General features: G+C 69.0%; 57 protein-coding genes (2 of these 57 running past the window's edge). 19 read left to right on the top strand and 38 right to left on the bottom strand.

Annotated elements, in window-relative coordinates:
* A protein-coding gene (gene recQ / locus ACWC24_RS20305) for a DNA helicase RecQ (RefSeq protein ID WP_450664211.1) crosses the window boundary here: on the bottom strand, positions 1-611 show its 5' end (the start). The gene continues 1,381 nt to the left of window position 1, outside the view; only the first 611 of its 1,992 coding nucleotides appear in the window; its start codon is at positions 609-611; its stop codon lies off the left edge, out of view.
* Positions 612-810: 199 nt separating this feature from the next.
* Here recQ and ACWC24_RS20300 point away from each other — a divergent pair, with 199 nt between their 5' ends.
* The gene (locus ACWC24_RS20300) at positions 811-1,413 is read left to right on the top strand and encodes a Uma2 family endonuclease (RefSeq protein ID WP_450664210.1); all 603 of its coding nucleotides are present in this window, start codon (positions 811-813) and stop codon (positions 1,411-1,413) included.
* Between the two features lie 76 nt (positions 1,414-1,489).
* On the opposite strand, the gene nuoN is transcribed toward ACWC24_RS20300, so the two are convergent.
* The 14 genes from nuoN to ACWC24_RS20230 are packed head-to-tail and all read right to left on the bottom strand — an operon-like array spanning position 1,490 to position 17,492.
* A complete protein-coding gene (gene nuoN / locus ACWC24_RS20295; RefSeq protein WP_450664209.1) occupies positions 1,490-3,148 on the bottom strand; it encodes an NADH-quinone oxidoreductase subunit NuoN in 1,659 nt (552 codons plus the stop codon).
* Complete coding sequence (locus ACWC24_RS20290) at positions 3,145-4,716, bottom strand: NADH-quinone oxidoreductase subunit M (RefSeq protein WP_450664208.1); 1,572 nt, start codon at positions 4,714-4,716, stop codon at positions 3,145-3,147. Before ACWC24_RS20290 ends, nuoN begins: the two co-directional genes overlap by 4 nt.
* A 5-nt stretch (positions 4,717-4,721) precedes the next feature.
* Positions 4,722-6,635, bottom strand: a complete 1,914-nt coding sequence (gene nuoL / locus ACWC24_RS20285) for an NADH-quinone oxidoreductase subunit L (protein ID WP_450664207.1) — start codon at positions 6,633-6,635, stop codon at positions 4,722-4,724.
* 15 nt (positions 6,636-6,650) lie between these two features.
* On the bottom strand, positions 6,651-6,950 hold the full coding sequence (gene nuoK / locus ACWC24_RS20280; protein WP_009190046.1) for an NADH-quinone oxidoreductase subunit NuoK: 300 nt from the start codon (positions 6,948-6,950) through the stop codon (positions 6,651-6,653).
* Positions 6,947-7,789 (bottom strand): NADH-quinone oxidoreductase subunit J, encoded by an 843-nt coding sequence (locus ACWC24_RS20275; RefSeq protein ID WP_450664206.1) that lies wholly within the window; start codon positions 7,787-7,789, stop codon positions 6,947-6,949. Before ACWC24_RS20275 ends, nuoK begins: the two co-directional genes overlap by 4 nt.
* Positions 7,786-8,388 (bottom strand): NADH-quinone oxidoreductase subunit NuoI, encoded by a 603-nt coding sequence (gene nuoI / locus ACWC24_RS20270; RefSeq protein ID WP_450664205.1) that lies wholly within the window; start codon positions 8,386-8,388, stop codon positions 7,786-7,788. Before nuoI ends, ACWC24_RS20275 begins: the two co-directional genes overlap by 4 nt.
* The gene (nuoH, locus tag ACWC24_RS20265; protein ID WP_450664204.1) at positions 8,381-9,766 is read right to left on the bottom strand and encodes an NADH-quinone oxidoreductase subunit NuoH; all 1,386 of its coding nucleotides are present in this window, start codon (positions 9,764-9,766) and stop codon (positions 8,381-8,383) included. The genes nuoI and nuoH overlap by 8 nt, the downstream gene beginning before the upstream one ends.
* Positions 9,763-12,267 carry an NADH-quinone oxidoreductase subunit G gene (locus tag ACWC24_RS20260; RefSeq protein WP_450664203.1) on the bottom strand — a complete coding sequence of 835 codons (2,505 nt, stop codon included), beginning with the start codon at positions 12,265-12,267 and terminating at the stop codon, positions 9,763-9,765. The genes nuoH and ACWC24_RS20260 overlap by 4 nt, the downstream gene beginning before the upstream one ends.
* On the bottom strand, positions 12,264-13,610 hold the full coding sequence (nuoF, locus tag ACWC24_RS20255; RefSeq protein WP_450664202.1) for an NADH-quinone oxidoreductase subunit NuoF: 1,347 nt from the start codon (positions 13,608-13,610) through the stop codon (positions 12,264-12,266). The genes ACWC24_RS20260 and nuoF overlap by 4 nt, the downstream gene beginning before the upstream one ends.
* Complete coding sequence (gene nuoE / locus ACWC24_RS20250) at positions 13,610-14,482, bottom strand: NADH-quinone oxidoreductase subunit NuoE (protein WP_450664201.1); 873 nt, start codon at positions 14,480-14,482, stop codon at positions 13,610-13,612. Before nuoE ends, nuoF begins: the two co-directional genes overlap by 1 nt.
* Entirely contained in the window at positions 14,479-15,819 is a 1,341-nt protein-coding gene (locus tag ACWC24_RS20245; protein WP_162468130.1) for an NADH-quinone oxidoreductase subunit D, read from the bottom strand. The genes nuoE and ACWC24_RS20245 overlap by 4 nt, the downstream gene beginning before the upstream one ends.
* On the bottom strand, positions 15,816-16,568 hold the full coding sequence (locus ACWC24_RS20240; RefSeq protein ID WP_450664200.1) for an NADH-quinone oxidoreductase subunit C: 753 nt from the start codon (positions 16,566-16,568) through the stop codon (positions 15,816-15,818). The genes ACWC24_RS20245 and ACWC24_RS20240 overlap by 4 nt, the downstream gene beginning before the upstream one ends.
* Positions 16,565-17,119 (bottom strand): NuoB/complex I 20 kDa subunit family protein, encoded by a 555-nt coding sequence (locus tag ACWC24_RS20235; RefSeq protein ID WP_450664199.1) that lies wholly within the window; start codon positions 17,117-17,119, stop codon positions 16,565-16,567. Before ACWC24_RS20235 ends, ACWC24_RS20240 begins: the two co-directional genes overlap by 4 nt.
* Before the next feature lie 13 nt (positions 17,120-17,132).
* Entirely contained in the window at positions 17,133-17,492 is a 360-nt protein-coding gene (locus tag ACWC24_RS20230; RefSeq protein WP_007383963.1) for an NADH-quinone oxidoreductase subunit A, read from the bottom strand.
* Positions 17,493-18,281: 789 nt separating this feature from the next.
* On the opposite strand from ACWC24_RS20230, the gene ACWC24_RS20225 reads away from it, so the two are divergent.
* Positions 18,282-19,082: a C40 family peptidase gene (locus ACWC24_RS20225; RefSeq protein WP_450664198.1), complete on the top strand. Its 801-nt coding sequence runs from the start codon at positions 18,282-18,284 to the stop codon at positions 19,080-19,082.
* A 102-nt stretch (positions 19,083-19,184) separates the two neighbouring features.
* Here ACWC24_RS20225 and ACWC24_RS20220 read toward each other — a convergent pair whose 3' ends face one another.
* On the bottom strand, positions 19,185-20,522 hold the full coding sequence (locus ACWC24_RS20220; RefSeq protein WP_450664197.1) for a geranylgeranyl reductase family protein: 1,338 nt from the start codon (positions 20,520-20,522) through the stop codon (positions 19,185-19,187).
* Positions 20,523-20,569: 47 nt separating this feature from the next.
* Here ACWC24_RS20220 and ACWC24_RS20215 point away from each other — a divergent pair, with 47 nt between their 5' ends.
* Positions 20,570-21,076, top strand: a complete 507-nt coding sequence (locus tag ACWC24_RS20215; protein WP_450664196.1) for a GNAT family N-acetyltransferase — start codon at positions 20,570-20,572, stop codon at positions 21,074-21,076.
* 137 nt (positions 21,077-21,213) lie between these two features.
* The gene (locus ACWC24_RS20210) at positions 21,214-21,552 is read left to right on the top strand and encodes a PASTA domain-containing protein (protein ID WP_450664195.1); all 339 of its coding nucleotides are present in this window, start codon (positions 21,214-21,216) and stop codon (positions 21,550-21,552) included.
* Positions 21,553-21,602: 50 nt separating this feature from the next.
* On the opposite strand, the gene ACWC24_RS20205 is transcribed toward ACWC24_RS20210, so the two are convergent.
* The 4 genes from ACWC24_RS20205 to ACWC24_RS20190 are packed head-to-tail and all read right to left on the bottom strand — an operon-like array spanning position 21,603 to position 26,361.
* Positions 21,603-22,298 (bottom strand): demethylmenaquinone methyltransferase, encoded by a 696-nt coding sequence (locus ACWC24_RS20205; protein WP_450664194.1) that lies wholly within the window; start codon positions 22,296-22,298, stop codon positions 21,603-21,605.
* A 58-nt stretch (positions 22,299-22,356) separates the two neighbouring features.
* On the bottom strand, positions 22,357-23,736 hold the full coding sequence (locus tag ACWC24_RS20200; RefSeq protein WP_450664193.1) for an acyltransferase family protein: 1,380 nt from the start codon (positions 23,734-23,736) through the stop codon (positions 22,357-22,359).
* Positions 23,733-26,036, bottom strand: coding sequence for a bifunctional polysaccharide deacetylase/glycosyltransferase family 2 protein (locus ACWC24_RS20195; protein ID WP_450664192.1), 2,304 nt, complete (start codon positions 26,034-26,036; stop codon positions 23,733-23,735). Before ACWC24_RS20195 ends, ACWC24_RS20200 begins: the two co-directional genes overlap by 4 nt.
* Before the next feature lie 19 nt (positions 26,037-26,055).
* Positions 26,056-26,361, bottom strand: coding sequence for a hypothetical protein (locus ACWC24_RS20190; RefSeq protein ID WP_450664191.1), 306 nt, complete (start codon positions 26,359-26,361; stop codon positions 26,056-26,058).
* 392 nt (positions 26,362-26,753) lie between these two features.
* Here ACWC24_RS20190 and ACWC24_RS20185 point away from each other — a divergent pair, with 392 nt between their 5' ends.
* Entirely contained in the window at positions 26,754-27,806 is a 1,053-nt protein-coding gene (locus ACWC24_RS20185; RefSeq protein ID WP_450664190.1) for a chitinase, read from the top strand.
* A 42-nt stretch (positions 27,807-27,848) separates the two neighbouring features.
* On the opposite strand, the gene ACWC24_RS20180 is transcribed toward ACWC24_RS20185, so the two are convergent.
* The 14 genes from ACWC24_RS20180 to ACWC24_RS20115 form a co-directional block, all read right to left on the bottom strand.
* Positions 27,849-28,490, bottom strand: coding sequence for an amidohydrolase family protein (locus ACWC24_RS20180; RefSeq protein WP_450664189.1), 642 nt, complete (start codon positions 28,488-28,490; stop codon positions 27,849-27,851).
* Positions 28,491-28,497: 7 nt separating this feature from the next.
* A complete protein-coding gene (gene mqnC / locus ACWC24_RS20175) occupies positions 28,498-29,712 on the bottom strand; it encodes a cyclic dehypoxanthinyl futalosine synthase (RefSeq protein WP_450664188.1) in 1,215 nt (404 codons plus the stop codon).
* A gap of 155 nt (positions 29,713-29,867) precedes the next feature.
* Positions 29,868-30,602 carry a prepilin peptidase gene (locus tag ACWC24_RS20170; RefSeq protein WP_450664187.1) on the bottom strand — a complete coding sequence of 245 codons (735 nt, stop codon included), beginning with the start codon at positions 30,600-30,602 and terminating at the stop codon, positions 29,868-29,870.
* Positions 30,599-33,571: a BTAD domain-containing putative transcriptional regulator gene (locus tag ACWC24_RS20165; RefSeq protein ID WP_450664186.1), complete on the bottom strand. Its 2,973-nt coding sequence runs from the start codon at positions 33,569-33,571 to the stop codon at positions 30,599-30,601. The genes ACWC24_RS20170 and ACWC24_RS20165 overlap by 4 nt, the downstream gene beginning before the upstream one ends.
* 91 nt (positions 33,572-33,662) lie before the next feature.
* The gene (locus ACWC24_RS20160) at positions 33,663-34,187 is read right to left on the bottom strand and encodes a hypothetical protein (RefSeq protein WP_450664185.1); all 525 of its coding nucleotides are present in this window, start codon (positions 34,185-34,187) and stop codon (positions 33,663-33,665) included.
* 47 nt (positions 34,188-34,234) lie between these two features.
* Entirely contained in the window at positions 34,235-34,696 is a 462-nt protein-coding gene (locus ACWC24_RS20155; RefSeq protein WP_450664254.1) for a TadE/TadG family type IV pilus assembly protein, read from the bottom strand.
* A 44-nt stretch (positions 34,697-34,740) separates the two neighbouring features.
* Positions 34,741-35,220: a TadE/TadG family type IV pilus assembly protein gene (locus ACWC24_RS20150; RefSeq protein WP_450664184.1), complete on the bottom strand. Its 480-nt coding sequence runs from the start codon at positions 35,218-35,220 to the stop codon at positions 34,741-34,743.
* The gene (locus ACWC24_RS20145) at positions 35,221-35,640 is read right to left on the bottom strand and encodes a TadE family protein (protein WP_450664253.1); all 420 of its coding nucleotides are present in this window, start codon (positions 35,638-35,640) and stop codon (positions 35,221-35,223) included.
* Between the two features lie 93 nt (positions 35,641-35,733).
* Positions 35,734-35,985, bottom strand: coding sequence for a hypothetical protein (locus tag ACWC24_RS20140; protein WP_450664183.1), 252 nt, complete (start codon positions 35,983-35,985; stop codon positions 35,734-35,736).
* A gap of 89 nt (positions 35,986-36,074) precedes the next feature.
* Positions 36,075-36,995 carry a type II secretion system F family protein gene (locus ACWC24_RS20135; protein WP_450664182.1) on the bottom strand — a complete coding sequence of 307 codons (921 nt, stop codon included), beginning with the start codon at positions 36,993-36,995 and terminating at the stop codon, positions 36,075-36,077.
* Positions 36,992-38,029, bottom strand: a complete 1,038-nt coding sequence (locus ACWC24_RS20130; RefSeq protein ID WP_450664181.1) for a type II secretion system F family protein — start codon at positions 38,027-38,029, stop codon at positions 36,992-36,994. The genes ACWC24_RS20135 and ACWC24_RS20130 overlap by 4 nt, the downstream gene beginning before the upstream one ends.
* Before the next feature lie 5 nt (positions 38,030-38,034).
* A complete protein-coding gene (locus tag ACWC24_RS20125; protein ID WP_351606781.1) occupies positions 38,035-39,342 on the bottom strand; it encodes a CpaF family protein in 1,308 nt (435 codons plus the stop codon).
* Positions 39,339-40,187, bottom strand: a complete 849-nt coding sequence (locus ACWC24_RS20120; protein WP_450664180.1) for a hypothetical protein — start codon at positions 40,185-40,187, stop codon at positions 39,339-39,341. The genes ACWC24_RS20125 and ACWC24_RS20120 overlap by 4 nt, the downstream gene beginning before the upstream one ends.
* 16 nt (positions 40,188-40,203) lie before the next feature.
* Positions 40,204-40,917 (bottom strand): hypothetical protein, encoded by a 714-nt coding sequence (locus ACWC24_RS20115; protein ID WP_450664179.1) that lies wholly within the window; start codon positions 40,915-40,917, stop codon positions 40,204-40,206.
* A gap of 523 nt (positions 40,918-41,440) precedes the next feature.
* Here ACWC24_RS20115 and ACWC24_RS20110 point away from each other — a divergent pair.
* A complete protein-coding gene (locus ACWC24_RS20110) occupies positions 41,441-42,331 on the top strand; it encodes a hypothetical protein (protein ID WP_450664178.1) in 891 nt (296 codons plus the stop codon).
* Between the two features lie 96 nt (positions 42,332-42,427).
* Here the strand turns inward: ACWC24_RS20110 and ACWC24_RS20105 are convergent, their stop codons facing one another.
* Both ACWC24_RS20105 and ACWC24_RS20100 read right to left on the bottom strand, forming a co-directional pair.
* Positions 42,428-43,387, bottom strand: a complete 960-nt coding sequence (locus ACWC24_RS20105) for a hypothetical protein (protein WP_450664177.1) — start codon at positions 43,385-43,387, stop codon at positions 42,428-42,430.
* Positions 43,388-43,446: 59 nt separating this feature from the next.
* The gene (locus tag ACWC24_RS20100) at positions 43,447-44,115 is read right to left on the bottom strand and encodes a hypothetical protein (RefSeq protein WP_450664176.1); all 669 of its coding nucleotides are present in this window, start codon (positions 44,113-44,115) and stop codon (positions 43,447-43,449) included.
* 783 nt (positions 44,116-44,898) lie between these two features.
* On the opposite strand from ACWC24_RS20100, the gene ACWC24_RS20095 reads away from it, so the two are divergent.
* The 5 genes from ACWC24_RS20095 (at position 44,899) to ACWC24_RS20075 (ending at position 49,049) form a co-directional block, all read left to right on the top strand.
* A complete protein-coding gene (locus ACWC24_RS20095) occupies positions 44,899-45,159 on the top strand; it encodes a hypothetical protein (RefSeq protein ID WP_450664175.1) in 261 nt (86 codons plus the stop codon).
* Positions 45,160-45,289: 130 nt separating this feature from the next.
* Complete coding sequence (locus ACWC24_RS20090; protein ID WP_450664174.1) at positions 45,290-45,937, top strand: hypothetical protein; 648 nt, start codon at positions 45,290-45,292, stop codon at positions 45,935-45,937.
* Positions 45,925-46,974, top strand: coding sequence for a hypothetical protein (locus tag ACWC24_RS20085; protein ID WP_450664173.1), 1,050 nt, complete (start codon positions 45,925-45,927; stop codon positions 46,972-46,974). Before ACWC24_RS20090 ends, ACWC24_RS20085 begins: the two co-directional genes overlap by 13 nt.
* 139 nt (positions 46,975-47,113) lie before the next feature.
* Positions 47,114-48,436 (top strand): PE-PGRS family protein, encoded by a 1,323-nt coding sequence (locus ACWC24_RS20080; protein WP_450664172.1) that lies wholly within the window; start codon positions 47,114-47,116, stop codon positions 48,434-48,436.
* Positions 48,437-48,470: 34 nt separating this feature from the next.
* Positions 48,471-49,049 carry a hypothetical protein gene (locus ACWC24_RS20075; RefSeq protein ID WP_450664171.1) on the top strand — a complete coding sequence of 193 codons (579 nt, stop codon included), beginning with the start codon at positions 48,471-48,473 and terminating at the stop codon, positions 49,047-49,049.
* 227 nt (positions 49,050-49,276) lie between these two features.
* On the opposite strand, the gene ACWC24_RS20070 is transcribed toward ACWC24_RS20075, so the two are convergent.
* On the bottom strand, positions 49,277-49,609 hold the full coding sequence (locus ACWC24_RS20070) for a hypothetical protein (RefSeq protein ID WP_450664170.1): 333 nt from the start codon (positions 49,607-49,609) through the stop codon (positions 49,277-49,279).
* 143 nt (positions 49,610-49,752) lie between these two features.
* Here ACWC24_RS20070 and ACWC24_RS20065 point away from each other — a divergent pair, with 143 nt between their 5' ends.
* The 5 genes from ACWC24_RS20065 (at position 49,753) to ACWC24_RS20045 (ending at position 53,342) form a co-directional block, all read left to right on the top strand.
* Positions 49,753-50,220 (top strand): hypothetical protein, encoded by a 468-nt coding sequence (locus ACWC24_RS20065; RefSeq protein WP_450664169.1) that lies wholly within the window; start codon positions 49,753-49,755, stop codon positions 50,218-50,220.
* A 128-nt stretch (positions 50,221-50,348) separates the two neighbouring features.
* A complete protein-coding gene (locus tag ACWC24_RS20060; protein ID WP_450664168.1) occupies positions 50,349-50,717 on the top strand; it encodes a hypothetical protein in 369 nt (122 codons plus the stop codon).
* Positions 50,717-52,216: a C2 family cysteine protease gene (locus tag ACWC24_RS20055; RefSeq protein ID WP_450664167.1), complete on the top strand. Its 1,500-nt coding sequence runs from the start codon at positions 50,717-50,719 to the stop codon at positions 52,214-52,216. Before ACWC24_RS20060 ends, ACWC24_RS20055 begins: the two co-directional genes overlap by 1 nt.
* A 19-nt stretch (positions 52,217-52,235) precedes the next feature.
* Complete coding sequence (locus tag ACWC24_RS20050; protein WP_450664166.1) at positions 52,236-52,538, top strand: hypothetical protein; 303 nt, start codon at positions 52,236-52,238, stop codon at positions 52,536-52,538.
* Between the two features lie 96 nt (positions 52,539-52,634).
* On the top strand, positions 52,635-53,342 hold the full coding sequence (locus ACWC24_RS20045) for a hypothetical protein (protein WP_450664165.1): 708 nt from the start codon (positions 52,635-52,637) through the stop codon (positions 53,340-53,342).
* An 85-nt stretch (positions 53,343-53,427) separates the two neighbouring features.
* On the opposite strand, the gene ACWC24_RS20040 is transcribed toward ACWC24_RS20045, so the two are convergent.
* Positions 53,428-53,571, bottom strand: coding sequence for a hypothetical protein (locus ACWC24_RS20040; RefSeq protein ID WP_450664164.1), 144 nt, complete (start codon positions 53,569-53,571; stop codon positions 53,428-53,430).
* 30 nt (positions 53,572-53,601) lie between these two features.
* On the opposite strand from ACWC24_RS20040, the gene ACWC24_RS20035 reads away from it, so the two are divergent.
* From ACWC24_RS20035 to ACWC24_RS20025, 3 genes are all read left to right on the top strand, one after another.
* Entirely contained in the window at positions 53,602-54,861 is a 1,260-nt protein-coding gene (locus tag ACWC24_RS20035; RefSeq protein ID WP_450664163.1) for a PE-PGRS family protein, read from the top strand.
* A gap of 108 nt (positions 54,862-54,969) precedes the next feature.
* Positions 54,970-55,671, top strand: coding sequence for a hypothetical protein (locus tag ACWC24_RS20030; protein ID WP_450664162.1), 702 nt, complete (start codon positions 54,970-54,972; stop codon positions 55,669-55,671).
* A 199-nt stretch (positions 55,672-55,870) separates the two neighbouring features.
* Positions 55,871-56,747, top strand: the 5' portion of a protein-coding gene (locus ACWC24_RS20025) for a PE-PGRS family protein (RefSeq protein WP_450664252.1). It continues 515 nt past the right edge of the window; 877 of the gene's 1,392 nt are visible here — the first part of the coding sequence; its start codon is at positions 55,871-55,873; its stop codon lies beyond the right edge, outside the window.

The following is a 56,747-nucleotide window of genomic DNA, read 5'->3' as shown; positions in this document are numbered from 1 at the left end:
GGCATGTTCAGCCGCTGGGTGAGTTCCTGGTGGGTCGCGCGGGTGGCCGTGGCCGTGAGGGCGATCCGCGGGACGTCCGGCCAGCGCTCGCCGAGCAGGGACAGGGCGAGATAGTCGGGGCGGAAGTCGTGGCCCCACTGGGACACACAGTGCGCCTCGTCGATCGCGAAGAGCGCGATCTTGCCGCGGGAGAGCAGGTCCAGGGTGGAGTCCAGGCGCAGCCGCTCCGGCGCCAGGTAGAGCATGTCGAGCTCACCGGCGAGGAACTCGGCCTCGACCGTCCGCCGCTCGTCGAAGCCCTGCGTGGAGTTCATGAAGCCCGCACGCACACCCAGTGCCCGCAGGGCGTCCACCTGGTCCTGCATCAGCGCGATGAGCGGGGAGACGACGATGCCCGTGCCGGGTCTGACCAGGGACGGGATCTGGTAGCACAGCGACTTGCCACCGCCGGTCGGCATCAGCACGACGGCGTCCCCGCCGGCCACCACGTGCTCGACGATCGCTTCCTGCTCGCCGCGGAACGCCCCGTATCCGAAGACCCGGTGCAGCGTGGCCAGCGCCTCGCTGTCCGTCACGTCTGGCATCTCACTGATCCCGCCCGTCGCGCCCATCGCCCTGCTCTCGTACGTCGTCCCTCGGCCACTGCTTCCACGATAGGGGTCCGCACCGACAGCCTCGGAGTTATCCACAGACCGGCACCGTCGGTGGCCGTCAAGGACACGATCACCGTTCACACGTTCGCGGCAGACCCGCCCGTTCTCCGTCGATAGTCTGAAAGCACCGGCGAGACTCCGTCCCATGGGAGCACTGATGAGCGTCGCACCGAAGGCGTCCGCGTCCAGCTGGCCGATCCCGCCCGAGGGCGGCTGGACCGCCGACGACCTGGACCGCCTCCCGAATCTTCCTCCGCACACGGAATTGATCGACGGGAGCCTGGTCTTCCTGAGTCCGCAGACCATCTTTCACGAGCGCGCCATCGATTTCCTCAAATGGCAGCTCCAGTCACTGGCACCTGCGGACCTCGAGGTGTTTCGCGAGTTCACCATCGACCTCGACAGCCAGAACAGGCCGGAACCGGATGTGGTCGTCGTACGCGGGGACGTGGTCCAGGACACCGACCAGACGCGCTTCCCCGTCGAGTCCGTGGTCCTGGCCGTCGAGGTCGTCTCCGAGGACTCCGTCTCCCGGGACCGCGAGACCAAGCCCCTGAAGTACGCCCGTGCCAAGATCCCCCACTACTGGCGGGTCGAGAACGAGAAGGGCCGCGCCGCGGTGCACGTCTTCGAGCTGGAACCCACCACCGGCACCTACACCTCCACCGGCATCTTCCGCGAACGGCTGAAGATCGACGTCCCGTTCCCGATGGAGCTGGACCTGACGAAGATCAAGGCCCGCCGTGACGGCGGCCAGTGACCACGGACCCTGATCGCGCGGCTGCCCGGCACTCCTTCGCGAGGTGCCGGGCAGTCGTGTGTCGCGGTGTCGTGAATCAGCGCACGAACACCCCCGCCTGGCTGGCCAGGTCCAGGAAGTACTGCGGTGCCACACCGAGCACCAGGGTCACCGCGACACCGACCGCGATCGCGGTCATCGTCAGCGGCGACGGCACCGCGACCGTCGGACCCTCCGGCTTCGGTTCGCTGAAGAACATCAGCACGATCACCCGGATGTAGAAGAACGCCGCGATCGCCGACGAGATCACACCGACCACGACCAGCGGGGCCGCCCCGCCCTCCGCCGCCGCCCGGAACACGGCGAACTTCCCGGCGAAGCCGGAGGTCAGCGGGATGCCCGCGAAGGCCAGCAGGAACACCGCGAACACGGCCGCCACCAGCGGCGACCTACGGCCGAGCCCCGCCCACTTGGACAGGTGCGTCGCCTCGCCGCCCGCGTCGCGGACGAGGGTGACGACCGCGAACGCGCCGATCGTCACGAACGAGTACGCGCCCAGGTAGAAGAGCACCGAGGACACGCCGTCCGGCGTGGTCGCGATGACACCGGCGAGGATGAATCCCGCGTGCGCGATCGACGAGTACGCCAGCAGCCGCTTGATGTCGGTCTGGGTGATCGCGACGATCGCGCCGCCCAGCATCGTGATGATCGCGACGCCCCACATGACCGGCCGCCAGTCCCACCGCAGACCGGGCAGGATGACGTAGAGCAGCCGCAGCAGCGCGCCGAAGGCCGCGACCTTGGTCGCCGCCGCCATGAATCCGGTCACCGGTGTCGGGGCGCCCTGGTACACGTCCGGCGTCCACATGTGGAACGGGACCGCGCCCACCTTGAACAGCAGGCCCATGGCGAGCAGCGCGGTGCCGACGAGCAGCAGCGCGTCGTTGCCCATGGTGCCGGCGAGCGCCGGGTCGACGCTGGTGACCCTGCCCTCGACGACCTGCGCGATGGTGGCGTACGACACCGACCCGGCGTACCCGTACAGCAGAGCGATGCCGAAGAGGGTGAACGCGGAGGCGAAGGCGCCGAGCAGGAAGTACTTGACGGCGGCCTCCTGCGACATGAGCCGCTTGCGGCGGGCCAGCGCGCAGAGCAGGTACAGCGGCAGCGAGAAGACCTCCAGGGCCACGAACAGCGTCAGCAGGTCGTTGGCCGCGGGGAAGACCAGCATGCCGGAGATGGCGAAGAGCAGCAGCGGGAAGACCTCGGTGGTGGTGAACCCGGCCTTCACGGCCGCCTTCTCGCTGTCGCTGCCGGGCACGGACGCGGCCTGTGCCGCGAACGAGTCGACCCGGTTGCCGTGCGCCTGCGGGTCGAGGCGGCGCTCGGCGAAGGTGAACAGGCCGACCAGGCCGGTCAGCAGGATCGTGCCCTGGAGGAACAAGGCCGGTCCGTCGACCGCGATCGCGCCCATCGCCGCGATGTGCGCCTTGGTGGTGCCGTAGCCGCCGGCCGCGAGGGCGATCACCGCGGCGAACGCGGCGACGAGCGCCACCGCCGACACGAACAGCTGTGCGTGGTAACGGGACTTGCGGGGCACGAATGCCTCGACCAGCACCCCGATGATCGCGGCGCCCACGACGATCAGGGTGGGCGAGAGCTGCCCGTATTCGATTTTCGGCGTTTCGATCTTCGAGATCGGGCCGGCCGCGGTTGCCGCGGTTGTCCACAGGCTGTGGACGGCTGTTGCGCTCACTTGGCCGCCTCCACCTCGGGCTGGGGGTCCTTCTTCTGGACGTCGGACAGGGTCTGCTTGACCGCCGGGTTGACGATGTCCGTGACGGGCTTCGGGTAGACACCCAGGAAGATCAGCAGGACGATCAGCGGCGCCACGACCAGGAGTTCGCGGGCCCTGAGGTCCGGCATCGCCGCGACCTCCGTCTTCACCGGGCCCGTCATCGTCCGCTGGTAGAGGACGAGGGTGTAGAGCGCGGCGAGGACGATGCCGAAGGTGGCGATGATGCCGACCACCGGATAGCGCGCGAACGTGCCGACCAGCACCAGGAACTCGCTGACGAACGGCGCCAGACCCGGCAGGGAGAGGGTCGCCAGGCCGCCGATCAGGAAGGTGCCCGCGAGGACCGGGGCCACCTTCTGCACACCGCCGTAGTCGGCGATGAGCCGGGAGCCGCGCCGGGAGATCAGGAAGCCCGCGACCAGCATCAGCGCGGCCGTCGAGATCCCGTGGTTGACCATGTAGAGCGTGGCGCCGGACTGGCCCTGACTGGTCATCGCGAAGATGCCCAGGATGATGAACCCGAAGTGCGAGATCGACGCGTACGCCACCAGCCGCTTGATGTCACGCTGTCCGACGGCGAGCAGCGCCCCGTAGATGATGCTGATCAGCGCCAGTACGAGGATGGCGGGCGTCGCCCACTTCGAGGCCTCCGGGAAGAGCTGGAGGCAGTAGCGGAGCATCGCGAAGGTGCCCACCTTGTCGACCACCGCCGTGATGAGGACGGCGACCGGTGTGGTGGCCTCCCCCATCGCGTTGGGCAGCCAGGTGTGCAGCGGCCACAGCGGGGCCTTCACCGCGAAGGCGAAGAAGAAGCCCAGGAACAACCAGCGTTCGGTGCTGGTCGCCATGTGCAGCGAGCCGTTCGCCCGCGCCTGCACGATCTCCTGGAGGCTGAAGTTGCCTGCCACCACGTAGAGGCCGATCACCGCGGCCAGCATGATCAGACCGCCGACCAGGTTGTAGAGGAGGAACTTCACCGCCGCGTACGAGCGTTGCGTGGACGCGGCCGCCTCCCCGTGCTCGTGGGCACGGTCCCCGAAGCCGCCGATGAGGAAGTACATCGGGATCAGCATGGCTTCGAAGAAGACGTAGAAGAGGAAGACGTCGGTGGCCTCGAAGGAGAGGATCACCATCGCCTCGACGGCCAGGATCAGGGCGAAGAAGCCCTGCGTCGGCCGCCAGCGGCGGCTTCCGGTCTCCAGCGGGTCGGCGTCGTGCCAGCCCGCGAGGACGATGAACGGGATCAGCAGGGCGGTCAGCGCGATCAGCGCCACCCCGATGCCGTCCACGCCCAGCTCGTACCTGACCCCGAACTCCTTGATCCAGGCGTGGGACTCGGTGAGCTGGTACCGGTCGCCGCCCGGGTCGAAACGGACCAGGACGACGATCGCCAGAGCGAGGGTGGCGAGCGAGACGAGCAGCGCCAGCGCCTTGGCGGCGTTGCGCCGGGCGGCCGGCACGGCGGCCGTGGCGATCGCCCCGACGGCCGGGAGCGCCGCCGTCGCTGTCAGCAGAGGAAAGGACATCGGTATCAGACCGCCCTCATCAGCAGGGTCGCGGCGACGAGGAGTGCCGCACCGCCGAACATCGAGACCGCGTACGACCGCGCGAAGCCGTTCTGCAGCCGGCGCAGCCGTCCGGAGAGCCCGCCGACCGAGGCCGCCGTGCCGTTGACGACACCGTCGACCAGGGTGTGATCGACGTACACCAGGGAGCGTGTCAGGTGCTCCCCGCCGCGCACGAGGACGACGTGGTTGAAGTCGTCCTGGTAGAGGTCCCGGCGGGCGGCCCGGGTGAGCAGCGACCCGCGCGGGGCGACGACCGGGACCGGACGCCGTCCGTACCGGGCGTACGCCAGGGCGACGCCGACGACGAGCAGGGCCGTGGTGACCAGGGTGACCGTCATCGGGCTGAGGGGCGAGTCGCCCTCGGCGTGCCCGGTGACCGGCTCCAGCCAGTTCAGGAAGCGGTCGCCGATGCTGAACAGGCCGCCCGCGAAGACCGATCCGAAGGCCAGCACGATCATCGGGATCGTCATCGACCTGGGCGACTCGTGCGGGTGCGGCTCGTGGCCGTGCTCGTCGGGCTGCCAGCGCTTCTCGCCGAAGAACGTCATCAGCATCACGCGCGTCATGTAGAACGCCGTGATGGCCGCGCCGAGCAGGGCCGCGCCGCCGAGGATCCAGCCCTCGGTGCCGCCCTTGGCGAAGGCCGCCTCGATGATCTTGTCCTTGGAGAAGAAGCCGGACAGGCCCGGAAAGCCGATGATGGCGAGGTAACCGAGGCTGAAGGTCGCGAAGGTGACCGGCATGTACTTCCTGAGGCCGCCGTACTTCCTCATGTCGACCTCGTCGTTCATGCCGTGCATGACCGAACCGGCGCCGAGGAACAGTCCGGCCTTGAAGAAGCCGTGGGTGACCAGGTGCATGATCGCGAAGACGTAGCCGATGGGGCCGAGACCCGCGGCGAGCACCATGTAGCCGATCTGCGACATCGTCGAGCCGGCCAGCGCCTTCTTGATGTCGTCCTTCGCGCAACCGACGATCGCACCGAACAGGAGCGTGACCGCGCCGACCACGGTCACCACGAGCTGCGCGTCGGGGCTGCCGTTGAAGATCGCCGCGGACCGGACGATCAGGTACACGCCCGCGGTCACCATCGTCGCGGCGTGGATGAGGGCCGAGACCGGGGTCGGGCCCTCCATCGCGTCCCCGAGCCAGGACTGCAGCGGCACCTGGGCGGACTTGCCGCAGGCCGCGAGCAGCAGCATCAGGGCGATGGCGGTGAGCTTCCCGCCGGTCGCGTCACCGGCGAGACCGGGGTGCCCCTGGCTGCCGAGCACCGGACCGAAGGCGAAGGTCCCGAAGGTGGTGAACATCAGCATGATGGCGATCGACAGGCCCATGTCGCCGACCCGGTTGACCAGGAAGGCCTTCTTGGCCGCGGTGGCCGCGCTGGGCTTGTGCTGCCAGAAGCCGATGAGGAGGTACGAGGCGAGACCGACACCCTCCCAGCCGACGTACAGCAGAAGGTAGTTGTCGGCGAGGACGAGCAGCAGCATCGCCGCCAGGAACAGGTTCAGGTAGCCGAAGAAGCGGCGCCGCCGCTCGTCGTGCTCCATGTACCCGATCGAGTACAGGTGGATCAGCGAGCCGACGCCCGTGATCAGCAGCACGAAGGTCATCGAGAGCTGGTCGAGGCGGAAGGCCACGTCCGCCTGGAAGCCCTCGACCGGGATCCAGCTGTACAGGTGCTGGGTCAGTGTCCGGTCCTCGGCGCTCCGGCCGAGCAGGTCGGTGAAGAGGACGACTCCGACGGCGAAGGAGGAGGCCGCGAGGACGGTGCCGATCCAGTGGCCGACGGCGTCCAGCCGTCGACCGCCGACCAGCAGGACGGCCGCTCCGAGCAGGGGCGCCGCGATCAGCAGCGCGATCAGGTTCTCCACGATTCTTCCGACCCCTTACAGCTTCATCAGGCTGGCGTCGTCGACCGAGGCCGAGTGGCGGGACCGGAACAGCGACACGATGATCGCCAGACCCACCACGACCTCCGCTGCGGCGACGACCATCGTGAAGAAGGCGATGATCTGGCCGTCGAGGTTTCCGTGCATCCGGGAGAAGACGACGAACGCGAGGTTGCAGGCGTTCAGCATGAGCTCGATGCACATGAAGACCACGATGGCGTTGCGCCGGATCAGTACGCCGGTGGCGCCGATCGTGAACAGCAGGGCCGCGAGATAGAGGTAGTTCACGGGGTTCACTTCGACGCCTCCTCGGTCCGCCGGAAGGTCGCAGGTTCGACCTCCGTCCGCTCCAGGCGCTCCTCGGCGCGCTGCTCCAGCGCACGGAGGTCGTTGAGCGCCTCGGTGGACACGTCACGGATCTGGCCGCGCTCGCGCAGCGTCTTGCTGACCGTGAGCTCGGACGGGGTGCCGTCGGGCAGCAGGCCCGCGATGTCCACGGCGTTGTGCCTGGCGTAGACACCCGGCGCCGGCAGCGGCGGCAGGTGCTTGCCCTCCCGCACCCGCTGTTCGGCCAGTTCGCGCTGCGTCTTCGCGCGCTCGGTGCGCTCGCGGTGGGTGAGCACCATGGCGCCGACGGCGGCCGTGATCAGCAGCGCGCCGGTGATCTCGAAGGCGAAGACGTACTTGGTGAACAGCAGCGCGGCGAGCCCCTGCACATTGCCGTTCGCGTTGGCCTGTCCCAGGCCGTCGAACTCGGTGAGGGAGGCGTTGCCGATGCCTGCCAGCAGCAGGATGCCGAAGCCCAGACCACTGACGAGGGCCAGCCAGCGCTGGCCCTTGATGGTCTCCTTCAGGGAGTCGGCCGCCGTCACGCCGACGAGCATCACCACGAACAGGAACAGCATCATGATCGCGCCGGTGTAGACGACGATCTGCACGATGCCCAGGAAATAGGCGCCGTTGGCGAGGTAGAACACCGCCAGGACGATCATGGTTCCGGCCAGGCAGAGCGCGCTGTGCACGGCCTTGCGCATGAAGACGGTGCACAGGGCGCCGATCAGCGCGACCGAGCCGAGGACCCAGAACTGGAAGGCCTCTCCGGTGGAGGTGGAGTAGGCGGCGAGCTGCGCGCTCATGCCTTCACCTCCTGCTCCCCGGGCTGCTCGCCCTTGGAGACGGCGACCTGGCGCTCCGTGCCCGGAGCGGCCTCGGTGACCAGCCCCCGGTAGTAGTCCTGCTCGTCCATCCCCGGGTAGATGGCGTGCGGGGTGTCGACCATGTCCTCGTCGAGCCCGGCGAGGAGCTGCTCCTTGGTGTAGATGAGGTTCGCGCGGCTGGAGTCGGCCAGCTCGAACTCGTTCGTCATCGTCAGCGCGCGCGTGGGGCACGCCTCGATGCACAGGCCGCACAGGATGCAGCGCGCGTAGTTGATCTGGTAGACGCGGCCGTACCGCTCGCCCGGCGAGTAGCGCTCCTCGTCCGTGTTGTCGGCGCCCTCCACGTAGATGGCGTCGGCGGGGCAGGCCCAGGCGCACAGCTCGCAGCCGACGCACTTCTCCAGGCCGTCCGGATGACGGTTGAGCTGGTGCCGCCCGTGGAAGCGCGGAGCGGTGGTCTTCTGCTGCTCCGGGTACTGCTCGGTCAGCCGCTTCTTGAACATGGCCTTGAAGGTCACGCCGAAGCCGGCCACGGGGTTCTGGAAACCGGGTTCGGTCCCCTTGGGCTCCTCAGCCATCGGACGCCTCCTTTCCGTCACGAGATCCGCCGGTCGATCCGTCACTCGCAGTATCGGACCCACCACTGACAATCAACTCCCGCTCGCGGTGCGGGCGGCGCCGGGGCACCGGCGGCAGCTCCTGTCCGGGCAGCGGGGGGACGGGGAATCCGCCGGCCATCGGGTCGAAGCCGACCGCCTCCTCGGCGGCCCGCCCGGTCGCCTCGGCCTTCTCCGCCTTGTCGCGGAACATGTCGGCGACGAAGGACAGCAGCAGCAGGGTGAGCACGGCGCCGCCGACGTACAGGGCGATGTCGGTGAAGTCGTAGTGCTCGTTGCGCAGGGTCCGCACGGTCGCGACGAGCATCAGCCAGACGACGGAGACCGGGATGAGGACCTTCCAGCCGAGCTTCATCAGCTGGTCGTAGCGGACCCGGGGCAGGGTGCCGCGCAGCCAGATGAAGCCGAACAGCAGCAGCTGGACCTTCACCACGAACCAGAGCATCGGCCACCAGCCGTGGTTCGCGCCCGCCCAGAAGGTGCTGATGGGCCACGGGGCCCGCCAGCCGCCAAGGAACAGCGTGGTCGCGACGGCCGAGACCGTCACCATGTTCACGTACTCGGCGAGCATGAACATCGCGAACTTGATCGACGAGTACTCGGTGTTGAAGCCGCCGACCAGGTCGCCCTCGGACTCCGGCATGTCGAACGGGGCCCGGTTGGTCTCGCCGATCATCGTCACGATGTAGATGAGGAAGGACACCGGCAGCAGCACGATGTACCAGCGGTCGTGCTGCTGTTCCACGATCGTCGAGGTCGACATCGACCCCGAGTAGAGGAACACCGAGGCGAACGCGGCGCCCATCGCGATCTCGTACGAGATCATCTGCGCGCAGGAGCGCAGACCGCCGAGCAGCGGGTAGGTGGATCCGGAGCTCCAGCCCGCCAGCACGATCCCGTAGATGCCGACGGAGGCGACCGCGAGGACGTAGAGCATCGCGATCGGCAGGTCGGTGAGCTGCATCGTGGTGCGCGTGCCGAAGATCGAGACCTCGTTGTCGGCCGGCCCGAAGGGGATCACCGCGATGGCCATGAAGGCCGGGATGGCCGCGACGATCGGCGCGAGGACGTAGACCACCTTGTCCGCGCGCTTGACGATGAGGTCTTCCTTGAGCATCAGCTTGATGCCGTCGGCGAGCGACTGGAGCATGCCCCAGGGGCCGTGCCGGTTGGGACCGATGCGCAGCTGCATCCAGGCGACGACCTTGCGCTCCCAGACGATGGAGAACAGCACGGTCACCATCAGGAAGGCGAAGCAGAACACCGCCTTGACGACGACCAGCCACCAGGGGTCGTGGCCGAACATCGAGAGGTCTTCAGCGGCGAGGTACGGACTCATGCCTCCACCTCCTTGGGGGCTTCGGCGGCGAGCGTCGCCGGGCCGATGCGGACGAGGGAGCCGGGCTGCGCCCCGGTGTCGGAGGCGACGCCGCCGCCGGTGGAGTTCAGCGGGAGCCAGACCACCCGGTCGGGCATCTCGGTGACCTCCAGCAGGAGTTCGACCGTTCCGGCGGTCCCGGTCACGGCCAGCAGGTCGCCGTCCTTGACGCCCGCCTCGGCGGCCGTGGCGGCCGACACACGCGCGCGTGCCGGATGCCGGGTGCCGGCGAGCGCGTCGTCGCCCTCCTGGAGGACGCCCTGGTCGAGCAGCAGCCGGTGCCCGGCGAGCACGGCCTCACCGGCCGCCGGCCGCGCCAGCACACCCGCGGTCTGCAAGGGGTTCGAGGCCCGCGGGCCGTCCCACGCGCCGATCCGGTCCAGCTCCGCGCGGGCGGTGCGCAGGTCCGGCAGGCCCAGGTGGACGTCCATGGCGTCGGCGAGCATGTGCAGCACGCGCGCGTCGCCGGGAGCCAGCCGGCGCGTGAGCTGGTCGGGCTTGAGCGCGGCCTCGAAGGAGCGGACCCGGCCCTCCCAGTTGAGGAAGCTGCCCGCCTTCTCGGCGACCGCCGCCACCGGGAACACCACGTCCGCGTGCCCGGTGACCTCGCTGGGCCGCAGTTCCAGCGACACCAGGAAGCCGACCGAGGCGAGCGCCTCACGCGCGCGTGCCGGGTCGGGCAGGTCGGCGACCTCGACGCCCGCCACCACCAGCGCCTGGAGTTCTCCCCGGGCGGCGGCCTCGACGATCTGCCCGGTGTCCCGGCCGAAGCGGTGCGGAAGTTCGGCGACGCCCCAGGCTGCCGCGATCTCCTCACGCGCGCGCGGGTCGGTGGCCGGGCGTCCGCCGGGCAGCAGGGTCGGCAGCGCACCCGCCTCGACGGCGCCGCGCTCGCCGGCCCGGCGCGGGATCCAGACCAGCTTCGCGCCGGTCACCCCGGCGGCCCGGACGGCCGCGGTCAGCCCGCCCGCCACCGAGGCCAGCCGCTCGCCGACGACGATCACCGCGCCCTCGGTGCGCAGTGCCTCGGCGGCGACGGTGCCGCCCTCCTCCAGGCCCACGCCGCTCGCCAGCGCGTCCAGCCACTCGGTCTCGGTCCCGGGAGCCGCCGGCAGCAGCGTGCCGCCCGCCTTCTCCAGACCGCGGGTGGCGTACGTCGCCAGCGAGTAGACCTTCTGCCCGTGCGTCCGCCAGGCCTTGCGCAGCCGCAGGAAGACGCCGGGGGCCTCCTCCTCGGACTCGAACCCGACCAGCAGGACGGCGGGCGCCTTCTCCAGGGAGGTGTACGTGACACCCGTACCGTCGACGTCACGGCCGCGGCCGGCGACCCGCGCGGCCAGGAAGTCGGCCTCCTCGCCGCTGTGCACGCGCGCGCGGAAGTCGATGTCGTTGGTGTCGAGCGCCACGCGCGCGAACTTGCTGTAGGCGTAGGCGTCCTCGACGGTGAGACGGCCGCCGGCCAGGACACCGGCCCGGGAGCGCGCCGCGGTCAGTCCCCGGGCCGCCGCCTCCAGCGCCTCCGGCCAGGACGCGGGCTCCAGCACACCCGCGGCGTTGCGCACCAGCGGCGTCTCGATCCGGTCCCGGGTCTGCGCGTACCGGAACGCGAAGCGCCCCTTGTCGCACATCCACTCCTCGTTGACCTCCGGGTCGGGGGCCGCGAGACGCCGCATGACCTTGCCGCGCCGGTGGTCGGTGCGCGTCGCGCAGCCGCCGGAGCAGTGCTCGCACACGGAGTGCGAGGAGACCAGGTCGAAGGGGCGGGAACGGAACCGGTACGCCGCCGAGGTCAGCGCCCCGACCGGGCAGATCTGGATGGTGTTCCCGGAGAAGTACGACTCGAACGGGTCGCCCTCGCCGGTGCCGACCTGCTGGAGCGCACCCCGCTCGACCAGCTCGATCATCGGGTCGCCGGCGATCTGGTTGGAGAAGCGGGTGCAGCGCGCGCACAGCACGCACCGCTCGCGGTCGAGCAGCACCTGCGTGGAGATCGGGACGGGCTTCTCGTACGTACGCTTGCGACCCTCGAAGCGGGACTCGGCGTTGCCGTGCGACATCGCCTGGTTCTGCAGCGGGCACTCGCCGCCCTTGTCGCAGACCGGGCAGTCCAGCGGGTGGTTGATGAGGAGCAGCTCCATCACACCGTGCTGGGCCTTCTCGGCGGCGGGCGAGGTGAGGTGGGTCTTCACCACCATCCCGTCCGTGCACGTGATCGTGCAGGACGCCATCGGCTTGCGCTGGCCCTCGACCTCGACGATGCACTGCCGGCAGGCGCCGGCCGGATCGAGGAGGGGATGGTCGCAGAAGCGCGGGATCTCGACGCCGAGCTGTTCGGCGGCCCGGATGACCAGGGTGCCCTTGGGCACGCTGATCTCCACGCCGTCGATGGTCAGCGAGACGAGGTCCTCCGGCGGGAGTGCCGCCTCTCCCCCTCCGGAGGGAGCGCTGGTGGTCACGGTCATGCGTTCACCTCCGTGCGGTCGGCCCAGGCCGTCGACCTGGCCGGGTCGAAGGGGCAGCCGCGGCCCGTGATGTGCTGCTCGTACTCCTCGCGGAAGTACTTGAGCGAGGAGAAGATCGGCGAGGCGGCGCCGTCGCCGAGGGCGCAGAACGACTTGCCGTTGATGTTGTCGGCGATGTCGTTCAGCTTGTCGAGGTCGGACATGACGCCCTTGCCCGCCTCGATGTCGCGCAGCAACTGCACCAGCCAGTAGGTGCCTTCGCGGCACGGCGTGCACTTGCCGCAGGACTCGTGGGCGTAGAACTCGGTCCAGCGCGTCACGGCACGCACGACGCAGGTCGTCTCGTCGAAGCACTGGAGAGCTTTCGTGCCGAGCATGGAACCCGCGGCGCCCACTCCTTCGTAATCAAGAGGGACGTCCAGGTGCTCGTCGGTGAACATCGGCGTCGAGGAGCCGCCGGGCGTCCAGAACTTCAGCCGGTGCCCCGGGCGCATCCCGCCGCTCATCTCCAGGAGCTGACGCAGTGTGATGCCGAGCGGGGCCTCGTACTGGCCGGGGCCGGCGACATGGCCGCTGAGCGAGTAGAGCGTGAAGCCCGGGGACTTCTCGCTGCCCATCGACCTGAACCAGTCCTTGCCGCGGTGCAGGATCGCGGGAACCGACGCGATCGACTCGACGTTGTTCACCACAGTCGGGCACGCGTAGAGGCCCGCGACCGCGGGGAAGGGGGGACGCAGCCGCGGCTGACCACGGCGGCCTTCGAGCGAGTCGAGCAGCGCGGTCTCCTCACCGCAGATGTACGCGCCGGCGCCCGCGTGCACGGTGAGTTCGAGGTCGAGTCCGCTGCCCAGGATGTTCTCGCCGAGGTAGCCGGCCGCGTAGGCCTCGCGCACGGCCTCGTGCAACCGCCGCAGCACCGGGACGACCTCACCACGCAGATAGATGAAGGCATGCGACGACCTGATGGCGTAGCACGCGATCACGATGCCCTCGATGAGGCTGTGCGGGTTCGCGAAGAGGAGCGGGATGTCCTTGCAGGTCCCCGGCTCCGATTCGTCGGCGTTGACAACCAGATAGTGCGGTTTCCCATCACCCTGGGGAATGAACTGCCACTTCATTCCCGTCGGGAATCCCGCGCCGCCGCGGCCGCGCAGACCGGAGTCCTTGACGTACGCGATCAGGTCGTCCGGCGACATCGCGAGCGCCTTGCGGAGCCCCTCGTATCCCTCGTGCCTTCGGTAGACGTCCAGCGTCCAGGACCCGTCCTCGTCCCAGAAGGCCGACAGCACGGGTGCGAGCAGCTTCTCGGGGCTGGTGTCTTTCAGCTCGGGTGCCAAGGTCATCACTCCCCCTCCTCGGCGGCTGGCCCTGCCGGGTGGGCGGGGTCGGAGGCCGACGTGGTCTGCGGCGCGTCGTGCGAGCTCAGGTGTTCGGTGGGCGAGGGCTCGTGCACGGCCCGCTCCCGCGGCTCGTCGTGCGGACCGCCGTCGCGCGGATGGACCACGCGCGCGGGTGCGGCCTCTCCCTTGGCCAGGCGGAGGCCCACCAGCGACGCGGGTCCCGCGCTGCCGCCGGCCTCGACGGCCCCCTCCCGCTCGTCGGGGAAGCCCGCCAGGATCCGCGCGGTCTCCTTGAAGGTGCACAGCGGCGCCCCGCGCGTGGGCTCGACCGGCCGTCCCGCGCGCAGGTCGTCGACGAGACGCTTGGCGCTGCCCGGGGTCTGGTTGTCGAAGAACTCCCAGTTGACCATCACGACCGGCGCGAAGTCGCAGGCCGCGTTGCACTCGATGTGCTCCAGCGTGACCTTGCCGTCCTCGGTGGTCCCGCCGTTGCCGACGCCCAGGTGCTCCTGGAGGGTCTCGAAGATCGCGTCGCCGCCCATCACCGCGCACAGGGTGTTGGTGCAGACGCCCACCTGGTAGTCACCGCTCGGCCTGCGCCGGTACATCGTGTAGAAGGTCGCGACCGCGGTGACCTCGGCGGTGGTCAGGTCCAGCACCTCCGCGCAGAACCGCATCCCGGTGCGGGTGACGTGTCCTTCCTCCGACTGCACGAGATGCAGCAACGGCAGAAGGGCCGACCGGGAGTCCGGGTAGCGCGCGATGATCTCGCGGGCGTCGGCCTCCAGCCGGGCTCGGACGTCGTCCGGGTAGCCGGGCGCGGGCAGTTCGGGCATGCCCAGGCTGACGCCGCGCTCCGAAGAACTGGTGGTCACCGGTCGACGCCTCCCATCACGGGGTCGATGGACGCGACGGCGACGATGACGTCGGCGACCTGGCCGCCCTCGCACATCGCCGCCATGGCCTGAAGGTTGGTGAAGGACGGGTCCCGGAAGTGGACCCGGTAGGGGCGGGTGCCGCCGTCGGACACGACATGCACCCCGAGCTCTCCCTTGGGCGACTCGACCGCCGCGTACGCCTGTCCCGGCGGTACCCGGAAGCCCTCGGTGACCAGCTTGAAGTGGTGGATCAGGGCCTCCATGGAGGTGCCCATGATCTTCTTGATGTGGTCGAGGGAGTTGCCCAGTCCGTCCGGTCCCAGGGCGAGCTGGGCGGGCCAGGCGATCTTCTTGTCGGCGACCATGACCGGGCCGGGCTGCAGCCGGTCCAGGCACTGCTCGACGATCCCGAGCGACTGGCGCATCTCCTCCAGCCGGACCAGGAAGCGGCCGTAGGCGTCGCAGGAGTCGGCGGTCGGGATCTCGAAGTCGTACGTCTCGTAGTCGCAGTACGGCTGCGCCTTGCGCAGGTCGTGCGGCAGACCGGTGGAGCGCAGGATCGGGCCGGTGGCGCCGAGGGCCATGCAGCCGGCCAGGTCGAGATAGCCGATGTCCTGCATGCGGGCCTTGAAGATGGGGTTCCCGGTGGCGAGCTTGTCGTACTCCGGGAGGTTCTTCCTCATCTTCTTCACGAACTCGCGGATCTGGTCCACCGCGCCGGGCGGCAGGTCCTGGGCGAGTCCGCCGGGGCGGATGTACGCGTGGTTCATCCGCAGGCCCGTGATGAGCTCGTAGATGTCGAGAATCATTTCACGATCACGGAATCCGTAGATCATGATCGTGGTGGCGCCGAGCTCCATGCCTCCGGTGGCGATGCACACCAGGTGGGAGGACAATCGGTTCAGCTCCATCAGGAGCACCCTGATGATCTTGGCGCGCTCGGTGATCTGGTCCTCGATGCCGAGGAGCTTCTCGACGGCGAGACAGTAGGCGGTCTCGTTGAAGAAGGACGTCAGGTAGTCCATGCGCGTCACGAAGGTGGTGCCCTGCGTCCACGTCCGGAACTCGAGGTTCTTCTCGATGCCGGTGTGCAGGTAGCCGATGCCGCAGCGGGCCTCGGTGACCGTCTCGCCGTCGATCTCCAGGATCAGACGAAGCACTCCATGGGTGGACGGGTGCTGAGGACCCATGTTGACGACGATGCGTTCGTCGTCGGCGCGGGCCGCGGACTGGACGACCTCGTCCCAGTCGCCACCGGTGACCGTGTATACGGTGCCCTCGGTGGTCTCGCGCGCCGAGGCGGCCGACGCCGCGGATGCTGACTGCGTGCTCACGAGTACGACCTCCGCTGGTCCGGAGCCGGGATCTGGGCGCCCTTGTACTCGACGGGGATGCCGCCGAGGGGATAGTCCTTGCGCTGCGGGTGGCCCTGCCAGTCGTCCGGCATCATGATCCGCGTCAGGGCCGGGTGACCGTCGAAGACGATCCCGAAGAAGTCGTAGGCCTCGCGCTCGTGCCAGTCGTTCGTCGGATAGACGGGGACCAGGGTCGGGATGCGCGGGTCGCTGTCCGGGGCGCTGACCTCCAGGCGGATCAGCCTGTTGTGGGTGATCGAGCGCAGGTGGTAGACGGCGTGCAGCTCGCGGCCCTTGTCACTCGGGTAGTGGACCCCGCTCACACCGGTGCAGAGCTCGAAGCGCAGGGCCGGGTCGTCGCGCAGGGTGCGGGCGACCCGCACCAGGTGCTCGCGCTCGATGTGGAAGGTCAACTCGCCGCGGTCGACGATCGTCTTCTCGATGGCGTTGTCGGGCAGGAGTCCCTGTTCCTCCAGGGCGCCCTCGAGTTCGTCGGCGACCTCGTCGAACCAGCCGCCGTAGGGGCGGCTCGCCGGGCCCGGGAGCCGGACCGAGCGGACCAGACCGCCGTACCCGCTGGTGTCGCCACCGTTGTCGGCGCCGAACATGCCGCGCTGCACGCGGATCTGCTCACCGCCCTGGCCTCGCTGGCCGGGGAGGTTGTCGGCGGCCAGGTCCTTCTCGGGGTTCACCCCGTCGGCGCCGCCGTGGCCGTTGGCGTCGCTCATCGCAGCAGCCCCTTCATCTCGATCGTGGGCAGGGCCTTGAGCGCCGCTTCCTCCGCCTCCCGGGCCGCGTCCCGCGCGTTCACGCCGAGCTTGGAGGTCTGGATCTTCTGGTGGAGCTTGAGGATCGCGTCCATCAGCATCTCGGGCCGCGGCGGGCAGCCGGGCAGATAGATGTCGACGGGGACGATGTGATCGACGCCCTGGACGATCGCGTAGTTGTTGAACATGCCGCCGGAGGAGGCGCAGACCCCCATGGAGATGACCCACTTGGGGTTCGGCATCTGGTCGTAGACCTGCCGCAGCACCGGCGCCATCTTCTGGCTCACCCGGCCGGCGACGATCATCAGGTCCGCCTGGCGCGGAGAGCCCCGGAAGACCTCCATGCCGAAGCGCGCCAGGTCGTACCGTCCTGCCCCGGTGGTCATCATCTCGATGGCGCAGCAGGCCAGGCCGAACGTGGCGGGGAAGACGGACGCCTTGCGCACCCAGCCCGCGGCCTGCTCGACGGTGGTCAGCAGGAAGCCGCTCGGCAGCTTTTCTTCGAGTCCCATGTCCCTTGGCCCCTCAGTCCCATTCCAGGCCGCCGCGCCGCCACACATAGGCGTAGGCGACGAAGACGGTGAGCACGAAGAGCAGCATCTCCACGAGCCCGAACACACCCAGGGCGTCGAAGGTGACGGCCCACGGGTAGAGGAAGACGATCTCGATGTCGAAGACGATGAAGAGCATCGCCGTCAGGTAGTACTTGATGGGGAAGCGCCCGCCGCCGGCCGGCGTGGGGGTCGGCTCGATGCCGCACTCGTAGGCCTCGAGCTTGGCCCGGTTGTACCGCTTCGGACCGATCAGCGTGGCCATGACCACGGAGAAGATCGCAAAGCCTGCCCCGAGGGCTCCCAGTACGAGGATGGGCGCATACGCGTTCACCGCTCCTCGCTCCTCTCAGTCGGCACTGACTGGTGGCGGTTGCGTCGGACCCGGGACCCGCCTCACCGGTCCCGCGAACCTCGCCCGTCCGGGCGAAGATCGCGAACATGTGAAGCAGGTCACAAGCCCAACCGCCTCGCATCTTATGCCTGCCGGTCTGTGATCTGCGACACGGGGTATTGCACAAGCTTTGTGATCTCCACCACCTGACGAAGGATCATGAAGTCGGATGAGCGGTGATCTTCACACTTGAAGCGTCCGAGTGGTCACCAGAGGTGACATTTTCCCGCGTCTGCGCAGGTGATCGAGGTCGTCTCCATATCAAGAGGCTTCCCTTGCATGCAAATTGGCGCCACGCCCGACCCCTTGATAAAGGGCGGCATTCACACATCAGAGGGAGCCGGGCAACGCGATGTGGACGCGTGCACGCGTTCACGAGCCCGCCCGGGCGCGAACCGTCGGCACGCACGGAGCGCCACCCCTCGCGCGGGGACACCGCTCTCGCGCGAGACGCGGCCGCCCCGGTGACCGTTCCGTGACCTCCGCCACATCCATGAGAGGCCCATGAGAACCGGGCTTGGCCAACGGTCCTCAGCGATGGTAGGTCGCGGGCAATTCGGACGTAACCGCGAAAGACCGTGATCACAGGCTTGATCACCTGTGTCCGCAATGTCCGTTACGGCGTCAATAAGGAGTGGCGCGAACGGTATTGAGGGGTCCTGTTGAACAATTGTGGCGCAGCACACGTTGCTTGTAGGTATGGAGGAGCCCCTGATACCGGTAGTACCCATGTCCCACACCGCTCACATACGCAGCCACCGGAAGCCCCGCCGCAGCGCGTCGACGATCGCGATGCGGGCCGGAGTCGCCGGCGGCGTCCTCGGCACCCTGGCCGTCGCGGCATCGGGCGCGGCCAACGCCGCCGAGCCGGTGACGCAGACCTTCGAAATGCCCACCCTCACCGGCGACCTGGTCGCCCAGATCGCGCAGTCCGCGGACGCCACGCAGCAGGCCGCCGCCGACTACCAGCTCCGGGCCGAGCGCGACGCGGCTGCGGCGAACGCCGCGAAGCAGGCCAAGGCGGACCTGGCCGAGGCGAAGCAGAAGGCCGAGGCGGCCAGGAAGAAGGCTGCCGAGACGGCCCGCAAGGCCGCCGCGGAGCGCGCCTCGCGCGACTCGGCGCGGGACACGCTCAGCACCTCCACGGCCACGCAGGCGAGCACCTCGACGGCGACCGGTTCGGCCGCGGCCGTCATCGCCTTCGTCAAGGCCCAGGTCGGCGACGCCTACGTCTCCGGCGGCACCGGCCCCAACTCGTGGGACTGCTCGGGTCTGGTGCAGGCCGCCTTCAAGCAGGTCGGCATCGACCTGCCGCGCGTCTCCCAGGACCAGTCGGTCGCCGGCACCCAGGTCTCGCTGAGCAACCTCCAGCCGGGCGACATCCTGTACTGGGGCAGCGCGGGCAGCGCGTACCACGTGGCGGTGTACGTCGGCGACGGCATGTTCGTCGGCGCGCAGAACCCGTCCACGGGCGTCGTGATGAAGCCCCTGTCGTACGACCCGCCGAGCGGCGCGGTGCGCATGCTCTGACGCGCACAGCCGTACGGGGTGAAGGGCCGCAGCCGCTCGGGGGCAGCGGCCCTTCCGGCATGAAGGGGTCCCGGTCCTGGGCCGGGACCCCTCCTCACCGGGTCAGGCCTTCGGGGCCACCTTGCTCAGGCCGTTGATGATGCGGTCCATCGCGTCGCCGCCGGTCGGGTCGGTGAGGTTGGCGAGGAGCTTGAGGGTGAACTTCATCAGCATCGGGTGGGTCAGACCGCGCTGGGCCGCGATCTTCATGACCTTCGGGTTGCCGATGAGCTTCACGAAGGCGCGACCCAGCGTGTAGTAGCCGCCGTAGGTGTCCTTGAGGACCCGCGGGTAGTGCTGGAGGGCCGTCTCGCGCTGCCCCGGGGTCGAGCGGGCGTGGGCCTGGACGATGACGTCGGCCGCGATCTGGCCGGACTCCATCGCGTAGGCGATGCCCTCGCCGTTGAAGGGGTTGACCAGACCGCCGGCGTCGCCGACGAGGAGCAGGCCCTTGGTGTAGTGGGGCTGGCGGTTGAAGGCCATGGGCAGGGCCGCGCCGCGGATCGGACCGGTCATGTTGTCCGGGGTGTAGCCCCAGTCCTCGGGCATCGACGCGCACCAGGCCTTCAGGACCTCGCGCCAGTCGAGTTCCTTGAAGGAGTCCGAGGTGTTGAGCACGCCCAGACCGACGTTCGACGTGCCGTCGCCCATCCCGAAGATCCAGCCGTAGCCGGGCAGCAGCCGGTCCTCGCCCGGACCGCGGCGGTCCCACAGTTCCAGCCAGGACTCCAGGTAGTCGTCCTCGTGCCGCGGCGAGGTGAAGTACGTGCGCACCGCGACCCCCATCGGGCGGTCCTCACGGCGGTGCAGTCCCATCGCCAGGGACAGCCGGGTGGAGTTGCCGTCGGCGGCCACCACCAGCGGGGCGTGGAAGGTGACCTCCCGCTTCTCCTCGCCGAGCTTGGCCGTCACGCCGGTGATCCGGCCGGTGCGGTCGTCGACGACCGGGCCGGAGACGTTGCAGCGCTCGAACAGACGGGCCCCCGCCTTCTGGGCCTGGCGGGCGAGCTGTTCGTCGAAGTCGTCGCGCTTGCGGACGAGTCCGTAGTCGGGGAAGGAGGCGAGTTCCGGCCAGTCGAGCTGGAGGCGGACGCCCCCGCCGATGATCCTGAGCCCCTTGTTGCGGAGCCAGCCGGCCTCCTCCGAGATGTCGATGCCCATCGCGACGAGTTGCTTCACGGCGCGCGGGGTGAGCCCGTCGCCGCAGACCTTCTCGCGCGGGAACTCGGTCTTCTCCAGCAGGAGTACGTCGAGGCCGGCCTGGGCCAGGTGGTAGGCGGTGGCGGAGCCGGCCGGCCCCGCGCCCACGACGATCACATCGGCGGTGTTGTCGGAGAGTGGCTCGGTCACGGCGGGATCTCCCCAAGGTTCGAAATCTGCGTGCCGACCGGCACTGGACATGGGCAGTCTATTCAGCAGAATTGATCACCCGGCTGAAGGGCTGCCCCGTGAACCGACCTCTGCCCGTCGTGCACCTGCGCGTCCCCACCGACGAGGACGCCGTCGCCTGGCATCGGATCTTCGACGACCCCGATGTCATGGAGTTCCACGGCGGCAGATCCTCGGAGTTGTACGTCTACGAGGAACTCACGGCCCGCCAGCGCCGGCACGACGCCGAACGCGGCTTCTGCCTGTGGACGATGCTCGACGAGTCCGGCCGGGTCATCGGCTTCACCGGGGCGCAGCCGTGGCCGCAGGAGTGGGGGCCGAAGGGCGAGATCGAGATCGGCTGGCGGCTCGGGCGGGAGCACTGGGGCAAGGGGTACGCGACCGCGGCCGCGCGGCTGACGCTGGAGCGGGTGCGTGCGGCGGGGGTGGAGAGCGTGGTGGCGATGGTCCTCTCCCAGAACGCCCGGTCGATCGCGGTCACCCGGCGGCTGGGCATGAGCCTCGCCGAGACGTTCACGACCCCGACCTCGAAGAAGGAGGGGCACTGCTACCGGCTCGCGCTGTGAATCCCGGCAGCAGCAGGCGACGCGGCAGGCAACACAACAGGTAACTCTAAGTAAGTATTCGTTACAGAAAGCCACTTGGAGCTTCCGGACGGCACCCTCGGGCGGTTACTCTGCCAGTACCGCTGGGGGTGACACCTGTGCGCTTGACACCCAAAACGCCTGAAGTGCGCGTACCCAAGCTCGTCGGTCTCATGGCCGTGGACGCCCGCGAGACCGCCGCGGCGCACGGCTTGCTGCTGGCCGCACCCGACCGGCCCGAATTCCATCGCACCGTCGTCGACTACGTCGTACGGCAGTACCCGCCGCCCGGTGTCGAGGTGCCGCGCGGTGTCGTCGTGACCGTGTGGTTCGACCTCGGCGAGGGTGAGGGCGGCGGAGGCGCCGGCGTGCGCGAGCCGCGGATCCCGAACCCCACCGGGGGCGGGATGCAGCGCGAGTTGGGCGAACCGGGCGGCGCCTTCGAGGTGACCAGGTAGCAGCCGGGGCAGGCGCGCCCCGTGCCTCAGGCCTGCTTGAGGCCCGTGCCTCAGGCCTGCTTGAAGCCCCGGTGCAGAGCGACGATGCCGCCGCTCAGGTTCCGCCAGGCCACCTTCGACCAGCCGGCCCCGCGCAGGCGCGCGGCGAGTCCGGCCTGGTCGGGCCAGGCGCGGATGGACTCGGCGAGGTAGACGTACGCGTCGGGGTTGGAGGAGACCGCGCGGGCGACCGGCGGCAGCGCGCGCATCAGGTACTCGGTGTAGACCGTGCGGAACGGCGCCCAGGTCGGGTGGGAGAACTCGCAGATCACCACGCGGCCGCCGGGCTTGGTCACCCGGTACATCTCGCGCAGCGCGGCATCGGTGTCCTGCACGTTGCGCAGTCCGAAGGAGATGGTGACGGCGTCGAAGGTGTCGTCCTTGAAGGGCAGCCGGGTCGCGTCGCCGGCCGTGAACGGCAGCCAGCCGTTGCGCTTCTTGCCGACCTGGAGCATCCCGATGGAGAAGTCGCAGGGGACGACGTAGGCGCCGGTGCGGGCGAAGGGGAGCGACGACGTCGCCGTACCGGCGGCCAGGTCGAGGACCTTCTGGGCGGGGCGGGCGTCCACCGCCTTCGCGACCTCCTTGCGCCAGCGCCGGTCCTGACCGAGGGACAGCACGTCGTTGGTGAGGTCGTACCGTTCCGCCACGTTGTCGAACATCGAGGCGACTTCGTGCGGCTGCTTGTCCAAGGATGCGCGGGTCACCGGCCCATTGTGGCAGTACGGGCCGGACGCACCCACGCCCGGCCCACCCACCGACGTGTCACGGCAGCAGCCTCGGCCTCTTCTTCGCCGCCACGTCCTCGACCCAGCCGCACAGCAGCACGAAGACCGCTATCAGGATCCAGCCGATGCCGAACATGAACCACTGGCTGTCCAGCGGCAGCCACTTCTCGAACGCGGGCACGTCCCAGAACCGGTCTATCAGCGGCACGGCGAGGATCAGCGCTATCTCGTGCCACAGATAGATCGTCACCGCGCGGGCGTTGAAGACCGTCACGAGCCGGTCCAGCCGGCGGAACCGGGCGAGGCCGGCGAAGTCGACCGCGAAGCGCGCCTTGAAGTACATCAGCAGCGCCACGAACCCGGCCGACCAGAAGGCCTGCGCGAGCGGTATCTCGTCCAGGTCGTAGGTGCCGAACTCGCCCTGGTGCGAGAGCGCGTACCAGCCCCCGAAGACGATCGCGGCGAGCGAGAGCACGACGACAACGGCCGGTCGCAGCCGCTGGAGCACGCCGTCGCGGTGCGCGAAGCCGAGGATCCAGCAGAACAGGTACGTCGCCAGGTCCCACAACGCGCTGCCGAAGCGTCCGTCGGGCGGCGACCAGACGAGCTGGAGGACCAGGATCGGGGCCAGGGAGGCCAGCAGGACCGGCACCGGGGCCGCCCGGAACACCCTGAGCAGCACCGGGGACAGCAGCACGAACCAGAGGTACGTCCGCAGGTACCAGAGGATCTCCCACGCCTGCGTGCCCCAGGCGTTGCCCGGCGGGTCGCCCAGCGGCACGATCCAGTAGACGATCTGCCAGCCCGGCATCCAGTCGTGGAGCAGCATCGCGAGGACCACGAAGAAGCCCCAGAACCAGAACGGCGGCATCAGCCTGCGCAGCCGGCTCCTCACGACCTTGGCCGCCGGGCGCTCCAGAGACTTCGCCATCAGGGTGCCGGCCAGGCCGAACATGATCCCCATCGAGGGGAAGACCATCCCCGCCCAGGCCCACCCGAAGGTGTGATACGCGACCACGCGCACCAGCGCCACGGCGCGCAGGGTGTCGAAGTAGCGGTCACGGCCGGCCTGTTTCGGCACGGGCGGGGACGTCTCCTCCGCGACGACGGGAGCCTCGGCCTCGGGCTCCGCCTCCGGCTCCACCTCGAGCTCGGACTCCACCGTGGGCAGCGTCGCCGTCGGGTCGGCCGTCGGCTGCTGCTGCCCGTACCCCGCGCGCTGCTGGGGGTACGGCTGCCGTACGTACCGCTGCGGCTCCTGACCGCCGTACCCGTACCCGTACCCGTGCGCCTGCTCGTACCCGTACCCGGGCTGCTGCCCGTACCCGTACCCGGGCTGCTGCGGCTCCTGTCCGAACCCCTGCCCCGGCTGCGGATGCCCCTGCCGGTACGGCTGCTGCTCCGCTCCCCAGCTCATCGGCTCGCCCCTGCCGGAGTGCCGACCTCGCCTGTGCGCTTGAGCTTCTGCCAGCGCAGCCGGCCGCCGGTGAGCGCGGTGATGCAGGAGTGGATGAGGACGAGGTACATCATCTGCCGGTAGGCCAGCTGCTGGAGCGGCATCATCAGCAGGTAGCGGTACTTCTCGCGGTCGAGCCGGAACGCGTACGCCGCGCACGTGAGCTGGACCGCCAGCACCGCCAGCCAGGCCAGCAGGGCCGCCCGGAAGTCGATGAAGATCATCGAGTAGACGGTGAACACGTCGATGAGGGGCGCGAAGACCGGGGTGACGATCTGGAAGATCACCACCAGTGGCATGCCGACCCGGCCGAAGCGGCCCGACGGCCCGTTGTCCGTCAGGGACTTGCGGTGCTTCCACAGCGCCTGCATGGTGCCGTACGACCAGCGGTAGCGCTGGGACCAGAGCTGCTTGAGCGAACCGGGCGCCTCCGTCCAGGCCTTGGCGTGCTCCTGGTAGACGACCCGCCAGCCGGCGCGGTGCATGGCGATGGTGATGTCGGTGTCCTCGGCGAGGGTGTCCTCGCTCATCCCGCCGACCTCCAGCACGGCGTCCCGGCGGAACGCGCCGATCGCACCGGGGATGGTGGGCATGCAGCGCAGCAGGTCGTACATGCGGCGGTCGAGGTTGAAGCCCATCACGTACTCGATGTGCTGCCAGGCGCCGATGACCGTGTCGCGGTTGCCGACCTTGGCGTTGCCCGCGACCGCGCCGACCTCCGGGTCGGCGAAGGGCTGGACGAGCTGGTGCACGGCGTCCGGCTCGAAGACGGTGTCGCCGTCCATCATCACGACGATGTCGTGACTGGCGCTGCGCACACCGTTGTTGAGGGCGGCCGGCTTGCCCGCGTTCTCCTGCCGGACGACCCGGACGTTCGTCATGCCGAGCGACTCGGCCGCGGCACGGGCGATCTCGGAGGTGCCGTCCGTGGAACCGTCGTCGACGACGATGATCTCGATCGGATGGGTGCTCTGCGCCAGCGACTTCAGCGTGTTGGCGATGCACTCCTTCTCGTTGTACGCCGGGACGATCACGCTCACCGGACGGGTCACCGTCGGCCCCCAGCCGAACCGGCGTCTGTTGCGCTGCCGGTAGTGCCGGCGGGCGAGGATCAGCATCATCCCGAAGCGGCCCATGACGGCGACGCCCACGACCATGAGCCCGACCGAGAGCACGGGCACCGTCCACTCGGCGACGGCCACCGCCACGATCAGGGCCTTGCCCTCGTAGAGGGTGGCGCCGGTGGCCCGCCGGTGCGCGGCCTGGAGACCGGAGGTGGTGCTGCCGGTGTCGCCGCCGCCGTTCGGCGGGGTCCCGGTGGGCTGACCGCCGGTCGCACCCGCATCGGCGGCACCCGCCGCCTGCTGCCGGCCCGCCGCCTCGTCCTTCTGCATCACGCCGCTGATGGTGGTGAAGGTGTAGCCCTTCGCCTTCATCTTCTTGATGTACTTCGGCAGCGCCGCGATCGTCTGGGAACGCTCGCCACCCGCGTCGTGGAACAGGACCGACGCACCGTCGGTGCCGCTCGGCGTCGCCCACTGGATGATCTTCGAAACGCCCGGCCGCTTCCAGTCGTCGCTGTCGGTGTCGACGAAGACGCTGGTGTAGCCGTCCTCGCCGAGCCTCTTGTAGACGGGCCAGCTGTAGTTGTCGATCGCGTCCGTCTCGGAGGAGTACGGCGCGCGGAACAACGTCGTCGTGATGCCGGCCGCGCCCGCCAGGGCGAGCTGAGTCTGTTCCATTTCCCGGTCGACCCGGGCGCCGCTCTGGTACGAAAGGTCGACATGGGTGAAAGTATGGATTCCGACCTCGTTGCCCTGTTCGACCATCGTCTTCACGATGCCCGGATAGCGCGAGACCATCGAGCCGACCAGGAAGAACGTGCCGGGCACGTCGTTCTCCTGAAGGATCTTCAGGACCTGGGGCGTCCAGGTGGGGTTCGGGCCGTCGTCGAAGGTGAGGGCGATCGTCTTGTCCGGCACCGAGACGCTCGTGGCCTGCCCGCCCCGGAAGGTGAGGATCGGGCCGCCATCGAGGATCTTCTCGGGGACCTTGCTCGAACTCGCCCCGTCGCGCACCCGTTCGTCACCGCCGACCTCGGCGCGCAGATAGCCGTCGAGCAGCATCACGCACGTCAGGGCGAGCAGGAGCAGCAGAGCGAGGATGACACGGGGTTTCTGGAGGGCGGCGGCCCGGCCGGCCGCCCGCTCGATACGGGTGGGGGCGCGGCGCCGGCCACGGGGGGAGGTCATGGTCGTCATGGGGGTGGCTGCGTTCCCGTCAGTTGGCGGCCGCGGCGGCGGACGCGGACGAGGTCGGGTCGGCGGCGCCCGAGGGCAGTGCCGACGGGGTGCCGCCGGGGCGGCCGATCCGGTTGCCGACGCCACCGTCCGGCCGCAGGCCGCCGGGACCCTGCACGCTCTGCGCCGTGCCCCCGAACGGCAGGAGCGAGGACGGGTTCAGCGAGGTGCCCCACCCCATGAAGGCGGCGCCGAGCACACCCGCGTACGCGAGGCAGACCACGCCCAGGAGGACGCCGATCCGACGCAGCAGCTTCGATCTGCGTCCCGAGTTGTCAACGAACACGGGCCCCTCGGCGGAGGCGTTGCCGCGTTTGCGACGGCGACCACGATCGGCGCCACGACTTTCGATGGCAGTCTCTGAATGCATTCCACGGATATTAGGGACGCTTTATGTGCCAACCCCTTCGGCTTCCCTGTGAGCAACCCATGAGAGGCGCCCCAACCTGTCTTTTAACCAAGAGAAACCATAAATCCCGGCGCCCCCTGTCGCCCGCATGGGCGCATCGAATACCCCTTTCGTACGGGCGTTTCGCCCGCCTTGCCCACACCTTTCCATGAAATTCCTGTGAGATATCTGTGCGCGAAAGACCACAGCGTGATGTGAGACATTTCCATACGGCAATCACGCTTTGTTTCCATCCTGAGACAGAAATCACGAGAGCGGGTGCATACGCAATGAGGAGTTTTCTGCGGCCGATGGCCGGGCTGGCCTGCCTGTTTGCCATGGCCACGGCGGGCTGCTCCGCGGGGACCGGCGGCACGTCGGACGCGGCGGGCGCGGCGCCGGAACGGTCCGACTCCTCCCCCTCGGCTCACGCCTCGGACAAGGGTTCGGGGGGTGCCTCACAGACCCCGTCGTACGAGCCGTACGTCAGCGCCGAACAGGCCTCCGCCAACGACTCGGCCGGCTCCCCGACGACGTACAACCTGGCTTTCGTGATCTCGGACGGCAGCAGCTGTACGCCGAAGTGGAACGGCACCTCGGCCATCGGGGACCCGGCGGTGAAGTCCCGGATCGCGAAGCTGACGGACTCCGGCGCGAGTGTGCGCGTCTCCTTCGGCGGGGCCTCCGGCAAGGAGCTGGCGTCGGTCTGCGGCAGCGTCTCGAAGCTGGCGGACGCCTACGGCCAGGCGCTGGACGCGGCGGGGGCGACCCAGGCCGACTTCGACGTCGAGGGCACCCAGCTGACCGACTCCGGCTCGGTCGCCCTGCGCTCCCTGGCGATCGCCGAGTTGCAGAAGGACCGGCCCGACCTGCGGGTGTCCTTCACCCTCCCGGTCATGCCCAGCGGCCTCGACGCCGACGGCCTGGCGCTGCTGAAGTCCGCCAACAAGTACGACGTCCAGGTCTCCGTCGTGAACATCATGACGATGAACTACGGGGAGTCGTACACCGCCGACATGGGCGACTACGCCCTCACCTCGGCCAAGGCCACCCACACCCAGCTGAAGGAGGTGTTCGGGCTGTCCGACGCGGCCGCCTGGCAGGGGATGGCCCTCACTTCGATGCTCGGCGTGAACGACGTCGCCAACGAGACGTTCTCGCTGTCGGACGCGGCCCAGGTGCGGACGTTCGCCGAGGAGAAGGAGATCGCCTGGGTGTCCATGTGGTCCACCTTCCGCGACCAGCAGTGCGAGGACGGCCGGGCCACGCAGGACGACGCGGCGACCGACTGCTCGGGGGTGAAGCAGAGTTCGGGGGCGTTCGCGGAGGCGTTCTCGGGCTGAGGCCCGGATCACCGGCGTCGATGCCACCCGGATCACCGGAGGTCACCGGCGCCGGTGCACCAGCCGTCCCGCGACGACGGTCGCCACACAGGTCGCCGCCCCGCGCTCCAGCAGCGTGGCCTCGTCCGGGACGTCGAAGACGGCGAACGTCGCGACTCCGGCGGGCAGCAGGGGTGCCACACCGACTTCCGCGAGGCTTCCGGCACCGGCCAGCGGGTCCAGGGACGGCGCCCCGGCGGGCGGCACCGGGCGCTCCATGGTGAGCAGCCCCGCCCGGCGCACCGCGTCCAGCACGGCCGGCCGCGCCAACTCCCCCGCCACCGCGACGGTTCCGTGCGCCAGCATCCGCTGCACGCCGCGCCGGGCGCTCGCGCCCCAGCGGGTGTCGGTGGGCGCGAGCACGGCCAGCGCCTCGCCGGTGAGCGGCTCGGTGCCCAGCTCGTCGGCCTCGCGCGGGTCGGGATGGTAGGCCCGCTCCAGCAGTTCGGGCCCGTACGGATTCAGCAGCCCCGGCGTGAGCAGTCCCGGCCAGCGGCGGACGCGGGCCGTCGGGTGCCCGGCCGCCAGCTCCGCGTACGGGCCGACGGCCGCCAGCTCCCGGCCGTCGACGAGCACCGCGCCGTCCGGCAGGGCGGGCCGCCGGTCCCCCGGGATCAGCAGGTCGGCGGCGTGGATCGTCAGCACGTGCGGGTCAGTTGGAGGCCAGCAGCTTCAGTTCGGGATGTGCCGTGCCGCCCTCGATCGCCGTGGAGGAGATGTGCGACATGACGCGCTCGTCCACGGGGTCGTTCGCCGGGTCGTCGTGCACGACGATGTGCTCGTACGTCGTGGTCCGCTGGGCCGGGACCCGGCCCGCCTTGCGGATCAGGTCGATGATCTCCAGGCGGTTGGAGCGGTGCCTGGCACCGGCGGAGGAGACGACGTTCTCCTCCAGCATGATCGAGCCGAGGTCGTCGGCGCCGTAGTGCAGGGAGAGTTGGCCGACCTCCTTGCCGGTGGTCAGCCACGAGCCCTGGATGTGGGCGATGTTGTCCATGAACAGCCGCGCGATGGCGATCATCCGCAGGTACTCGAAGAGCGTGGCCTGGGTGCGGCCCTTCAGGTGGTTGTTCTCGGGCTGGTAGGTGTACGGGATGAAGGCCCGGAAGCCGCCCGTACGGTCCTGGACGTCACGGATCATCCGCAGGTGCTCGATGCGCTCGGCGTTGGTCTCGCCGGTGCCCATGAGCATCGTGGACGTGGACTCGACGCCCAGCCGGTGCGCGGTCTCCATGATCTCCAGCCAGCGCTCGCCGCTCTCCTTCAGCGGGGCGATGGCCTTGCGCGGCCGCTCCGGGAGCAGCTCGGCGCCGGCGCCGGCGAAGGAGTCGAGTCCGGCCTGGTGGATCCGGGTGATGGCCTCCTCGACCGACACCTTCGAGATCCGGGCCATGTGCTCGACCTCGCTCGCCCCCAGGCTGTGGATGACGAGCTGCGGGAACTCCTTCTTGATGGCGGAGAAGTGCTTCTCGTAGTACTCGACGCCGTAGTCCGGGTGGTGGCCGCCCTGGAACATGATCTGGGTGCCGCCCAGTTCGACGGTCTCCGCGCAGCGGCGCAGGATGTCGTCGAGGTCGCGGGTCCAGCCCTTGGCGGTGTCCTTGGGAGCCGCGTAGAAGGCGCAGAACCGGCACGCCGTGACGCACACGTTCGTGTAGTTGATGTTGCGCTCGATGATGTACGTGGCGATGTGCTCGGTGCCCGCGTACCGGCGGCGGCGTACGGCGTCGGCGGCGGCGCCCAGCGCGTGCAGCGGGGCGTCGCGGTAGAGGACGAGCGCCTCCTCGGGCGTGATGCGTCCGCCCGCCGCCGCACGGTCGAGCACGGCTGTGACATCAAAAGACGTGGGCTCGGCCTTCTCGGTCACCGGAGCATCCCCTTCGTCACGGGTTGTGGACGGACCGAACCAGCCTACGCCAGGCGTTTTCCCGCCCCGGCCGCACCCGCCCGGTACGCCGTCGAACCCGGCCGCGGAGGTCGGCGGAAGCGACGGCGGCACTCGGTCCGAGCACGCGCACGCCCTCAGGCCGAGTACGCGCCGATCAGCAGCCCGGCGAACGCTCCCGCGATCAGGAACGGCCCGAACGCGATGGACGTCTTGCGCCCGGCACCCCGCGCGACGACGAGTACACCCCCGTACACGGCCCCGGACAGGAACCCGGCGAAGGTGCCGAGCAGCACCGTCGGCCAGCCGTACCAGCCGAGGACCGCCCCGGCGCCGAGCGCCAGCTTCACATCGCCGAAGCCCATGCCGCCCGGGTTGACGAGGAACAGCACGAAGTAGCCGCCGCCGAGGGCGAGGGCGCCGTACAGCGCGGTGAGCCAGGTGCCCGCGTGCTCGGGCGCGAGGGCGGCCGCGCCGAGCAGGGCGAGGGCGGCGGCGGCGAGCGGGAGGGTCAGCGCGTCGGGCAGCCGCTGCACCCGGAAGTCGACCACCGCCAGCAGCACGCCGACCGGCGCCAGCAGCAGCCAGACGGCGAGTTCGGGCCGGGTGCCGGTGGCGGCGGCGAGGGCCGCGCAGACCGCGGCGGTGGAAAGGGCGAGGAGGGACACGCCGGGGCCGTACCGGGCCTCGGCGCGGGGACAGCGCGCGCACCGCGCCGGTCCGGTCCAGCCGCGCAGCGGATGCCCGCCCGGACACTCCCCGCGCCACGGCTCGCCCGACGGCACGGAGAAGCGATGGGCGGCCCGGGGCAGCAGCGCGCCCGTCGCCGCACCCCACAGGGCGGCGACGAGGACCAGCGCGGTGGTGCTCATCCCGCCTCGGCGACGCCGTCGCGCCAGGTCGGCAGCAGCTCGTCGAGGAGCGCCTCGGTGCGCGGCGGCAGACCGCGCGCGCCGCTGCGCCCGACGAGGTCGGCGGCGAGCACGGTGAGCCGGTCCGTGTCCTCGGTGGCGTGCGTGGCGCGCAGCAGCTCGTGCCAGAGCCGCTCGTCGTCCGAGGCGGTCCGCACGGCCGCGTCCAGCGCCTCGATGGCCTTCTCGGCGCGGCCCTTCTCCAGGTGGAACTCGGACAGCGCGAGCCCGATGTCGGCTACGAGCAGCGGCAGTTGGGCGTCGACGATCTCGTGGGTGAGCCAGCGGTAGCGGCCCTCGGCCCGGTCGGCGAGCAGCGGTCCGCGCACCAGCACCAGCGCGTCGGTGAGCAGCCGGCCGCGCACGACCCGGCTGTCGACGCCCTTGCCCTGAGTCGCCTCGTGGTAGAGCGAGCGCAGCACGTCCAGGTCGGAGACGACGGACCGGGCCAGCGTGAGCCGTCCGGCCGTGTCGGCGGTGAGCCGGGGCGAGCCGTCCGGGTCGGTGCCGAGCCAGGCCCGCAGCCGCTCGATCAGCGCGTCGCGGACGTCGTCGGTGACCCCGCGCGGCCACAGCGCGGAGGACAGCACCCGCGGGTGCACTCCCTCGCGGTGCAGCAGCAACAGGGCAAGCGCCTCGTGCAGCAGCGCGCTGCGCTCGTCCTCGGGTGCGTCGAGACCGATGATCTCGTACGAGCCCACGAGGCGCGCGTACACGGCGGGACGGCCCTGCTCGCTGATGTCGACCAGGAACGGCGGGGTCGTCGTCGGTCCGTCCGGGCCGTGCTCGGGGTCCGCCTGCACGAACAGCTCGACGACGGCCCGCTGTTGGGCCACCGGGAGCATCTGGGCGGCCAGTTCCAGGCCGAGCAGCGGGGCGCGCAGGGTGCCGTCGCCGCTGATCTCCATCTCCCAGGCGGCTCCGGGCAGTTGGCCGGTCTCGGTGCCGACGAGATAGCCGATGCCCAATCGGCTCGCGTCGGCGGCGAGTTCGGCCAGCTTGACGGCGTCCTCGGCGGACGGCTGGGCGGCGAGCAGCACCAGGTGCGGGGCCCAACGGGTGTGCTGGGCGGGGCCGGTGCGTCCGGTGAGGACGGAGTCGTGCCCGGCTGCGCCGAGCGCGCCCCGGCGCTGCCGGGTCTCCGCCTCCATGGCCTCGACGAGCGCCTCGATGCCGTCGAGGTGTCGCAGCCGGTTGGGCGCGAGCGGGGTGAGGTCCTCGCCGAATCCGACGAGCGTGATCGTCATCCGGTCCGACCAGCCGTTGGTGGCGAGTTCGGCGGCGACGGAGGCGAACACGGCGGCCCGGTCGGCCTCGCGGCCACTGAGGGAGACGATGCCGGGCACGGCCTCCAGGTTGAGCAGCAGCCGCGAGTCGTCCATGGTGCCGAGGCTGACCAGGCCGGGGTAGGGGGCGGCGGTGTCGAGGTCGTCGTAGCGCGCGGCCTCGGCGCGGGTCAGCACCCAGAAGGTCTGGTCCTGCCCGAGCTGCCACGGCGCGGGCGGCTTGCCCGCGGGCTGGGCGAGCTGGAGGTGCAGGTCGCCGTTGCTGAGCCAGGCCGCGTACACGGTGGGCAGGGCGCGCGACTCGTCGGCGAGCGCGGCGGACAGGCCGCGCAGCGAGCGGTCGAGGAGCCGTACGCCCTCGGGGTCGGCGCCGACGAGCAGCGCGTCCTGGACGTCGAGGGCGTCTCCGGTCGGGGTCGACGGCTCCATGCCACGACGGCCGCCGACGGCCCCGATGGCCGACTGCCACAGGGCCTGCCGGCGCCGGCGGCCGAGCGCGCCGAGCAGACCGGCGGCGAGCAGCGGCGCGCCGAGCAGCGCCTCGGGCAGTCCGAACGCCTGGTCGCCGGAGTCGGCGGAGGCCGTCGGCCCGTGCTGCCGCGCACCGTCGCCCGCGGGCCGCTGTGCGGGCAGCGACGCCCGTGAGGCACCGGCCCCGCCGCCCTGCGCGTGGTCCCCGCCCTGCGCCTGGTCCCCGCCCTGCGCCTGGTCGCCGCCCTGCGCCTGGTCGCCGGACTTCGCGTAGTCGTGGATCTGCTGCTGGACCTCGGGCGAGACCGCGGCGCCGGCGTCCGGCATTTCCACGAGGTCACCGCCCCGCGCATCCCCTGGCATCTCCATGATCCAGCCGGGCCTGATGAGACTGGCCTCGGACAGCCGAGAACCGTCCGGCTGCACCCGGTCCTTGTTGAGCTGGTAGATCTCCTTGTACCGGCGGCCGTCGCCGAGGTGACGCTGGGCGACCTCCCACAGGGAGTCGTGGTGGCGCCCCTCGGGCGGCTGGATCCGGTAGAACTTCGTGGCGCCCGCCTTGGCGGTACCGCTGTCGGCGTCGGCCTGCGCGTGGGACGCCTGCTCGGCCAGGGCGGCAGCGGTGGACGCGGCCTGCTCCTGCTGCTGCGCGAACAGTCCGGGCGTCGCCTGCGCGGCGGCCACGGTCCCCTTCTGGTTGCCCTCCATGCCGTGCCCGAGCTGCGAGAGCCCCGGGGTGAAGCTGGCCGCCGTGGCCCCGACGAGCAGCAGCGCGGCGACGAGCTGGCGGGCGAGCAGCTGGCTGGGCCCGGACCCGGGCACCCGCCCCGGCACGCCCACACCCGACGCCGCCGCCTTCACCTCGACGAGCACGCACGCCGTGAACTGCGCCCAGGCCAGCCAGACCACGACGGTCAGGATGTGCAGGAACGTCGTGACGGTTATCTCCTGCTGCAGCCAGTCGAGGCTCGGCGCCGAGCTGGGCAGGGGCCACCCGACCTCCACGGCCAGCGCCCCGGGCACGCCGACGACCAGCGCGAGCAGGGCGACGAAGGCGAAGAACGCCTTCACGAAGTCCCCGAACGTACGCCGCCGCAGCCGCACGGGCTGCGGCGTGCGGTTCCGCGGGCCGGTCGGGCTTCCCGTGGAGCTTGGAGTACTGCGTCGCGCCATGGCGGGTGTCCTGGGTGGTGTGGAGACGGGGGTGAACTACGTTGAATCTTATGGACTGCCGCTGACACCGGGTAAGGGCGGCGACAGCGCCCTAGCCGACGCCGAGCGCCGCGCCCAGCGCGGTGAGGAACGCCGTACGGTCGCGGGTCGGGATCATCAGCGCCTCACCGCTCCGCGTCGCGAGCACCGCACTGTCCATGCCCATCGGAACGGACCAGCCGCCGCCCACCAGACGGGGGTTGCCGAGGTCGGCTGCGCGCAGGCCCGGGACCGGGGCGTCGACGGCGCCCGCGGAGGCCGCGAGGCGCTGGACCGCGCCCGGCCGCGCCTGCCCGGCGGCCTCCCGCACGGACACGGGGTCCAGGTCGGCGAGCGCGATCCGCTCCCGGCCCACCCGCAGGGTCTCGTCGTCGATCCGGATGCGGTTGTAGAAGTACTTCGACAGCGGCACCGCGTTGAAGGGCACCCAGATCAGCACCAGGAACATCGCCGACACCGCGAGCCACAGTCCGAGGTCGTCGGGCAGGCTGCCCACGGCCATCCAGGCGACGCCGACGACGTACAGGACCGTGGTGACGGTCAGCCACGTCTTGGGGATCTTCTCTTCGTACCGCATGGGGGATTCCGTTCCTCTGCTTCTGCTGCTCGGCTGGGCGGGGCCGGTCAGCCGACCTCGTTCTCCGCCACCGCCTGGCCGTGGACGACCACGTTCCCGCCGTAGAACATTCCGGTGAACACCGGCGAGTACGTCAACTGGATCTCGACCTGCACCCGTTGGGCGTCGGCCGCGACACAGTGGCTGGCGGCGATGTCCGCGCCGGTCATGTCCATCTCGCGGGCGAAGGTCTTGACCCGCGTGTCGCAGTTCTCGAAGTTGATAGGCGCGGGGCCGTTCTCGTTCTCGTAGAGGGAACCGCGGTCTATGTCCTGGGCGGCGAACCGGGCCGCCTGTTCCGCGATGTCGGCGGCCCGTTCCCGCTTGGAGATCGACAGGCCGCCGTCGATGACGAACGCCGACAGGGACAGGAAGACCAGCGCGAAGATGATGACCGCGCCGGCACCGGAGCCGCGGTCGTCGTCCAGCCGCGGGCGCCGGGCGGCCCACCAGCCGCGGCCCGCGCGCACGAGTCCTCGCGCACCGTCCTCGGGAACGGGTCCATGGGTGAGTCTCACGCCGTCCTCCGGAACGGGTCCAGGGGCGAGCTGAAGCTCGCCGTCAGCGTGGTCGGCACGTCCAGGCCCAGCATCGCCAGGCCGCGCACCTCGCAGCTCACCCGGACCGTGAAGATGGTGTCGGGCTCGAAGCCCGCGCTGGTCTGGGTCACCGACACCGGACCGGAGCACACGTCCGTCAGGTCGGCCTCGGCCGCCCTGCGCGCCTCGGCCATGGCCGTCCCGTGGTCCTTCTGGATCGACCCCGCGCGGGCCGCGTCCCGGGCCGCTCCGTCGAGCGCGCCCCGGCCGTCGACCAGCTGCCCGAAGGCCACCAGCACCAGGATGAACAGGATCATCACCGGAGCCAGGATCACGACCTCGACGGTGGACAGACCGCGGTCGTCGCCCCGCACGTCCCGCGAGACCCATGCACTCCGGACGGCCCGCGCGGCCCGCGTACGGCGCCTGCCCGGCCCGGGAACCGAGGAGCCCATCTAGTTCCCCCCGTCCCGCACGAACCGCTCCACCGGCCCCGACGACTGCGCGTGCACCGTCAGGTCCAGCCCCGGGAACACCGTCGGCACCCGGGCCGTGATCTCCACGCCCACGGTGTTCTGCTCCGGCTGGAGCAGGGACACGTCGGGCGCGAGCACGAGCTGCGGGCCGAGCTGTCGGATGTAGGTGTCGACCACGCCCCGCGCCTCGCCCCGCCACTCGCCGGGGTGCTCGTCGGCGGTGGCACGGGCCTTGCGGGCCCCGGCCTGGGCGGCGGCCTGGGCCACGTGGTCGGCGAAGAAGTACAGCGCGAACTGCACCGTAGCGAAGATCATGAAGAACAGGACGGGAGTGAGCAGCACGAACTCGATCGCCGTCATGCCCGAGTCGCCGCGGGTGGATGCCGCCTCACGCGTCATCGCCACCCTGCGGCGTATCCCTCTGCCCACGCCCACGAGCAACCCCGTCACCCCGTATCCCCGCATTGCGAACTCCGGACCCCGTACGTCCGGTCAGCAGGTGCCGCTGGCGCTCGCGCCCTTGATGCAGTTGCCGACCTTGTTGGCGCCGTCGCTGAGCGCGGCGTTGATGATCGCGGCGACCACGCCGACGATCGCCACGACGACCGCGGAGATGATGACCCACTCGACCGCGGAGGCGCCCCGGTCCAGTTCGCCGGAGCGGGCACGCTCGACGCGGGCCTGGAGGAAGGCGACCAGGAAGTCCACGGCCGGGATCCCCGTGCTGAAGTTCCGTCCGTTCATGATGAGTTGTCCTCTCAAATGCGATTTCACTGCGGGTGTGGCCGGTTGAGCCTAAGCGCGGCAGTTCTGGATACGGTGTCAGCCCTGTGTCACACCTGGAACACCCGCATGGCCGCGGGGAAGATCAGGAACACCAGGAATCCGGCGCACAGCAGCAGTTGGGCGACGAGCATCGACTGCGACTTCTCGCCCGCGCTGCCCTCGATCTCGGCGAGCTCGCGGTGCCTCATGGTCTCGGCGCGCGAGGCGAGCGACTCGCGCACCTTCGCGCCGTCGTCGGCGACCAGGGCGAGGGAGGCGGAGAGGTCCTTGAGCTCCTCCACGCCGATCTCCTCGCCCAGCTGGCCGAGCGCCTGCCACTGGCTGATACCGGTGATCCGGGCGTCGGCGAGGGCGTTGCGGATGCGCTGCGTCGCCCAGCCGTCGGAGACCTCCGCCGCCGCCATCAGCGCCTCGGGCAGACCCCGGCCGCCGGCCAGGCTCATCGACACCAGGTCGAGGTAGGCGCCGATCACCCGACGCAGGTCGCGGCGCTTCTCGGTGGCGTCCCGGCGCACCTCCAGGTCCGGCAGGAAGAAGAACAGCGCCCCGCACAGCAGCGCCAGCCAGACCGGGATGACCGGGCTGGAGCTGAAGCCTAGCTGCCACACGATGGCGAACAGGAAGGGCCCGAAGAACAGCCCCGCCGCCGACAGCAGCACCTTGGTCGCCAGGAAGCTCTCCCAGCTGCGGTCCAGTACGGCGAGGTCCGCGCGCAGCGACCGCTGCTCCCAGCCCTGCTGGAGGTAGAAGTCGGAGACGCGGGCGCCGACCCGGGCGCGCAGCGAGCCGAGGCGGCCGCTCTCCTGGGTCTGGCGGGACGACTCGTACGCCGTGCCGCGCGCCCGCAGCGCGTCGATCCGCGCGACCTGCGCGACGGCGCTGCGCTTGGACGGCATCAGGGCACGGATGAGGGCGTAGACGCCCAGGCCCAGGACCGCGCCGACCGTGATCGGCATCGTCAGGTTCACCGGCGTACCCCTTCCTCCGGGCGAAGCGGCGGGGACTGGCCCGGCGGGACCTGCCCCGGCAGCGGCTGACCCGGCCCGGCCTGACCCGCCTGCGGGGCCGACATCCGGGGTCGTACGAACTGCACTGCGGAGTCGTCGCGCACCAGGAAGCGCTCGGGCGTCTCGATGGTGGACAGCTTGCGCAGCCACCAGAAGCCCAGCGCGAACAGACCGCAGACCACGGCGAGGACCAGCTGGCCGACCGCGGTCCCGTACGGCTCCACGAAGTCGCGGTTGAAGACGGCCAGGCCCAGCACGAAGGCGACCGAGACCGCCACGACGATCTGCACCGAACGGCGGGTCGAGGCACGCTGGGCCATCACGCGCTGACGCATGTCGACCTCCTCGCGCGCCGACTTCGCCAGCGCGCCCAGCACCTGGCGCAGACCCGGGCCGCGCAGCCGCGCGTTGAGGATCAGCGCCGCGACGATGATGTCCGCGGAGGCGTCGTCGATCTCGTCGGCGAGGATCTGGAGCGCGTCGGGCAGCGGAGTACGCGCGCGCAGCCGGTCCACCAGGGCGTCCAGATGGGGGCGCAGCACCGGGGCGGCCGCGCGGGCCGAGGCCGGGATGGCCTGCTCCAGGCCGACCGCGCCGGCGATGGTGTCGCGCAGCGACTCCGTCCAGGAGGCGAGGGCCTCCACCCGGCGCATCGCGGTCCGCTCCTCGCCGGCACCGCCGAACAGCCGGTCCCAGAAGAAGACCAGCACGCCGGCCGCGATACCGGCCACCGCCCAGCGGGTCAGCAGCAGCACGACCAGGCCGATCACGGCCGCGAGCGAACCGCGCTGTCCGGCGAACCGGATCAGCTCGCTCGCCCGCTCACCGGCCTTCTGCTTCTCGTGCGCGGGCTTGGCGGGCAGCCCGCGGATCGCGACGATCAGCAGCGCGAGTCCGCCGCCGACCGCGACGCCGGAGCCGATCGAGTACAGGACGGTGGTGGAGAACAGTCCGCCCAGGGAACCGGGCGAGCCGAGAGCCGAGTAGGTCGTCATCGCGCTCACCCCCAGCTTCCGTGGGGCTGGTAGCCGTAGGCGATGAGTTCCTCCAGGCAGGCTATGGGGGCGTGCGGGACGACCCGGCCGTCCGGCGCCTCGGCGAACACCTCGCTGGACAGCACGCGGCCGTCGACGCCGTTGACCTCGCGCACGGAGGTCACCACGCGCTGGAGGCGGCCGCCGCTCTGGTAGTTGTTGCGCCGCTGGATGAAGACGACGAAGTTCACCGCGCCCGCGATCAGCATCTGGCTGGCCTCGATGGGCAGCCGCTCGGACGCCTGGAGGGCGTAGGTCGAGATGCGGTTGAAGACCTCGTGCGAGCTGTTGGCGTGGATCGTGGACAGCGAACCGTCGTTGCCCTGCGACATCGCGTTGAGCATCGTCACGATCTCGTCGCCGAGCACCTCGCCGACGATGACGCGGGAGGGGTTCATACGCAGCGACCGGCGCACCAGCTCGGCCATCGCGATGGCGCCCTGGCCCTCGGAGTTGGGCAGCCGCTCCTCGAACGCCACCACGTTGGGGTGGAGTTCGGGGAACGTGTCGAGGCCGAGCTCCAGCGCGCGCTCGACGGTGATGAGCCGCTCCTGCGGCGGGATCTCGTTGGCGAGGGCGCGCAGCAGCGTCGTCTTGCCGGCGTTCGTGGCCCCCGCGATCATGATGTTCTTGCGGGCCCGCACGGCACAGGCCAGGAAGTGCCCGAGCTCCGGGGCGATGGTGCCGTTGCCGACCAGGTCGGAAATGAACACCTTGCCCATGCGGGCACGACGGATGGACAGGGCGGGCCGACGGGCCACGTCCATGACGGCCGAGAGGCGCGAACCGTCCGGCAGCCGCAGGTCGAGCTGGGGGTTCGCGGAGTCGAACGGCCGCGACGACAGACCCGAGTACGCGCCCAGGACCTGGATGAGCTCGATGAGCTCCTCGTCGGTCTCGGCGACGGGGTCGCCCTTGACCTCGCGCCCGTCCGCGTACCCGACGAACACCTGGTCGCAGCCGTTGATGTCGATGTTCTCGACCTCGGCGTCGTCCAGGAGCGGCTGGAGCCGGCCGACGCCGAACAGCGCGGCGTGCACGGCGGCCGCGTACTGCTCCTCGGTCTCCGCGTCCAGCGGCGTACGGCCCGCGTTGATCTCGGTGCGGGCGTGGTCCTCCAGGATCTGGGCTATGACGGCGCGCGCGTAGTGGCGTTCGTCCTCGTTGGACATCGGCGTGACGCCGGAGACCTGGTCGAGGCGGCGCTGCTCGGCGATACGGTCGCCGGCGTCCTGCCGGAACCGCTTGACCAGCTGGTGGTCGACAGCGGTCATCGGCCGGCTCCGGCGTGGCCGGTGACCGGACCCTGCTGCGGTACGGACCAGGCGGCGCCGTACTGCTGGTACAGGTCGGCGGCGACCTTGCGGGCCGAACGGATCAGCAGCGACTTGTCGAGCCGGCCGCGCCTGCGGCCCGCCAGCTGCTCGGCACCCGCCGTGTCGGCGGCGATCGTGCCGACCACCCGGGCGCCGGTCTGGGCGTGCACGAGCATGTCGTTGACCTGGTTGACCAGCTTGCCCGCGTCGGACGGGTCGGCGACCAGGACGACCCCGATCACCGGGTTGCCCAGGCTCGCGGCACCGCGCGGACCGCCGTGCAGCTTGGCCGAGAGGGCGGCGGCCCGGTCCCGGACCCGGGCGATGGCCTCGGGCTCGGTACGGGAGATCAGCAGTACCAGCGCCGCGTGCGGGAACAGCTCCACCGCCGGGGTGTCACCGCTGATCCGGCCGCAGTCGGCGATCACGTCGGCGGGCGCGTTCGGGGAGTCGGCGAGCGCGGCGAAGGCCTGCCCGAGCGTCGGCCACAGCCCCGCGAGACCGGCGGCCTGCTCGGCGATCCCGAGCCCGGTCACGACCTCCAGACCACCGCTCAACGGCTGCACGTGGTCCCAGAGTTGATCCGGCACGAGGCCTCGGCGGGCGGTCGCGGCGATCGACAGCATGCCTATGTTCGGGTTGAGCTGCCCGCCGTGCGCGGCGGCGCTGCGGTACACGAGGTCGCCGCCCGCCGGGTCGGCCTCGACCAGCAGGGAACGCCGCGGCCAGACCGCCGCGAGGGCGACGGCCGCGGTGGTGACGCCGGGGGAACCCTTGTCGGCGGCCAGAGCGATGAGAGCCATGGGTCCGAAGCCGCCTTCAGCTACTGGGGACGAGAACGAGGGCCACTTCGCCGTTGGACGCGGCCTGGGCCAGCGCGGCAGCCTTGTCGCTGTCGACGACCAGCGTGACCGGCAGGTTGGTGCTGCTGATCACGTCGTCGCTCTTGGACGGCTGCACATAGCTGACCCGCGCCTTGTCGACCAGCAGCGCGTTGTCGCCCGCCGTCGAACCGCTCGCGCCCGAGCCCGAGCTGGTGCGGGAGCCGACGCGGTACGCCGCCACGATGTCCCCGGACTGCAGGTTGGACGGGTACTGGCCCTCCTTGAGGGAGAGACCCACGGTCGCCTTGCCGGCCTCGAGCTTGCTTCCGTCGCCGAACATCTCCCCGACGGCCACCACGCCCTTGGGAATGGTGCTGACGGCCTTCAGCTTCTCCAGCTGCTTCAGCTGGGACCACGGCACGTAGTTGATGCCGTCGTCCTCGGCGACCAGCACGGACGTCGTGTTGCCGTCCGTCACCGAACCGCCCGCCGGGATCTCCGCCGTGATCTTCACGACCTCGATGCGGTTCCCGGCCTGGAGCACGAGCATGGTCGCGCCGAGCGCCCCGACCAGGATCAGCAGCACCGCCAGCGCGGCCAGCGCGGGCTTGCGCTCGCGCGGCGGCGTGGGAAGCCGGTCACCGACCGCCGGCTGAGTCGGTACCGCGGGACGACCCGCGCCCGCCCCCGTACGCTCCTGGATCTTCACGCCACCGCTCCCCGTACAACCAAGAAATCGTCTGCCAATTTCTTTGCATTCACTGCATTCATTGCATTCATTGCAAATCCGGACACTCTCCCCGTCGTCCCGTATGCGGGACGTACCGAACACGGTTCCCCGGTCGAGCAGTCGGACGAAGCGAGGCCGAGTGTCAGGCGCTCGCACGGTATCAGCCGCACATAAGCCCCTCAAGGCGAGTCGGCACCCCCAAGACCCGCCCAGCCCACCCTTGTCAAACTGCAACGCCCGCCCACAGCAGCCCAGTTGGGCACGGATCTTCGACAACTCCCGCTCGGTGTGCGGCTGCGAATCCGTTGCCGCCCCGTCATATTGCCGATCTCACAAGAATGCAGACCGTTTGTCACCACCCGGTCATGGGGCCCGCACGATTCACCCACGACCCGTCGAGCCGAACACCGGCCCCGCGTCGCCCCCACCCCAACTCACCCCACCGAGTGAACCCCCGTCATATGCCAATCGCATCCCGACCCACCGCCCTAGCGTCCCCCGCATGGTCAGCTCATCCCACGAGGCGATGCATCGCATCTTCCAGGAGGACCCGGGGGTCTTCGCCCGCACGTTCCGGGCCCTCGACCTCCCCTTCCCCGACCCGGTTGCCGTCTCCCTGATGCCCACGGACCTCACGGAGACCAGACCCACGGAACGGCGGGTGGACACCCTCCTGAAGATCGACACAGCGTCGGGCGAGAGTCACCTGCTGATCGTCGAGGCGCAGGGCAAGAAGGACCCCGGCAAACCCGCCGCCTGGGCCTACTACGTGGCGCACCTCTACGCGAAGTACCGCCTCCCACCGGTCCTCCTCGTGACCTGCCAGGACAGGACGACAGCCGAATGGGCGGCAAGACCCTTCACCATCGGTCCCTCCCAGTGGCCCGCGCTCACCCTGCGGGCACTCGTCCTCGGGCCGCACAACGTGCCCGCCATCACCGATCCGTCCGCCGCGGCCCGGGATATCCCGCTCGCGACCCTGAGCGCGGTCACGCATGGTAAGGATCCGAATGCTCCTGCCATACTGAAGGCCCTGGCCACCGCTCTGAAGACCATCGACGAGGAGACCGCGAGGATCTTCGCCGAGCTCACCGAACTCGGCCTGGGCACCGCCCCCGCGGCCGAGACCTGGAGGCAACTGATGTCCGTCGATCTCTCCTTCTTCCGCTCCGAGACCTCTGAGCGCCTGCGCGCGGAAGGCCGGTCCGAAGGCCGGTCCGAAGGCCGGTCCGACGCCATCCTCCTCATCCTCGCCACTCGCGGCATCGAGGTCCCCGAGCACGCCCGTGAGCGGATCACCACGTGTACGGACCTCGACATCCTCGGGACGTGGCTCACCAACGCAGTCACCGCCACGACCGTCGAAGACCTGTTCACCGAGGGCTCGGCCTGACTCTCCGGTCGACCTCGGGCCTACGACTCGAACGCGGCTGTCACACGAACGGGCCTCCTCGCCCAAGGCGAAGAGGCCACGTGCTCTCCGCATTCCTTACCGGTTGACGGCCTGGATCTCGTGCACGGTCACGTCCTGCTCGATGGTCGACAGCCCGTCGGGCAGCCCCGGCTGCCGCGCCGGCCCGTCCGGGTCGTCCGAGTCGGTCCAGGTGACCTTCCAGGTGATCGACGCCTTGAACGGGTAGGTGCCGTCACCGGAGGAACGGCGGTACGTGACATTGCAACCGGCGTCCGCACTGTCGACCGTGTACCCGCCCTTGCCCTTGACCAGGTCGTACGTGCAGGTCTGCGGGTCGGCGTCAGATGTGCCGGCGTCCACCTGGAGCGCGATCGGGGTGGCGACCGTGGTCGCCGCCATCCGGACGCCCTTGTAGTCGATGCTCGCGGTCGTCCAGACCCGGTCGAAGTCCCCCGCGAACTTCACCCGCGTACCCAGGTTCACCACGAGCCGGTCCACACCCGGGCTGAGCACCACGGGCGGCTTCGGCAGCTTGGTCGAGTTGTAGGCCAACTGGGAGAGGATCTCCGGCGTCAGCTTGTTGGGGTCAGGCGCCGGGTCGGCCGGCGGGACCCAGATCTCCCAGTTGTCGGTCGTGACCGGACACGCGGTGGTGTAGTCGTCGTTGCGGAACTTCACCTGCCACCACAGACCGTCATCGCCCTTGTGGTACTTCTCCCCGTCCCGCTTCTTGGCATAGCTCGCCGCAGGCTCTTGGGCGCCGTTGTACGCGGATTTGATGAACTCCTCGTACTCGTCCGAGGTGTACATCGGCTCGTACCAGCACACCGGAGGCTTCCAGTTGGCGTTGGACGAGGTGGCGGTGGTGCTGTCACCGCCCGAGCCGGGCTTGCTCTGCTTGATCTGGATGTGCGCACCGATGGTGCCGCCACCGGAGTCGGCGCCGGAGTCCGTGTTGGTGTTGGTGTTGTCGGTCGTGCCGGTGCCGCCGCCGACCTGCCCGTCACCCGCGTATGCCGGGAACCCCGCCCCCACAGCCACAACGAGGCTCGCGGCCACAGCTGCCCCGAGAACCGGGCGAGCAGCCCTTGCTCCTATCCGTGCACGCATGACGCGTCCCCCTTCTTCCAACTCTGCCGCTGCACCTGCCAGTCACCGGCGGCGTCCTTCGACGCCTGAAGCGTGTACAGGATGAAGTCCTGGTCGCTCGGCTCCGTGTGCAGCACCTTCTGCGACTTGATCTCTTTGCTGTACCCCTTGCTCTGGTCCTCGCAGTACCGGACCGCGGCGGTCTTGCCGTTCGCGACGTCCGTGACCTCGAAACCGTAGAACCGGTATTCGCCCGAGACGGTCAGGCCGTCCTTCTTCACGGTCGCGACCCGCTCGGTCCAGTACGTGAGCGCGGACGCCGCGAAGTACCGATTCATGTTCGCGGTCCGGCCAGTTCCCTTGGCGAAGGCCTCCAGGCGGGCCTGGGCCGAGTACGCGACGTCCCGCAGGACGGCGTCCTTGACAGCGTCCGCAGTGGAGTCCCTCTCGACGTTCGCCTTGATGTCAGACGGAAAGGCGAACGTCGGCGCGTTCTTCTCGGCAGCGACGGAAGCGGAGGCGGTCGGCGAAGCGGAAGCGCTCTCGCCCGAACCGGCGCCCTTGATCTTGTCGCTGACCGAGTCGTGGCCCGAATCGCTGCTGCAACCGGCCACGGAGAAGGCGACGGCAGCGAGAAGGCCTGCCGTAGCGGCCCTCTGTCGTGTGGTCAGCATGGCGCTCGTCCTCAGAGATAGGTGATCGGCTTGCCCAGGGATGATCCCACGTGGGGCGAATCGAGCACCAAGTTCACGACTGGACTGATGCGACACCGTGAAGTTCGTGAAGTCCCCTTCACACAACTACCCACGAACACGCCAATGCACAGGCAAACCTCGAAAGCCGCCGCGCCCCCTCCCCCCTACCGAGCTCGCCCCAGCGCCCGAGGGCCGACACGGCAACACACCTCGCCCTCCCAGACAGCCCTCTCTCCGGCCCGTCCCTCTTACGTGTGAAGTCGACCTCCAGCCAACCGAGGCCGATCCCCCAGCCAGCAAGGCACCTTGCGTCCTCCATGGCCAGAATCCATCCAAGGCTGCGGCAACAGCAGCTCTGGCACATGCATTTCACCCCACTAAGCTCCAAGTTGCCCGCCTTTCGGACCGCCTTGACGCATGGCTGCTGACCCCACCCGGCGTTGCTCAGAGCGGACTGAACTGGACTGCCGTCCATCGGAGAGCCAACTGTGAAACACCACCCCCCACGCACTGCCTTCGCGACCCCGACGATCCCGCTCGCAGGGGTGCGCGATCGTCCCACCTCGACGCCAGTCACCAGTTAGCACCGGTCAAGCCCATGTGCGCCTGCCCCACGAACGACGCGTCCGACATTCGCCGCCGTGCCGCTGGCGCGTGATGGAGAACAGACCACCATGGGGCCGGGCTGTTCCGAGTCGCGCCGCGGCAGAAGCGTACGCACCGGCTTGGCGATAAGCGATTTGCACGAAACGAGGAACCACCTTGGCTGACCTCAACAGCCAGCAACTCACGCATCGAGCGGCCCAACTGCGCGCTCTGGCGGCGGACATCGCAGCGATCGCAGACGCGCCGCACAAGTTCGTCACCACAACCATGAAAACTTGGTCAGGACCACATGCGGACCGCGTCCGGGGCGAGCTGAAAGCCTGGCGATCGAAGTGCGCACACGTCGCTGAATCACTGCACCAGGAAGCTCACAAGTGCGATCAGTCCGCGAAGGACCACAAGCAGCCAACTCCCTGAATCTGGAAACGAAGCGTGATTGTCGGTCGGGCACGTGATTGCACGCATAGTCGGACGCGATCCGCCCCCGATCTCTAAAGGCCGCCCGGCAATTCCCTTGGCTTACCCCTCATCTCACCGGGAGTCGACCATGAACCGCCGCTCTTTGCCCGCTGCTGTCGCGCTTGCCGCAACCACCACCATGTTGCTGACTGCGTGCGGCAACGGAAACGACTCACCCAAGGGCAACGACAAGATCGAAGGGGCCCAACAGAGCGCGACGAATTCAGCATCACCGGCCCCTGCATCTGCCATCGGCCACCCAGACCTGACACTCCCGAGCGACATCACAGAAGCCTTCGTAGGCTGGAGGACCGGCGACACGGTCAAGGATGCAATCCTCACGGACGCCGGGCGGGCCCAGACCGCTGTCACACACGCTGTCGTCAAGGGAGATCCCGAGGACCCGGGGCTGAAGCTCTACCAAGCAGACTCAGCGCTCGCGGGCAGCCAGGACTGGGTGAAGTCGATCGTCGACTCCGGATCGACCTTCACCGGCACAGTTCGCTACTACGCGCCGAAAATCATGATTTTCGATGAGAAATCGGCGGCCGTGACTTACTGCTCAGACGAGAGCAAGGCCTTCAACAAAGACCGAAAGACGAAGAGGGTCGACGAGACGCCCGCCTCGAACGACTCCTACGTCGTGTACAGCACACGCCTGAAGAAGTCCGCACAAGGTGTCTGGCAGACCACGAAGCTCGAATCTGAACGAGGGAACAAGTCGTGTACGCCCTGACACGGCGAAGCAAGTCGGTCGTCGTGGGCGTCCTGACCGGAGTCTGCGCCTTGATTCCGAGCACGGCAGTGGCAGGCTGGGACCCATCAGGCAAGGCGAACGGCGCCGTACTCGTCTCGAGCGGCAGCAGAAGCGGCAGCGACCTCGTATCCGTGGTCAGATACTCCGGCAGCACAGCCGGGAGCAGTGACAGCAACGCCGGGAACGTGACACCCGTAGACGGGTGGAGGCCGCCGGCCTGCTGGTACGAGCCGCGGAGCGCCCAGGAATTCTCGACGCACGTCGAGCGCATGTACGACGAGACCATCAACGCTCCAGGTCAGGCGAACTATGCCAAGTCCAGCCTCGGCGAGTTCCGTAACACCTACAAGGACGGCCAGTACCAGAACTACAACCTCGACAAGGCGGACGAGGGCAGTTGGTGGGTAGCCGTCCGTGACGAGAACCGGTGGATGGAACCCGGAGCTCAAGCCTGCGACAGAGCGCCGTTCTGGGTCGAGACCGGTGATACCCCTGATGTCCCCCAAGCCGTCACCTCGCAGGTGCTCGCTGGGCTCGCGTACAACAGGCTCCATCTGCCGGACACCAAGCTCACCCTCGCGCCGGCCGGCGGAACCAAGGTCAATCTCCCCACCTGGGCATGGCTCGACAAGGCCGAGTTCAGAGAAGTCTCTGTGACTGCCACCCTCCGAGCCGCCGGTCTCAACCTCCAGGCAACGACGACTGCGAAGCCGGTCTCGCTCATGCTCGAACCAGGCACCGGTGATGCCGCGACGTATCCGGCTTCCGGTATCTGCGCACTCGGCGTGGGCAACACGATCGGCCAGCCCTACGCCAAGGGCAGGGCCGACGAGACTCCCCCGTGTGGCATCAGATACCTCCGCTCCTCTGGCACCGGGCCATACAAGCTGCGGGCAACCATTACGTGGCGGATCAACTGGACCGGAACAGGTGGAGCGGGCGGTGCCCTTCCTGATGGCACTTTCGGAAGCACTCAGGATGTAACCGTGCAGGAAATTCAGGCGGTCAACCGCTAGGCGATCGCGGACAGGAACGCCGAGCACAAATCTGTCGGCAGGACATCGCGGCGAGCGCCCATGACGACATCCGCCAGGTAACTCTCACACGCGAGCACACCCCGCAGTGAAGACCCTCCCGCCATGGAGAACAGCCAGAATGCGCATGGTAAACCCCGACGATCTCGACCAGCTAGCCAAGCTTCTGGACGGGAGAGGCAGCCTGGCCAACAAGCTCGACGAGGCGGCCACCAGGGCATCAGTCCTCGGCGTTACGGAGAAGTTGGCCCCCCTCAGGCCGATGCGCTCATGGGTCGCAGAGACTGCGCCCGACCTTCGCAAGCGGGCGGGCTTGGCTCGAGAGGATCAAGTTTTCGTGCGCGGCCATCGGGAGACATACAGCGATTGGCTGACACGTATCGGGGCTCATTATCTGGCCAAGGCACCAGGTGGGGCGAAAATCGGTGAAGATAACATCGAAACTTTCTTCAATGACGTCAGCGATGTCACAGGGGTGATCAAGATCGGCGGGGCCACCCTTGTGTCTGGCGCCTCACTGGGTACCGTCTTATTCAAGAACTCTTGGTACCACGGATCACTCCGTCAAGGCATTGAATCTCCCTGGTGGAGAGCAGATGGAGCCAGTGCCGCCCGCTCGCGGATCGGCACTGCCTTAGGAAAACTTCCCGCTGGTGAACTTCGTTCTCTCAGCGCACCAGGCAGCTGGCTACCCGGACAGCTAGGAAATTACTTTTCCAGAAGCGCGCTGTACCAAAATGTGAGCCAGATCCCCTTCACCACGTCCCAGCGGGCCAATCTCTTCGCTCAGGCTTGGGACAGCTTTCGCTCCTTGCCGCTCGTGCGCTCACCCATTGCCAGAAGCGGAATCAACTTCATCGTCGGATCTGACTCCTTGGCCGCAAAGTACGGCGCACAGACTCATTCAGGTGCGTGGACCGCACGCGCTGGCCACGCCAATCTCTTCAGAGTTTTCCGCACTGCCTCATACGTACAGACGTTGGGCAACTCTCGACCTGCTGTCATCGCAGCAGGAAAGACAGCATCACCATTCCTTAAAGGGCTAGGTGCGGCCATCAGGACCGGCGGTTTCCTGCGTGTCGCAGGCATCGGAGCAAGCGCCTTCTCGACAGGAGTCAGCTTCGCTAATGTCTGGGCGCAGGGAAACCCTATCAATGCTTTCAAAGAAAAAGGCGCCAGCTACGTCGCCGATGTGGCGGAATCCTGCTTCAACGCCTCCTTGACATGGGCCATGGTGTCCCCTAACCCGATCAGCATTGGAGCAACAATCGGAACTGGCCTGATCTACGGAGGAGCAAAGGCCATCGAACATCGAGGCAAGATCAGGGAAAGAATGAGAAGATCCACACACTGGGCCGGAGAAAAGGTATCAGAGACGGCACGCGGTCTTGCGAGCAGCGTTAAGAGTTCCGCCAAAGCCGTCAATCCCATGAACTGGCTATAAAACGCACAAAAGAATGCCCTCAAGGAGAAGATTCATGACAGAATTTCAGTTCGAACTGCACCCATTCTCCCGCAAGGAAAAAAACAGTCGCAAAGCGTTCATCGAAGCATTTGGAGAGGTGACCGTCACCAAGGAACGTCGAAAACGATCGCCGCGGACAGGATTCGACCAGCTGACAGTCAGCCTCCAGGGCGAGCTAATGCCGGAAATTGAGTACCGCACGGTCGGGCCGGGTCGCCCCACCCTGAGGAGCGCAAGGCTGAGCGTCAACGGCCAACCTGTACCAATCACATTCAATAGCAAGGCCATCCGCAACACCTCGCGAGCTCTGAGATTCAGCCATCACGGCCGATCGTACGAATATTCCGTCATCGGTTTCGACAAAGGCTCAACTCTTAGTCGTCCGGGCGTCATCGTTACAGTGACGCGCGGAATCAGCACGACAGGGAAGGGGATGAGCAGTTTCGGCGCCGTGACCGGAAACGCTGACGCGGTCGACCTGGGACTGTCTCTCATCTTCGAAGAGATCAATACAACAGAATTGACAACATCCGGACTTGTATCAGATGTCCTGAACAGAATCCTCAACCCCCGTGCCGATGAACTGGGCTGATGCAGGTTTCAGTTGCGGGTCGACGCTTATCGGGCTAGCCAGGAACGGTGATCGTAGCCGGGTCAATGGGTCTGTCGCAGCCAAGACAGACTCACATCTCAGCCCGGCAGCTTGGACGAGAGGTCGCACCTTGCCTCTTTGTGGGCGTATTGACCGAATGCTGTAGCCAGACTTTTGAGCTTCTGCCGAACTTCGTTGTCCGATCCTTGGCCTGCTCGGTCCTCGGCTCAGTACATGCGTCTGTTCCGGTTCATGGACGTGGCTTCCTCGGCTGTGACCTTCTCCGGCATGGTGTCGATCTCACGTTGAATGTCTTCGAGCACCTTGTCGATGCGGGCGCGCACCACCTTGCGGTGGCCGGCCACCTCGCCGTGCCAGGTGTCGGCGTTCTTGCCGACCCATGATTTCGCCGAGTCCCGGCCGCCGTCGCCGATGTCCTTCTCGGCCTGTTTCAACGCGCCCACCAGATCGGCGCGTTCTCGTTGCAGGTCGCGTTTCAGCTCCTTCAGCCGCTCCCGCTCCGGGTTGTCCACCTTCGGCGTTTTCCCGTCGGTTGTCATGTCCCTCCCCCTCGACCGGATGCACCCTACCCAGCCGTCGCATGAGCGGCAGCAAATCCCAGGCTGTCAGCCGGATTCGATCGCTTGGCCGAATGAGTAGCCGTACTCAGGACAAGTCCCGGACGTGCTCCCAGAATCGAGCCATGCATCAGCAGCCGCAGCATCGGATGGCGCCGACCTCACGGACCGCACGTTCCTCGTTCCCGATCGCGCATCCGCGAGCCGACTGGTACGCGCTTCCCGGCGTTCTGCTGGGGCTCGGTGTCGTGTGTGGTCTGTACGCCGTGGCGCAGTGGGGGCAGGAGGCCGCGCAGGGCGTCGGGACGCGCTCGGCCCGGTGGGTCCACGGGCTGGTCGAGCCGTGGCGGGAGATCGCCGTCTACGGTGACGGCAACTCCGCGTCGGACGGCTCCCGGTATAGCGCGGGGACGTCCGCGCACCGCGCCGCAGTCGTGCACCACTCCTCCGTCGCGCTGCCCTTGACGGTCGCCGTCGTGCTGGTTTCCGCGGCCTTGGTCTCGTTCGTCGTCATCGCGTCCGCACGTCGTCGAAGCCTTCGCGGCTCCGTTCGGGCCCGGCGCGGTGAGCGGTCGAATGTGGTGACCCTGTAACGGTCAAAAGCACTTCCCACTCGTCGGCTCATGGGCCGTAGGGCCCCTCGTATGCTGCACAGCGATGCTGCCTGCATTCAGTTTCAGACATAGCTGAACAAAAGCAGTCGACGGGGGAGGTGTGACACATGGCGGTCACGAACGACGGTGGTGGGGGCGACGGCGCCGACCTGAAGCGGCGGGCGGAGCAGTTGCGCGGGTGCGCGCGGGAGGCGCGGTCGCTCGCTCGTGAGCTGGGGCCGTATCTCGACGACGCGGTGAGGAAGGCCACGCCGCGCGCGGCCTCGTTCCGTACCGGGGGTGACAAGGGCGCGATCTGGCAGGGGCCGTTCGCCGACGAGTCCACCGCCACCCTTCAGCAGCGGCAGCGCAGCCTGAACCGGATGGGTACGGCGCTGCTCGCGGACGCCACGCGCTGGGAGTCGCAGGCGGACGAGCTGGACCGACAGGCCAAGGAGAAGGACAAGGCCAAGTCGGCGGCGGGAGGCGGTCACTGATGGTGTTCCGGGGCTTCGACGCGACGGGACTCACGGCGCTCGCGAACCAGTTGGACGCGCTCTCCCAGAACTCCGGAAAGCTGCACTCCCGGCTCGCGACCGTCCTGACCACCGCCCAGCAGAACCTCCCCTCGGGGCAGAACGCCTCCCGGGACCCCGAGCTCCAGGACCTGGTCGGCGATGTGATCCCGATGCCGTCGATCTTCGGTGTGGGCCGGAGGCGGCTGCCCGGTTCCCTCGGCGGCGAGCTCTCCGACATGCAGACGTCGATGAAGCACCGGATCAAGCAGCTGGAGGGCTTGCAGGAGCTGGAGAAGCGCGGCTACCCGGTCAACGACAGCATGGTCTTCCTGGACGAGTCGCCGCCGGACGCGCAGAAGATCGACGACGCGCTGCGCGACCTCCAGGCCCTGCAGGGCAAGGACTTCGGGATGGACGGCAACCGTGACGACCTGGAGAAGGTCTCCGGTGAGCTGGACGGTCTGACCGGCGCCGAGCTGGACGCGCTGATGACGAAGGCGTCCCCGAAGGACCTCGCCTTCTACAACCAACTGGTCAGCAACACCGACGACTCGGGCTGGAACCCGTTCGACGACAACGGCCTGCCCGAGGACGGACGGCGAGCCACCCTGGGCCTGATGCTGTCCAAGATCAGTCCGGAGAACGTGGGCAAGTTCCAGGCTGCCTTCCCCGGTACGCAGCCGACGTTCACCAACACGGGGGCGTACGAGAGCGGCGGCAACAACCAGAACGGCCAGACCAACAACGGCATCCACTGGGCGCCGCCCTCCGACCCGCTGTTCCAGGACGGGGTGTCGGCCGACGACGTCAACCAGAACCAGTTCGGCGACTGCTGGTACGTCGCCTCGCTGGCCGGCCTGGCGCAGAAGGACCCCAAGTTCGTCCAGGACGGGATCAGGCAGAACCCGAACGGCACCGTCAGCGTCCGAGTCTGGGACAAGAGCGGCAACTACCAGTGGGTCACCATGACCGCCGACCTGCCGACCGACCAGAACGGCAACCCGATCAGCACGTACGGCAACGGCGAGACCTGGCCGGCGTACTACGAGAAGGCCTTCGCGCTGGTCTACTCGGACGACGGCGACGGCGAGCGCGGGTACGGCGGTATCGAGGGCGACGACCCGAAGAAGTCCGCCCCCTACCTGACCGGCAAGGAGGGCGACGACCTGGAGTCCGGCGGCTTCCTCGGCCTCGGCAAGCACGACGACAAGGACATCGGCTCGCTGAAGAAGGCCTTCGACTCCGGGAAGGTCGTCACCGTCTCCACGCCGGACGACGAGGACCTGGACAAGAACCATCCCAAGGAATGGGGCAGCACGTATCACAGCAACCACGCCTACTACGTGCGCGGCTTCACCGACGACGGGAAGATCATCCTGGGTAACCCCTGGGGCGTGAAGGGGTATCCGCCGATCACCGTGACGCAGGACCAATTCAACGAGTACTTCCAGGGACCCGAGGCGTTCGATGTCCCCTGAGGCCCGACAGGTGAGTGCAGTGACCGAGCCCGAACCCCAGCCGGAACGACCGCACGTCAAGTACCCCTTCGAGTTCGAAGGGCGCTGGGTGCTCCGCTATCACATTCCGTACACCGTCGAACACGAGGGCCGCGCTCACCGGATCGTCGCGACGATCTTCGCGAAGCCCTCCGTGCACGGCCGGATCCAGGTCAGCAGCGAGGACGGGCCGGGCGTGGAGTACGACGACCTGGTCCCGGGCGCCGTCGTGGAGATCACCGGAGACACCTGGCGGGTCGCGGAGGTCGACTACCGCACCCGAGTGGTGCTGGAGCGCACGTAGCGAACTCCGCGCCGGGCGGTCGTGGTTCGCCCCCCGCACCAAAAGGCTGAGAACAGCGGCTCGGTAGAGTCCTGTCGTCCGTAGTGGAGCTCAGCCATGGAGGCAGGAGTGGCGTTCGCCAGGAACAGCAAGGCAGCGGCGGCACAGGAACCCCCCGTGGAGCCGGTCGCGTGGGAGAACGTCCGGGAGTTCGTCATCGGCTCGGTGGAACGCCCGAAATCGCCCAAGCGCCCGCGGTCGGGGTGGGGGAAGCCCGCGGTCCGCGTACCGACGGGATCCGAGGACCTGCCTGTTCTGGCTCCGTGTGCCTTCCTCGGTTCGGCCTCCGTCGCACACCTGCCGTCGCGTCCCGAGCTGACGCTCTACGAGGACGCCGACGCCCGACGTCTGCTGTGCTACGTCGAGGAACCCCAGGAGCTGGACGGGGAGCAGCACCACGTAGTGCGCGACGGACAGGGTGAGGTCATCGGGACGCTGCGCCGTGTCCCGCCCAAGCGGCCCTTCAAGCACACGTGGCGCATCGAGCAGCCCGGCCGGCAGGAGATCGTGGGGCGCAACGAGTGGGCCAGCGGAAGCGGCGGCCAGGTCGTCGCGCGGCTGGCCATCCGCGCGGCCTTCGAGGCGGTGGACAACATCTTCTACACGGGCGACGACGGCCAGTCGAACAGCAAGGCCCGCGCACTGGAGTGGCGGTCCGGGGAAGAGACCGTCATGACCTCGGAGGGGAGCGCGAAGATCACGGTCCAGGCGGACTGGCTGGACCGCCGGCTGGCGTTCGCCTTCGCTCTCGTGGGGGACAAGTAGGGCCTGTCCGGCAGGGGGTGGTGCAGCCGTTCGCGCCTGCCGCGCCGCCACCCGTCTCCGCGGCCGATCGGCGACACCATGGCTTTCACAGTTGGGGAGACAGATCGTGAGGACGGTCAATCCGGATGATCTCGAGCATCTCGCGGGACTTCTGAACGGGCGGGGTGGTGTGCAGGACAATCTCGACGAAGCCTTCAGCAGAGCCGGGCGACTCGGCGTCACCAGCCACCTGGCCGCACTGAAGCCGATGCGGAGCTGGGTGAGTGATACCGCCCCCGATCTGCGCAAGCGTGCTGCGATCGCCCGCCTGGAGAGCGGCGACCCGGAAGCCGGGGTCCGCTGGGCCGGGTTCGGTTCGGCGGACATCAAGAAGTATCTGAAGGAGCACGACGGCGAAGGCCTCACCCCTGACGAGATCCTCCTCGCCAACTCCGTTGCGGCCAGCGACGATCCGGAGGCGGACGCCTTCAAACGCAAGTCGAACGAATCGCTGAACGACTGGATATCGAGAATCAAGGCCCATGCCCTGGAGCAGATACCGGGACTGAAGCCCCACGCAGAGACGATCATGACGGTGGTCGACCTGTACGGGGACTGGAAGACGGCCACGGAGACCACCGCCACCATCACCATTCAGGGGACTTCCCTCACCAGGATCCTGGTCGGCAACTCGTTCAAGAAGAACGTGCTCACGCCCTGGAAGGACCGGATCGGTCTGGCTCTGAGGGGTTCCGACAACAGCCTGCTCCGCTGGTCGGGCGGCAAGGTCCTGGCGTACGAACCGGGGATCCGGTCCCTGAGTGCGCCCGGAAGCTGGTTCCCGAGCAGACTCGGCCAGTGGGCCATGAAGATCCCCGGCACCGACCAGAAGATCGGCGAGTGGACCGGCAAGGCGTACGACGCCCTCCGCGGGACGAGCATCATGAAGGCCCCTGTCTGGAAGGGCATCTCGGCCAACAGGGTGATCAACTTCCTGGTGGGGTCCGACAGCCTGGCCAGGCGGTACGGCGGCCTCACCCACTCGGGCCAGGCGGTCTCACGCGCCGGCAACGCCAGCCTGGTCGAGGTGACGGGCAACATCTACTCGAAGGCGCGCGGGCTGGGGTTCAGCCGTACCGCGTCACTCGGCAAGGGCCTGGCCGGCGCGAGCAAGGTCGGCGGCTTCCTGCGCGGGGCGGGTATCGCCGGCAGCGCGGCCTCGACCGTGTTCAGCGCCGCGAACGTCGTCGCCCAGGGCAACCCCGTCAAGGCCTTCCAGCGCAACGGTGCCGGTTACGTCGCCGATGTCGCGGAGCTCGGTTTCAACGCTTCGATGACCGCGGCCATGATCGCGCCCAACCCGGTGACCATCGGCCTCGCCGTGGGCTTCGGAGCGGTGTATGTCGGGGCCAAGGTCGTGGAGCACTGGAACGACATCAAGAAGGGTGCGGACACAGCTGCCAAGTGGGTCGGCGACAAGGCCGGGGACCTGGGCAAGAGCATCGCCAAGTCGAAGGCGAACCCGATGAACTGGTTCTGAGCCCTGCCGCCCGGTCGCCCCGGAGGGGCTTCCCCGCGCGCTGTCGCCGTGGGCACGCCTGGGTACAGTCGAGCCGTCGGGGCGTGAGGCGCGGGCAGGGAGGCTGATGTGGTGTTCGGCAGAGGCAGACAGCAGGCGCAGGAGCCGCCGGTTGAGCAGGTCGGCTGGTCGGACGTCCAGACGTTCGTCGTCTCCTCGGTGGAACGACCGGTCACGGTCAAGCGCAGCCGTGCGTCGGGAGGCCCGCCGGCCGTGCGCGTGGCGCGTGGGTCCAAGGACCTGCGCGTGCTCGCCCCTTGCGCCTTTCTCGGAATGACGTACACCCAGCGGCCAGGCCTGCCCTCGCTCCCCGAACACACGCTGTACGAGGACATCTACGCCCAGAAGCTGCTCTGTTACGTCGAGCCGGCCGTCGACGTCCACGGCGAACAGCGGCACGTGGTGCGTGACGGTGCCGGGCAGGCCATCGGGACCCTCACCCGCGTACCGCCCAAGCGCCGCCCGTTCAAGCACACTTGGCGCATCGACCAGCCGGGGCACCCGGAGATCGTGGGGCGCAACGAGTGGGCGGGCGGGGACGCCAAGGAGATCGCGGGCCGGGTGGCGGGCAAATTCCTCGGCGGTGTGCTCAACGCCATCGGCGACCTGGGCGCGGAAGGCGGCGACCAGCCCGCCAAGTCGCGCTCGCTGGAGTGGCGTTCACAGGACCAGGTGGTGATGGTCTCGGAGGGCGACGGCCAGGTGAGCGTACGGGCCGGCTGGGTCGACCGGCGTCTGGCCTTCGCGTTCGCGCTCATCGGCGATCACTGAGCCCAACTGGCCTCACATCGGACGGCGGCGAGTTGCGCTGTGCGGCAACTTGGCTTCTGGCATTGCGTGTTCGCTATCGCACCGCTTCAACACACCTGAGTCCCTTCACCCTCACCACCCCGCCCGTATCATGGTGCGCCGACTCGCGACCGTCCTCGCCGGTCCGCGTTGAAGTGTTCTAGGGGGATGAAGCATGGGGATGCGGAACGTCAATCCTGACGATCTCGACCAGCTCGCCAAGCTGCTGGACGGCCGCGGTGGTGTGCAGGACAAGCTGGACGAGGCGTTCACCCGGGCATCGCGGCTCGGTGTCTCCAGCAAACTCGCCTCGCTCAACCCGATGCGTTCATGGGTGAAGGACACGGCTCCCGATCTGCGCAAGCGGGCGATCTACGCCCGGCTGGAGAGCGGGGATCCGGAGGCGGGCCTGCGCTGGGCGGGCTTCAGCGCCAAGGACATCGAGGCGTACAAGGGGCTCTCGCCCGACGAGATGCTGCTGGCCAACTCGGTGGCCGCCAGCGACGACCCGGGCGCCGACGTCTTCAAGCGCCGCCCGGACGAATCCCTCGCCGACTACCTCGACCGGCTCAAGGCGCACGCGATCTCCGAGATACCGGGGCTCGAGCCGCACGAAGAGACGATCGCCACCATGATCGGCCTGTACGGCGACTGGGGCGCCGTCACCACCGCCACGTCATTCGTCACCATCCAGGGAGCCTCGCTCACCAAGGTGCTGCTGGGCAACTCCCTGAAGGGCGGGGCTCTGCGCGTCTGGAAGACCCGGCTCGGCGTCGTCCTGCGCGGCTCCGACAGCGGACTCATACGCTCGGCCGGAAACGGCCTCATCAAGTGGTCGCCGAAGATCCGCTCCCTGAGTGCGCCCGGCAGCTGGCTGCCCGGGCAGCTCGGCCGGTTGGCCTCCGGCAGCTCCCTGTACCAGAACGCCAGCCGTATCCCGATGTCCGGCGGCGTGCGCGGCGACCTCATCGGCAACGCGTACAACTGGGTGCGCAGCACGCCCCTCATGCGCAGCTTCGGTCTCAACAACGCCATCGACTTCGTGGTCGGTTCCGACG

The sequence above is a fragment of the Streptomyces sp. NPDC001443 genome (assembly GCF_053597355.1).
This window is presented reverse-complemented; position numbering and strand designations above follow the sequence as displayed.

Coding starts and splice junctions, on each gene's coding strand:
- ACWC24_RS20300 (WP_450664210.1), top strand. CDS start 811: ATGAGCGTCGCACCGAAGGCGTCCGCGTCCAGCTGGCCGATCCCGCCC.
- ACWC24_RS20290 (WP_450664208.1), bottom strand. CDS start 4,716: ATGTCCTTTCCTCTGCTGACAGCGACGGCGGCGCTCCCGGCCGTCGGG.
- ACWC24_RS20275 (WP_450664206.1), bottom strand. CDS start 7,789: ATGAGCGCGCAGCTCGCCGCCTACTCCACCTCCACCGGAGAGGCCTTC.
- nuoI (WP_450664205.1), bottom strand. CDS start 8,388: ATGGCTGAGGAGCCCAAGGGGACCGAACCCGGTTTCCAGAACCCCGTG.
- nuoH (WP_450664204.1), bottom strand. CDS start 9,766: ATGAGTCCGTACCTCGCCGCTGAAGACCTCTCGATGTTCGGCCACGAC.
- ACWC24_RS20260 (WP_450664203.1), bottom strand. CDS start 12,267: ATGACCGTGACCACCAGCGCTCCCTCCGGAGGGGGAGAGGCGGCACTC.
- nuoF (WP_450664202.1), bottom strand. CDS start 13,610: ATGACCTTGGCACCCGAGCTGAAAGACACCAGCCCCGAGAAGCTGCTC.
- ACWC24_RS20240 (WP_450664200.1), bottom strand. CDS start 16,568: ATGAGCGACGCCAACGGCCACGGCGGCGCCGACGGGGTGAACCCCGAG.
- ACWC24_RS20235 (WP_450664199.1), bottom strand. CDS start 17,119: ATGGGACTCGAAGAAAAGCTGCCGAGCGGCTTCCTGCTGACCACCGTC.
- ACWC24_RS20225 (WP_450664198.1), top strand. CDS start 18,282: ATGTCCCACACCGCTCACATACGCAGCCACCGGAAGCCCCGCCGCAGC.
- ACWC24_RS20220 (WP_450664197.1), bottom strand. CDS start 20,522: ATGTCCAGTGCCGGTCGGCACGCAGATTTCGAACCTTGGGGAGATCCC.
- ACWC24_RS20200 (WP_450664193.1), bottom strand. CDS start 23,736: ATGAGCTGGGGAGCGGAGCAGCAGCCGTACCGGCAGGGGCATCCGCAG.
- ACWC24_RS20195 (WP_450664192.1), bottom strand. CDS start 26,036: ATGACGACCATGACCTCCCCCCGTGGCCGGCGCCGCGCCCCCACCCGT.
- ACWC24_RS20185 (WP_450664190.1), top strand. CDS start 26,754: ATGAGGAGTTTTCTGCGGCCGATGGCCGGGCTGGCCTGCCTGTTTGCC.
- ACWC24_RS20170 (WP_450664187.1), bottom strand. CDS start 30,602: ATGAGCACCACCGCGCTGGTCCTCGTCGCCGCCCTGTGGGGTGCGGCG.
- ACWC24_RS20165 (WP_450664186.1), bottom strand. CDS start 33,571: ATGGCGCGACGCAGTACTCCAAGCTCCACGGGAAGCCCGACCGGCCCG.
- ACWC24_RS20160 (WP_450664185.1), bottom strand. CDS start 34,187: ATGCGGTACGAAGAGAAGATCCCCAAGACGTGGCTGACCGTCACCACG.
- ACWC24_RS20150 (WP_450664184.1), bottom strand. CDS start 35,220: ATGGGCTCCTCGGTTCCCGGGCCGGGCAGGCGCCGTACGCGGGCCGCG.
- ACWC24_RS20145 (WP_450664253.1), bottom strand. CDS start 35,640: ATGACGCGTGAGGCGGCATCCACCCGCGGCGACTCGGGCATGACGGCG.
- ACWC24_RS20140 (WP_450664183.1), bottom strand. CDS start 35,985: ATGAACGGACGGAACTTCAGCACGGGGATCCCGGCCGTGGACTTCCTG.
- ACWC24_RS20130 (WP_450664181.1), bottom strand. CDS start 38,029: ATGACGACCTACTCGGCTCTCGGCTCGCCCGGTTCCCTGGGCGGACTG.
- ACWC24_RS20125 (WP_351606781.1), bottom strand. CDS start 39,342: ATGACCGCTGTCGACCACCAGCTGGTCAAGCGGTTCCGGCAGGACGCC.
- ACWC24_RS20120 (WP_450664180.1), bottom strand. CDS start 40,187: ATGGCTCTCATCGCTCTGGCCGCCGACAAGGGTTCCCCCGGCGTCACC.
- ACWC24_RS20110 (WP_450664178.1), top strand. CDS start 41,441: ATGGTCAGCTCATCCCACGAGGCGATGCATCGCATCTTCCAGGAGGAC.
- ACWC24_RS20100 (WP_450664176.1), bottom strand. CDS start 44,115: ATGCTGACCACACGACAGAGGGCCGCTACGGCAGGCCTTCTCGCTGCC.
- ACWC24_RS20090 (WP_450664174.1), top strand. CDS start 45,290: ATGAACCGCCGCTCTTTGCCCGCTGCTGTCGCGCTTGCCGCAACCACC.
- ACWC24_RS20080 (WP_450664172.1), top strand. CDS start 47,114: ATGCGCATGGTAAACCCCGACGATCTCGACCAGCTAGCCAAGCTTCTG.
- ACWC24_RS20075 (WP_450664171.1), top strand. CDS start 48,471: ATGACAGAATTTCAGTTCGAACTGCACCCATTCTCCCGCAAGGAAAAA.
- ACWC24_RS20070 (WP_450664170.1), bottom strand. CDS start 49,609: ATGACAACCGACGGGAAAACGCCGAAGGTGGACAACCCGGAGCGGGAG.
- ACWC24_RS20065 (WP_450664169.1), top strand. CDS start 49,753: ATGCATCAGCAGCCGCAGCATCGGATGGCGCCGACCTCACGGACCGCA.
- ACWC24_RS20060 (WP_450664168.1), top strand. CDS start 50,349: ATGGCGGTCACGAACGACGGTGGTGGGGGCGACGGCGCCGACCTGAAG.
- ACWC24_RS20055 (WP_450664167.1), top strand. CDS start 50,717: ATGGTGTTCCGGGGCTTCGACGCGACGGGACTCACGGCGCTCGCGAAC.
- ACWC24_RS20045 (WP_450664165.1), top strand. CDS start 52,635: ATGGAGGCAGGAGTGGCGTTCGCCAGGAACAGCAAGGCAGCGGCGGCA.